The organism is Paracoccus sp. SY, assembly GCF_002901215.1.
GTDB classification, from domain to species: Bacteria; Pseudomonadota; Alphaproteobacteria; order Rhodobacterales; family Rhodobacteraceae; genus Paracoccus; species Paracoccus acridae.
The window spans coordinates 1-57671 of sequence record NZ_NWMQ01000018.1; the positions used below are offsets into that span (position 1 = coordinate 1).

At 62.0% G+C, this 57671-nt stretch carries 47 protein-coding genes and 1 pseudogene (1 of these 48 running past the window's edge); 20 read left to right on the forward strand and 28 right to left on the reverse strand.

Annotation, left to right across the window (positions count from 1 at the left end; translation table 11 throughout):
• Positions 1–728 precede the first annotated feature (728 nt).
• The 10 genes from CK944_RS13635 to CK944_RS13680 all read right to left on the reverse strand — a co-directional run bounded on the left by CK944_RS13635 (position 729) and on the right by CK944_RS13680 (position 11767).
• On the reverse strand, positions 729–1346 hold the full coding sequence (locus CK944_RS13635) for an undecaprenyl diphosphate synthase family protein (protein ID WP_205049035.1): 618 nt from the start codon (positions 1344–1346) through the stop codon (positions 729–731).
• A gap of 139 nt (positions 1347–1485) precedes the next feature.
• Positions 1486–1992, reverse strand: coding sequence for a DUF2934 domain-containing protein (locus tag CK944_RS13640; protein ID WP_103173618.1), 507 nt, complete (start codon positions 1990–1992; stop codon positions 1486–1488).
• 631 nt (positions 1993–2623) lie between these two features.
• Positions 2624–4228: an FGGY-family carbohydrate kinase gene (locus CK944_RS13645; protein ID WP_103173619.1), complete on the reverse strand. Its 1605-nt coding sequence runs from the start codon at positions 4226–4228 to the stop codon at positions 2624–2626.
• Between the two features lie 9 nt (positions 4229–4237).
• Positions 4238–4966: an SDR family oxidoreductase gene (locus CK944_RS13650; RefSeq protein WP_103173620.1), complete on the reverse strand. Its 729-nt coding sequence runs from the start codon at positions 4964–4966 to the stop codon at positions 4238–4240.
• A 14-nt stretch (positions 4967–4980) separates the two neighbouring features.
• Positions 4981–6075, reverse strand: a complete 1095-nt coding sequence (locus CK944_RS13655; RefSeq protein WP_103173621.1) for an ABC transporter ATP-binding protein — start codon at positions 6073–6075, stop codon at positions 4981–4983.
• A gap of 56 nt (positions 6076–6131) precedes the next feature.
• A complete protein-coding gene (locus CK944_RS13660; RefSeq protein ID WP_103173622.1) occupies positions 6132–7577 on the reverse strand; it encodes an FAD-dependent oxidoreductase in 1446 nt (481 codons plus the stop codon).
• Between the two features lie 78 nt (positions 7578–7655).
• Positions 7656–8927, reverse strand: a complete 1272-nt coding sequence (locus CK944_RS13665; RefSeq protein WP_103173623.1) for an extracellular solute-binding protein — start codon at positions 8925–8927, stop codon at positions 7656–7658.
• A 30-nt stretch (positions 8928–8957) separates the two neighbouring features.
• On the reverse strand, positions 8958–9791 hold the full coding sequence (locus tag CK944_RS13670) for a carbohydrate ABC transporter permease (protein WP_103173624.1): 834 nt from the start codon (positions 9789–9791) through the stop codon (positions 8958–8960).
• Positions 9781–10707 carry a carbohydrate ABC transporter permease gene (locus CK944_RS13675; RefSeq protein ID WP_205049036.1) on the reverse strand — a complete coding sequence of 309 codons (927 nt, stop codon included), beginning with the start codon at positions 10705–10707 and terminating at the stop codon, positions 9781–9783. The genes CK944_RS13670 and CK944_RS13675 overlap by 11 nt, the downstream gene beginning before the upstream one ends.
• A 31-nt stretch (positions 10708–10738) precedes the next feature.
• Positions 10739–11767, reverse strand: a complete 1029-nt coding sequence (locus CK944_RS13680; RefSeq protein WP_103173626.1) for a LacI family DNA-binding transcriptional regulator — start codon at positions 11765–11767, stop codon at positions 10739–10741.
• Positions 11768–12087: 320 nt separating this feature from the next.
• Here CK944_RS13680 and CK944_RS13685 point away from each other — a divergent pair.
• Positions 12088–12772 (forward strand): annotated as a pseudogene (locus CK944_RS13685) (IS6 family transposase).
• Between the two features lie 159 nt (positions 12773–12931).
• Positions 12932–13807: a carbon-nitrogen hydrolase family protein gene (locus CK944_RS13690; RefSeq protein WP_103173628.1), complete on the forward strand. Its 876-nt coding sequence runs from the start codon at positions 12932–12934 to the stop codon at positions 13805–13807.
• Positions 13808–13960: 153 nt separating this feature from the next.
• Here CK944_RS13690 and CK944_RS13695 read toward each other — a convergent pair whose 3' ends face one another.
• From CK944_RS13695 to CK944_RS13725, 7 genes are all read right to left on the reverse strand, one after another.
• Complete coding sequence (locus CK944_RS13695; RefSeq protein ID WP_239986073.1) at positions 13961–14788, reverse strand: alpha/beta fold hydrolase; 828 nt, start codon at positions 14786–14788, stop codon at positions 13961–13963.
• A gap of 558 nt (positions 14789–15346) precedes the next feature.
• The gene (gene aldA, locus CK944_RS13700; protein WP_103173630.1) at positions 15347–16813 is read right to left on the reverse strand and encodes an aldehyde dehydrogenase; all 1467 of its coding nucleotides are present in this window, start codon (positions 16811–16813) and stop codon (positions 15347–15349) included.
• A 109-nt stretch (positions 16814–16922) separates the two neighbouring features.
• On the reverse strand, positions 16923–18329 hold the full coding sequence (locus tag CK944_RS13705) for an FAD-binding oxidoreductase (protein WP_103173631.1): 1407 nt from the start codon (positions 18327–18329) through the stop codon (positions 16923–16925).
• 34 nt (positions 18330–18363) lie between these two features.
• Entirely contained in the window at positions 18364–20187 is a 1824-nt protein-coding gene (locus CK944_RS13710) for an ABC transporter ATP-binding protein (protein WP_103173668.1), read from the reverse strand.
• A gap of 14 nt (positions 20188–20201) precedes the next feature.
• A complete protein-coding gene (locus CK944_RS13715; RefSeq protein WP_103173632.1) occupies positions 20202–21014 on the reverse strand; it encodes an ABC transporter permease in 813 nt (270 codons plus the stop codon).
• Positions 21011–21958 (reverse strand): ABC transporter permease, encoded by a 948-nt coding sequence (locus CK944_RS13720; RefSeq protein ID WP_103173633.1) that lies wholly within the window; start codon positions 21956–21958, stop codon positions 21011–21013. The genes CK944_RS13715 and CK944_RS13720 overlap by 4 nt, the downstream gene beginning before the upstream one ends.
• Before the next feature lie 80 nt (positions 21959–22038).
• Positions 22039–23568, reverse strand: a complete 1530-nt coding sequence (locus CK944_RS13725) for an ABC transporter substrate-binding protein (RefSeq protein ID WP_103173634.1) — start codon at positions 23566–23568, stop codon at positions 22039–22041.
• A gap of 430 nt (positions 23569–23998) precedes the next feature.
• Here CK944_RS13725 and CK944_RS13730 point away from each other — a divergent pair, with 430 nt between their 5' ends.
• From CK944_RS13730 to CK944_RS13750, 5 genes are all read left to right on the forward strand, one after another.
• Complete coding sequence (locus CK944_RS13730; protein WP_103173635.1) at positions 23999–26053, forward strand: hydantoinase/oxoprolinase family protein; 2055 nt, start codon at positions 23999–24001, stop codon at positions 26051–26053.
• Positions 26054–26067: 14 nt separating this feature from the next.
• On the forward strand, positions 26068–27654 hold the full coding sequence (locus CK944_RS13735; protein ID WP_205049037.1) for a hydantoinase B/oxoprolinase family protein: 1587 nt from the start codon (positions 26068–26070) through the stop codon (positions 27652–27654).
• Between the two features lie 92 nt (positions 27655–27746).
• Positions 27747–28532, forward strand: coding sequence for an IclR family transcriptional regulator (locus CK944_RS13740; protein ID WP_103173637.1), 786 nt, complete (start codon positions 27747–27749; stop codon positions 28530–28532).
• Between the two features lie 114 nt (positions 28533–28646).
• Positions 28647–29348, forward strand: coding sequence for an SDR family NAD(P)-dependent oxidoreductase (locus CK944_RS13745; protein WP_103173638.1), 702 nt, complete (start codon positions 28647–28649; stop codon positions 29346–29348).
• Positions 29349–29631: 283 nt separating this feature from the next.
• A protein-coding gene (locus CK944_RS13750) for an IS3 family transposase (RefSeq protein WP_103173639.1) occupies positions 29632–30857 on the forward strand; the annotation gives its coding sequence in 2 pieces (ribosomal slippage) (positions 29632–29974 and positions 29974–30857; 1227 coding nt in all).
• A gap of 166 nt (positions 30858–31023) precedes the next feature.
• Here the strand turns inward: CK944_RS13750 and CK944_RS13755 are convergent.
• From CK944_RS13755 to CK944_RS13775, 5 genes are all read right to left on the reverse strand, one after another.
• Complete coding sequence (locus CK944_RS13755) at positions 31024–32466, reverse strand: NAD-dependent succinate-semialdehyde dehydrogenase (RefSeq protein ID WP_103173640.1); 1443 nt, start codon at positions 32464–32466, stop codon at positions 31024–31026.
• A 24-nt stretch (positions 32467–32490) separates the two neighbouring features.
• On the reverse strand, positions 32491–33246 hold the full coding sequence (locus CK944_RS13760) for an IclR family transcriptional regulator (RefSeq protein WP_103173641.1): 756 nt from the start codon (positions 33244–33246) through the stop codon (positions 32491–32493).
• Between the two features lie 93 nt (positions 33247–33339).
• Positions 33340–34416: an extracellular solute-binding protein gene (locus tag CK944_RS13765; RefSeq protein ID WP_103173642.1), complete on the reverse strand. Its 1077-nt coding sequence runs from the start codon at positions 34414–34416 to the stop codon at positions 33340–33342.
• A 29-nt stretch (positions 34417–34445) separates the two neighbouring features.
• Positions 34446–36227 carry an ABC transporter permease subunit gene (locus CK944_RS13770; protein WP_103173643.1) on the reverse strand — a complete coding sequence of 594 codons (1782 nt, stop codon included), beginning with the start codon at positions 36225–36227 and terminating at the stop codon, positions 34446–34448.
• On the reverse strand, positions 36224–37372 hold the full coding sequence (locus tag CK944_RS13775; RefSeq protein WP_103173644.1) for an ABC transporter ATP-binding protein: 1149 nt from the start codon (positions 37370–37372) through the stop codon (positions 36224–36226). The genes CK944_RS13770 and CK944_RS13775 overlap by 4 nt, the downstream gene beginning before the upstream one ends.
• A gap of 201 nt (positions 37373–37573) precedes the next feature.
• Between CK944_RS13775 and CK944_RS13780 the strand changes: the two genes are divergently transcribed.
• The 11 genes from CK944_RS13780 (at position 37574) to CK944_RS13830 (ending at position 50079) form a co-directional block, all read left to right on the forward strand.
• Entirely contained in the window at positions 37574–38371 is a 798-nt protein-coding gene (locus tag CK944_RS13780; RefSeq protein WP_103173645.1) for a CoA transferase subunit A, read from the forward strand.
• An 86-nt stretch (positions 38372–38457) separates the two neighbouring features.
• On the forward strand, positions 38458–39132 hold the full coding sequence (locus CK944_RS13785; protein WP_239986074.1) for a CoA transferase: 675 nt from the start codon (positions 38458–38460) through the stop codon (positions 39130–39132).
• Positions 39129–40328: a CaiB/BaiF CoA-transferase family protein gene (locus CK944_RS13790; protein ID WP_103173647.1), complete on the forward strand. Its 1200-nt coding sequence runs from the start codon at positions 39129–39131 to the stop codon at positions 40326–40328. The genes CK944_RS13785 and CK944_RS13790 overlap by 4 nt, the downstream gene beginning before the upstream one ends.
• Positions 40325–41371 carry a 2-hydroxyacid dehydrogenase gene (locus tag CK944_RS13795; RefSeq protein ID WP_103173648.1) on the forward strand — a complete coding sequence of 349 codons (1047 nt, stop codon included), beginning with the start codon at positions 40325–40327 and terminating at the stop codon, positions 41369–41371. Before CK944_RS13790 ends, CK944_RS13795 begins: the two co-directional genes overlap by 4 nt.
• A gap of 7 nt (positions 41372–41378) precedes the next feature.
• Positions 41379–42056 carry an L-fuculose-phosphate aldolase gene (locus CK944_RS13800; protein WP_103173649.1) on the forward strand — a complete coding sequence of 226 codons (678 nt, stop codon included), beginning with the start codon at positions 41379–41381 and terminating at the stop codon, positions 42054–42056.
• A gap of 3 nt (positions 42057–42059) precedes the next feature.
• Positions 42060–43553: an FGGY family carbohydrate kinase gene (locus tag CK944_RS13805; protein WP_103173650.1), complete on the forward strand. Its 1494-nt coding sequence runs from the start codon at positions 42060–42062 to the stop codon at positions 43551–43553.
• Entirely contained in the window at positions 43550–45094 is a 1545-nt protein-coding gene (locus CK944_RS13810) for an acetolactate synthase large subunit (RefSeq protein WP_103173651.1), read from the forward strand. The genes CK944_RS13805 and CK944_RS13810 overlap by 4 nt, the downstream gene beginning before the upstream one ends.
• Before the next feature lie 9 nt (positions 45095–45103).
• Entirely contained in the window at positions 45104–47419 is a 2316-nt protein-coding gene (locus CK944_RS13815) for a molybdopterin-dependent oxidoreductase (protein ID WP_103173652.1), read from the forward strand.
• Entirely contained in the window at positions 47416–47994 is a 579-nt protein-coding gene (locus tag CK944_RS13820) for a peroxidase-related enzyme (RefSeq protein WP_103173653.1), read from the forward strand. The genes CK944_RS13815 and CK944_RS13820 overlap by 4 nt, the downstream gene beginning before the upstream one ends.
• 1 nt (position 47995) lies before the next feature.
• Positions 47996–48388, forward strand: a complete 393-nt coding sequence (locus tag CK944_RS13825) for a rhodanese-like domain-containing protein (protein ID WP_103173654.1) — start codon at positions 47996–47998, stop codon at positions 48386–48388.
• 35 nt (positions 48389–48423) lie between these two features.
• A complete protein-coding gene (locus CK944_RS13830) occupies positions 48424–50079 on the forward strand; it encodes an acyl-CoA synthetase (protein ID WP_103173655.1) in 1656 nt (551 codons plus the stop codon).
• A gap of 35 nt (positions 50080–50114) precedes the next feature.
• Here CK944_RS13830 and CK944_RS13835 read toward each other — a convergent pair whose 3' ends face one another.
• Together CK944_RS13835 and CK944_RS13840 are read right to left on the reverse strand one after the other, a co-directional pair.
• A complete protein-coding gene (locus CK944_RS13835) occupies positions 50115–51110 on the reverse strand; it encodes an MDR family oxidoreductase (protein WP_103173656.1) in 996 nt (331 codons plus the stop codon).
• Positions 51107–51862 (reverse strand): FadR/GntR family transcriptional regulator, encoded by a 756-nt coding sequence (locus tag CK944_RS13840; RefSeq protein WP_103173657.1) that lies wholly within the window; start codon positions 51860–51862, stop codon positions 51107–51109. Before CK944_RS13840 ends, CK944_RS13835 begins: the two co-directional genes overlap by 4 nt.
• A 111-nt stretch (positions 51863–51973) precedes the next feature.
• Here CK944_RS13840 and CK944_RS13845 point away from each other — a divergent pair, with 111 nt between their 5' ends.
• Both CK944_RS13845 and CK944_RS13850 read left to right on the forward strand, forming a co-directional pair.
• A complete protein-coding gene (locus tag CK944_RS13845; protein ID WP_103173658.1) occupies positions 51974–53368 on the forward strand; it encodes an FAD-binding oxidoreductase in 1395 nt (464 codons plus the stop codon).
• A 128-nt stretch (positions 53369–53496) separates the two neighbouring features.
• A complete protein-coding gene (locus CK944_RS13850; protein WP_256388129.1) occupies positions 53497–53973 on the forward strand; it encodes a sugar-binding domain-containing protein in 477 nt (158 codons plus the stop codon).
• 9 nt (positions 53974–53982) lie between these two features.
• Here CK944_RS13850 and CK944_RS13855 read toward each other — a convergent pair whose 3' ends face one another.
• The 4 genes from CK944_RS13855 to CK944_RS13870 form a co-directional block, all read right to left on the reverse strand.
• Positions 53983–54927: a carbohydrate kinase family protein gene (locus CK944_RS13855; RefSeq protein WP_103173660.1), complete on the reverse strand. Its 945-nt coding sequence runs from the start codon at positions 54925–54927 to the stop codon at positions 53983–53985.
• 22 nt (positions 54928–54949) lie between these two features.
• Positions 54950–55969, reverse strand: a complete 1020-nt coding sequence (locus CK944_RS13860) for an ABC transporter permease (protein ID WP_103173661.1) — start codon at positions 55967–55969, stop codon at positions 54950–54952.
• Positions 55966–57564: a sugar ABC transporter ATP-binding protein gene (locus CK944_RS13865; protein ID WP_192877761.1), complete on the reverse strand. Its 1599-nt coding sequence runs from the start codon at positions 57562–57564 to the stop codon at positions 55966–55968. Before CK944_RS13865 ends, CK944_RS13860 begins: the two co-directional genes overlap by 4 nt.
• Before the next feature lie 79 nt (positions 57565–57643).
• Positions 57644–57671, reverse strand: the 3' end of a protein-coding gene (locus tag CK944_RS13870; RefSeq protein WP_205049038.1) for a substrate-binding domain-containing protein. The gene runs 908 nt beyond the window's last position; only the last 28 of its 936 coding nucleotides appear in the window; the start codon falls outside the window, past its right edge; the stop codon is at positions 57644–57646.

Genomic DNA, 57671 nt, shown 5'->3' on the forward strand with positions numbered 1-57671 from the left:
GTCAGCAGGGCAAGGATCGGGTCACGGCGGGTCATCTTGCTTGTGTAGACGAAGCTGATGGCGGTTTTCTTCCACAAGAGAGAGAAAATCTTGGGGAGCCGGATCAGGGTAGGGTTCAGCAAAGCGCACATGCGTTACGGCAGTTTCCGGCTGTTTCGCCGGATGGGGCCACGGCTGTTGCCAGCTCCATCACCGCCAGTCGATGCGGACAGATGACGCTCGAACAGCAACCGGCTGTTGCCCTGGCTGAACTCGACGCGGCAGAACGGGCAGCGCCCGGCCGCCGCGCGGGGGATGGCGGCACCACAGTTTGCGCAGTAATCCGGAAGGGGCCGGCGCATTATCCTGTCCTCCGAACGGAATAGGCTAGGCCGGGCCGCCCACTTGCCAGGATACCGGAACAGTTCGTGCAGTCCCGGGGAACGTCGCGTCGCTGCGCCAGCGTCAACTAAAGCGTGGCCCCGGCAAGTGAATGGAGCATGCGCTCGACGCAGGTTGCCAGTCCTGGCATAGGAGGAGCGTGGTAGGGTCAGGATCGGGTCACAGCGGGTCATCTTGCATAGGAAGACGAAGCCGGCGGTGATCTTCTTCCACGCTTTTGAAAAAATAATTCCTTCAGGTGCCCGTGAGGGTACTTAGCAGTCTGCCTTCAACCGAGACATCCCTGCATTCCATCAGGGTCATGGGTCTACTTCATCTGAGGACAGGAGACGCTTTGAAAAGGGCGCTTACCCACCCAGCGTCTGGTCCTGTTCCTTGAACCAGTTCAGCGCATCTTCAAAATGCTCCGGCCTGAAGTCTGGCCAGTGCTGATCGACGACAAAGAAGTCCGCATAAACCGACTGAACAGGCAGAAAGCCGCTGAGGCGCCTCCCGCCTCCCCAGCGGACGATGAGATCGAGCCTGGATACATCCTGCGAGCGGAGCTGACCCATCTTCAACCCGTCGAGGTCCCATTCCCAATGGTAGTTCACCAGGAAGTTGACCTTGATGCCTTCCCCTTGACGGGTTCGAAAAGCTTTAAGTTCCTCAGGAAACTGCGGGGACCGTTCGTCACCGACCACGAGCAGGGCAGCGCCTCGGCGGACAATCTCTGCGGCAAAGGCCACGCATGCCGACCGGAACGCCTGGATCTGCTCAGACGGTCTCTTGGTGTTATCCTGAGTGAAGCCGAAGACGGAGACCTCGGAGATGCCCCGGCTCTTGCACATCTCATAGAGCGCCAGACCCGGCTCGATGCCAGCCTGATAGCCTGACTGCTTGGGCAAGCCGTGGCCGGCTGCCCAGCGTCTATTGCCGTCCGGAATAAAGCCCACATGGTTTGGCAGCACCCGTCTGGTCATCATCCTGCTCCTGAGGGTTTTTCCGTTGGTGCACCTCAACGTGACCGAACGTCTTGGCGGAACAGAGAAGGCGCGTCACTGGGTGCTCCGGCACTCAGGATCGCGTGTCGCAGCCAATGCCTGCGCCCTTTCCACTAAGGTGTCATTCAGCCGTGTCGGAGCCTTCCGCGACCACCTTCGGCGTATCACCCGGGGTCGTTGCCGAGGTATTGCCCTTTCCCGCAGCAGCAGCCTGCCTTTTCCGGCTTCCAGTCCCCACGGGCACAACCGCTCCATCCTCGGATGTCTGCTTCGGCCGTCGGTTCCGCGCAACTTTTACCGCTTCCGCGCCCTCTTCAGATACAGCCTTCGGCTTGCGGCCTCGGGTTGCCTTCGGCGGATCCGTCGCGACTTCATCTGCCCTCCTTCCGGCGCGAATCCGCTTGGCTGCCGAGGCGATGGCAGCCGTCTGATCTGCAGTCGGGTTCGATTTGCGTCCGCGACGTCCGGTGGTCCTGCCATTCGACACGGATGACTGTGCGTCTTCTTCCGCAGCGATCTCGCGCTCAGCCTGGGACCAATGCTCGGCGTCCTGGCCATGCGGACGACCGGCCTGTTCCCACAAGGCATGCGCACGTTCCCGGACTTTCTGGAAATGATCTTCGCTCATGGTGAGCCCTTGTTCTGCCAAAGCATATCCTGTGAGCAGCAATTCGCTGTTGATGGAACATCGTGAGCCTCACCGTGGCACGGAGATGTACGCTTGCCAATGGTGTCTTCCATGCGAGCCTGAGAACAGCGGTTAGGCCTGCGCTGGCGATGCCTCGCAGACGAAAACACTACTGGGGCCGACGGAAAGCTAAACTGATCTTGTACATCTGGCCAGAGGGAGTCGACGGGCAGATCGTCCCGAGCCTGTGGAAAAGGTTCCAGCATGGGGTGAACGGCAGAACAGACCTGCCGCATTCCGTTCCGTCAGGAGCGCGCTCGCTAAGACATGGGATCATGGTCTTCTTGACAAGATCCCACTGGTCGATTGTCGTGCCGCGCCGGCTCTCGCGGTTCCAGCTTGTTGCGGACCTTCAGCATGCCCCACCGGCCATACGGGTATTATGGAGCGCTTGGGTTGAAAAGCACCCCGTGCTCGTAGGGTGGCGCTCCATGCTCACCCTGTTCATAACGAAAGGTGCTGGCTGCACGCCGACAAGCCTTCTCGCTCAAAGAGAACTGGATGGTCTTCAGCGCTCCCATCCGTATAGCCTCTTGAGGTTTACCTTCAAAAAGCGGTTCTCTCGTTCAGGTTACGTCTCCTGATGCCCTCTCAGGACGGCTTGCAGAGCGCAAAAGGTCGCGAAACGCATATCGTGCACCCTGCTCGCCGCGTGGTCAGGTTGATATTCCGCGCCCGGCCGCGACATGACTGCCATAGCCTGTGGCATGTCCGCAAATTTACCCGACGCAACCGCTCCCAAGATTGCCGAACCGAGCAGCACCGGCTCGGCCGCCTCGCTGGCAAGCACCGGCTTGCCAGTACCGTCCGCCAGAAGCTGGCGCACCAGGTCAAGCTGCCCCGCGCCCCCCGAGATCACGATCCGGTCCACCGGGGCGCCCGCCTTGTCCTGCGCCTCGATGATCTGGCGCAGCCCATAGGCGATCCCGCAAAGGCCCGCGACATAGAGCGCGACCAGATTGTCGATGCCGCGCTCCATCCCCAAGCCGGCGACGATTGCGCGAGCATGGGGATCGGCGAAGGGCGCGCGATTGCCTAGGAACTCGGGCACGACATGAAGACCCCGGGCCAGCGATACCGCCTGCGACAGGCCGGCAACCCGGCCTGCTGCGCGTCCGGCCAGCCAGACCGGCAGCGGCTGGCCCGCGGCACTTGCGGCCGCCTCGGCTTCGCCGGCTGCCGGGTGGAAGGCCAGAAGCTGCTCGATGGCGGCGCCCGCGGCGGATTGCCCGCCCTCGTTCAGCCACATGCCGGGGACCATCGCCTGGTAATAGGGGCCCCAGACGCCCGGCACGAAGACCGGGTCGCGCGTGGTTGTCATGGTGCAGGACGAGGTTCCGAAGACATAGGCAAGATTGCTTTCGGCGCTGCCGGTCATGCCCACGGTCCCGATGCCCCCCGCATGGGCGTCGATCAACCCAGCCGCCACCGGAATGCCCGCCCGCAGGCCAAGGTCGGCGGCGGCATCCGCCGTCAGTCCCCGGCCCAGCGGCGTGCCGGGCGCCACGACCCGCTGGCCGATGCGGGCAAAGCCGTCATCGGCCAGATCGCCCAGGCCGATGCTGCGGAAGTAGTCGGGATCCCAGCGGTCCTCATGGGCCAGATAGGTCCATTTGCAGGTGACCGTGCAACTGGACCGCGCCGGATCGCCGGTCGCACGCCAGCCCAGGTAATCTGCAAGGTCGAAGAACTGCCCGGCCTCGGCATAGGTCTGCGGCATGTTTTCGCGCAGCCACAGGAGTTTCGGCGTTTCCATCTCGGGCGAGATGACATCGCCCACAAAGCGCAGCACCGGATGGCCCTGCGCGTTGATGCGCTCGGCCTGCGCGACCGCCCGGTGATCCATCCAGACGATGATGTTACGCGCCGGATCGCCCGAGGCGCTGACGCTCAGCGGACGGGTGTCGCGGTCAAGGACGACCAGCGAGCAAGTGGCATCGAAGCCGATCCCGGCGACGGCGGCGGGGTCGATGTCGGTCCCGGCCACAGCCTCACGTGTCGCCGCGCAGACCGCAGACCAGATGTCGTCGCTGGACTGTTCCGCGATGTCGGCCCCGTCGCGCCACAGCCGAATGTCGCGCTTGGCTGACGACAGCATGTGCCCGGTCGCGTCAAACAGGCCCGCCCGCGCGCTGCCGGTGCCCACGTCGATGCCCAGGAAGATCGGCTTTGTCATGGCTGCCCCCTAGAGATCGACGCTGTTGGGCAGGATCACCAGGTCGCGGATCACCACGCCCCTGGGCCGGGTCAGCATGAACATCACGGCCTCGGCGACCTCCGTGGGCTGCATCAGCGATCCGTTGGCAAGCGCTTCCTCCATCTTGGCCTTGGGCCAGTCGTCCAGCAGCGCCGTCACCACCGGGCCGGGCAGAACGGCCCCCATGCGGATGCCGTGGGGCGCGACCTGCCGCCGCGTCGCGTGCAGGAAGGCCTGCACGGCGAACTTCGAGGCGGTGTAGATCGGCTCCCACACCACCGGCACGACGCCCGCCACCGACGAGGTGAAGATGACGTCGCCGGTCCTGCGCTCGATCATGCCGGGCAGGACGGCCCGGACGCTGCGGAAGGCCGCGTTGATGTTGAGGTTCAGCATCCGGTCCCAGGCATCGGGATCGCCTTCGGCCGCCGCGCCGCCGACATAGGCGCCGGCATTGGCGTGGAAGACGTCTATCGGCCCGGCGATCTCCTCGATCCGGTCGGCGATGCCGTCAACCTGCGGACCGTCCAGAAGGTCCACGACCAGCGGATGCGCCTTCGGGCCGAGTTCCCTGCAAAGCGTCTCGAGCCGGTCGGCGGCGCGGTCGATCAGCACGACCCTTGCCCCCGCCGCCAGCATCGCGCGCGCGCATTCCAGCCCGATCCCCGAGGCCGCGCCGGTGACGGCCGCGACCTTGCCCTTCAAATCCTGTGCCATGTCCGTTTCGTGCCTCAATGGGGAGTTGCGGTGGTGCCGGGCAGGTCGCTGGCGGGAAAGAGCCGCGCGTCCGCCGGGTCGAAGGAAAACGAGATGTCCCGGTCTGGCGAGAGTTCCAGATCTCCCGGAACCACAGCCAGCACCGATGCTCCGCTGGTTAGCCTGATGTTCACCACCGTCTCGGTTCCCATCCGTTCGAGCAGCGCGACTCTTCCCCGCAGCGCGCAGCGCCCTTCCGGTTCGCCCGGAGTCAGGATCTGCGGCCGGATGCCAAGGACCGCCTGACCGGGCGCCCCGACCCTGCCGGCAGCAAGCGTCATAGGGCTTATGCCGGGAGCTGAGACGCGAGCCATTCCGCTCTCGACCTTCTCAACCGTAACCGGCAGGAAATTCATCCGCGGGCTACCGATGAAGCCCGCAACAAAAGCGTTGCAGGGATTGCGAAACAGATCGATCGGTCGCCCTACCTGCTGCACAACGCCGCCGTTCAGGACTACGATCCGGTCGGCAAGCGTCATCGCCTCGACCTGATCATGAGTCACATAGATCATCGTTGCGCCCAGGCTTCGATGCAGCTTGGCGATCTCCATCCGCATGTCCATACGCAAGGCCGCGTCCAGGTTGGACAGAGGCTCATCGAACAGGAAAACGGACGGATCGCGCACGATGGCCCGGCCTATGGCGACCCGTTGACGCTGGCCCCCGGAAAGCTGGCTGGGCTTGCGATCCAGGAGATGGGTAATCTGCAGGATCTCGGCCGCGCGCGCCACGCGATCGGCCGCTTCCGCTTTTGGGGTCTTTCGCAGCGACAAGCCGAAACCCATGTTCTCGGCCACAGTCAGGTGCGGATAAAGCGCATAGGACTGAAAGACCATGGCGATGCCACGATCGCGCGGAGAGATGTCGTTGGCGCGTTTGCCACCGATCTCGAGCGTGCCGCCGGAGATCTCCTCAAGTCCCGCGATCATCCGCAGCAGCGTGGATTTCCCGCAGCCCGAAGGACCAACGAAGACCACGAATTCACCGTGGCGGATCTCCAAGTCCACACCTTTTATGACGGAATGGCCGCCATAATCCTTTTCGACGCCCGAAAGCCGCAGGTCGGCCATGACGCTCCTCCTTCTTGGTCGTGGCGGGCCCTCGCGGACGAGGGCCCCGGGACGGCTCAGGCCGGGATGGCGACAGCCTCGGTTTCGGGCGTCAGCCGTTCGCCCATCATGCCGCGCAGATAGGCGCCATGACTCAGCAGCTCGCGGCGCAGGGCATGGACATCGACCTCATGGGGACGGATGCCCTGCCTGACCGCCATTGCGGCGGCCCGGCCCGCAGCCTCACCCATGGCCATGCAGGTCGCCATGACCCGGATCGCGCCCATGGCCTCGTGCGTGGCCGAGATGGCCCGCCCGGCGACGATCAGGTTCTCGACCGTTTGCGGCAACAGCGAACGGTAGGGAATGTCATAGCAGTCGCCGCACCAGATCAGCGTGCAGCCCTCGTCGCCTGGGCGGTGGATGTCGATCGGATAGGACGCGACGGCGATCGAATCCTCGAAATGGCGGCAGCCCAGCACGTCCTGTTCGTTCATCACATAGCGGCCGACGATGCGGCGCGTTTCCCGGATGCCCAAGAAGGGGGCAGTCTTGGTGAAATGAGCCTCCTCGAATCCCGGAACATAGTTCACCAAGTATTCGACGATGTCGTCGATCTGGCGCCGCGCCACGATCTCTCCGTTCGAAAGCGACCGCGCATCGGTTCCGTCCGTGCCCGTGACCCGCGTCATGTTGATCCAGGCCTCGCCCCGCTTCAGGCCGGTGATGATGATCGTGCGCTCGTTGGGGATGTCGAGATTCCGCTCCTTGCGGGCCTTTGCCATCACCTCGCGCAGCCCAACCACGATGAATTGGTTGTTCTGGCCAAAGTAGTCGGCGGGAATGAAGTCGGTCAGATAGGTCCGAGCTTCCTTGGGAGAGTTCGCTATGGCCATGCGCAGCTTGTCGGTGTCGACATTCGACAGGCAGAACATCAGTGTGGGCGGCTGCATCCCGCCATGTTCGTTGCCCTTCTCAGTCACAACGCCAGCACGGTGGGCCACGTCCGCATCACCGGTGCAGTCGATAACCACCTTGCCCATGACCGCACTGCGGCCCGTCTTGCTTTCCGTGATGACGCCACGGATGGTGGTCCCGTCCTCATCCATCACCACACCAGCGACGAAGGTGTAGAAGACGACATCCACGCCGGCTTCAGTCAACATTTCCAGGCCGACGGTCTTGACGGCTTCTGGCTCGACCAGGGTAATGCCCATGTGCAGCGGGCAAGCTCGGTGTTCGGACGCCGCGTCGCGGGTCTTCAGGCGGTCGATGAACTTCTGGGGCAGGCCCTCGATAATCTGGTTGCCCTTCTGGCCCAGGAAACCCAGCACCGGCAGACCGATCGTCATGTTGCCGCCGACGAAGCTGCGGCTTTCCAGAAGCCCGACGCGTAGGCCGTCCTCGGCCGCGGCCAAGGCGGCGATGAGGCCCGCAGGGCCGCCGCCGACGACAAGCACGTCGTATTCGGCACTGACGGGGATCTCGCGCGCGGGTTCTTGGATGGTCAAAGTCTGTGCCATGGTGAGCAGAATCCTGATGGATGGTCGTGAAGGTTGGGTTGGGGCCGGGCCCGCCATGGGCCCGGTATTTGTCTAGGGTCAGGGCAGCAGGGGCGTGACGCGCTGCGTGATCGTCTCGACGGCTTCTGCCGGGGACTTGCGGCCCAAGACGGCCAGTTGCACTTCCTCAAGGAACAGGGCCTGGGCACGGGCGGCTTCAGGAAAAGGCGGGAAGGCGCCGCGACCGTTGGCCAGGGCCTCGGCTTCGATGGCGGCCTGCGGGTTCTTCTCGACCAGCTTCGGGTCCGAGAAGGTCGAAACTCGGGCAGGACCGTTGCCGTTCAGCGCCATGCCCAGCGTCGTCTCCGGCGAGGCAACCTGCTTGATGTAGCTCCAAGCCAGTTCCTTGTCCTTGGCATTGGCAGGAATCACCATGGCCCAGGCTTCGACGACCGTGGCCATCGGTGTCTTGCCCGCCAGAGCCTCGGCCACGGGGAAGCCCACGGCTGTGATCCTGCCAGGATATTTCGACTGTTCCGGATCGTTCAGCTGCGCGGCGCGGGCAAAGGGCAGCACGGTGAAGGCGGCCCTACCCTGTTGCATCCAGGTCACCTGATCATCGTTCTTGGTGGTGGCATAGCTGCGCGGCAAGGCGCCGTTCTCAAACATCCCAGCCAGGACCGTCAACGCTTGCTCCATAGCCGCGGGGTCAGGCAGGAGCGTGAAGTCCGGGGTTAGGAAATCGCCACCGAAGGCTCGCGCGAACATCACCGGGAAGACAGCTAGATCGGAGGCCAGGATCATGCCCGTGGCAATCTTGTCATCCGTAATTTTCTGGGCTTGAGCGACCAACTCCTCCAGCGTAGTCGGCGGGGCCGAGAAGCCCGCCTGTTCCAGCAGGTCCAGGTTGCAGAACAGCGCCTGCGTTGCGGTGCGGACGGGGATGCCGATCAGCTTGCCGTCGATGGTCATGCCCTTGATCAGGCCGGGCGCGATGTCGCCGAAATCCCCGATGGCGTCCTTTTCCATCCAGGGATCGAGCGGCTCGAAGAGCTTTGCGATCTCCGAGGTGGGGCGGTTGTCCACCAGATAACCGACGCCGAATTCGGTTTCCGGCAGGCTGGCCTCGCGGAACAGCCGGTCCATCAGCGGATTGGAATCAAAGGTCGTGAAGGCCAGATCCGCGTCGTTCGCCTGTTTCCAGGCCGCCATCAGGTCGGCCTCACCCTCGCCCAGCGAGGTCTGGTGGACACGATGGCTGAGGATGTTGAGCGTCCTGCCCGCCGCCAGTGAGGGTGCGGCGGCGATTAGCGCCAGGGTGGCGGTTGCTCCGGCCAGAAAGCCGCGTCGGTTCGTCTGCAGTGTTTTCATGTTGGTTTCTCCTCCCCTAAAAAAACGTCGTCAGCCCTTGGTGGCGCCTGCGGTCAGTCCGGCTACCAGATAGCGGTTCATCAGGATTACGAAGATCAGCACCGGTGCGAGTTGCACCGTCGAGGCCGCGAACAGAACGCCCCAATCCACCCCGTCGATCGAGCCGATCATCTCGGATATGACCAGGGGCGCCGTCTTGGCATTGGTCCCGGTAAAGATGAAGGCGAACAGGAACTCGTTCCACGCGAAGACGACCACAAAGACCGCTACCGCCAGGATCCCGGGCGCGGCCAGCGGCACGATCACCCGGCGCAGGATCGTCAGCCGGCTGGCGCCGTCGATGGCCGCGGCCTCGTCCAGGTCGCGCGGGATCTGGTCAATGAAGGTCCGCATCAGGACCGTGCCCAGCGACACGAAGAAGGTCGCGTAAAGGATGATCAGCACCAGGTGGGTATCGGCCAGGCCCAGTCGGTTCACGATGGGAAACAACGGCAACGTCACCACGATGGGCGGGATCAGGCGCACCGCGATCAGACCCACGATCGACAGCTCTAGCCATCGAGCGGCATGGCGCGAGAATACATAGCCTGCGCAAGTCGAAGCGATGACCGCAAGAAGCGTTGCGCCTACTGTCACGATGGCCGAGTTCGCCAAGCCCTGGAAGAAGACACCCCACTGCGTCCACAGCGTGACATAATGCTGCATCGTCGGCTGGAACGTCCATTGCGGCGGCACGGCGAAGATGTCCTGCCCGGGCTTCAGGGACGACGAGACGATGAAGACGATGGGGAACAGCGACCAGAACAGGATCGCCACCACGGCCACGGCCTTTCCCAGCCGGATCAGGACGATTTCAGCGCGCATTCTTCACCTGCCGACGCAAGAGCCAGATATATCCCGAAGCCAGCACCAGCGAGGCCGCCACCATCAGAAGGGCAGTGGCCGACGCTGTGCCGAAGGCGTTGTAACTGAAAGCTTCCTGATAGAGATAGACAGCCACCACTTCGGTCGATCGGGCCGGTCCCCCGCCTGTCAGCAGCCAGACTTCCGAGAACATGCGGAAGGCGAAGATATAGCGGAACAGCAGCGCTACTAGGATTGCAGGTCCCATCAGCGGCAGCGTAACGCGCCAGAAACATTGCATTCTGGTGGCACCGTCGATGCGCGCGGCTTCGTAAAGGTCGGACGGCATGGCAAGTCGGGCTGCATAAAGGATCACGAAGGTGAATGGCAGATGCATCCAGATCGTCAGCAGGATGATCATCACCGTCGCGTCGATCGGATCAAAGGACCATTCCAGAATGGGCAGACCAAGCCCCTGCATCAGCAACGTGATCGGCCCGATATCCAGATCGAACAAAAAACGCCACATGGCGACCGCCACCACCTCGGATACGGCATAGGGCGCCAGAACGGCGACAAGCAGGATCCGCCGGAACGGGATGCCGCTGTTGAAAAGCAGCGCCATGCCCAAGGCCACAAGCATCTCAAGATGCACGGCCACCACGACGATCACGATCGTGTTCCACATCGCGCTGCGGAAGGCCGGGTCGGATAGGACGCGGAGATAGTTGCTCCACCCCGTGAACTCAGGTGTCTGTCCGAAGCTCGACACATGGAAGCTGAGCCAGACGACATAGATCGACGGCAGAATCACCACGACCAGCAGCAGAAGCTGCACGGGCGCCAGCAGGGGGACAACCCCCAGGAATGTCGTCTTCCTCACCATGTCCTCCCAAGCCGGACGAACCAGCCACTTCCTGTTTTCCGTGTGGGCCATCTATTTCTCCGCCGCCCACCCGAAGGCTTGTTTATGCCGCCCCTTGCACTGCCCGAGGCGCACAGACCGAACTTCGGCACTGCAGCGGCGCGTCCAGAACAAGACGGGCAGGTTGATCGCCTGATCCCGCTATTCGTGCCCTGAGGCAGGACCAGGCAGACTGGGCGATATCTGCGATCGGCTGGCGAACCGCAGAAAGCGGCACCCTACGCGCGGTCATCCAGGCGTAATCATCAAACCCGACAAGCGACACTTCCGCTGGAACATCGATCCCCACTTGGGCAAAGGCTGTCAGCGCTGCCAGCGTCGTCACGTTGGTCATTGCAATAACGGCAGTCGGATGCCCGTCGCGAGCAAGGCATGCTGCCATCCGCGCGGCTCCTTCCTCGACATCTGTGCCAAGTTCAACAATCCGCGGCGTTACAGTTGCCGAAAGGCAAGCTTCAGTGATGCCGCGAATACGCTCAGCGATGGGGCGCAAGCCTGCCACCGAGGCGGCGATCAGGATCTCGCGATGGCCCATTTCCAGCGCGTGTTGGGCTGCCTCGTGACCGGCAGCATGGTTATCCACCACAACGGTATCGACGGGCAGATCCTCTTCACCGATCCGGTCAACTAGCACGATTGGCAGGGTAGCCATTTCGCGCCTTAGCGTGTCAGGAATTGCATTTGTGCAAGGCACCGCAATCAGGCCAGACGGCTTCCAGCCCAGCAATGCATCCAGCTGCGCGGCCTCTCGTTCGGCATTGTCGCCTGATGTGGCGACCAGCACCTGATAGCCATCAGCTTCGGCAAGTTCCTCCAGATCCGAGACAAGCGAGGCAAAGAATGTATCGACAAGGCTGGGAACCAAAACCCCAACTACCTTAACCCGTCCTGTGCGTAGTTGCGAGGCGGCGATGTTCTTCTGGTAACCCAGCGCGCGGGCGACCTCCTCAACGCGGCGAACAACCTCAGGACTGACAGCCTTTCGGCCGCTGAAGGCATTGGACACGGTAGCGATCGACACCCCCGCCTCTGCTGCCACGTCCCTGATAGTAATCGCCGCCATGAATTCCATCTAAACGTTTAACTGCCACAGTAAAACGTTTATCGGATGGCGTTTCGTTGTCAAACGAAAAGTGTAAAAAACTTGCAACGACAGCAGATGACCGCCATGCTCTGCCAGTTGGCAACCATGGACTGCGACTCTTGTCGCGTGCTGTCGATCGCCTGCCCGGGCGCTCATGAAAACCTGTCGCAAGCGCGGTATCTCCTTCTTCGCTCGTCTCGGCGACCGGCTCGGCATCAAAGGATTTGCTGGCGGCTGTGTCGCAAACTTTTCTGATCTTCGGGCCTGAGCTAGACTCAGCTGGTGAAGCGGCTTGAGGGGAGGGCTTGATGACGATCTCGTTCAAGGGCGCTCACTTCCCCCGAAGACGTCATCCTGCACGCTGTCTTCTTCTACTTGCGTAACGGTGTGTCGTACCGTGACCTTGAGGAAATCATGGTTGAGCGAGGTGTCAGGGTCAGTCATCCCACCCTGAACAAATGGGTGGAACGCCATGCCAGGCTTGTCGCGAACGATGCGCGTCGATGCAAGCAGCCCACTGACAGACCCTGGCGGATGGACGAGACCTATATCCTTGTTCGTGGAGCTTGGGTCTACCTTTATCGCGCAGTCGACAAGTTCGGGAAGACCTTGGACTTCATGCTGTCGAAGCGCCGCAACAAGCCTGCTGCCATCAAGTTTCTGGCCCGGGCGATGGAAGCAAACGGCCTGCTACGGAAAATCGTCATCAACAAAAGCGCAGCCAACACCGAGGGCATCAGGGAGATCAAGCGAATGCTGAAGCGCTTCGGTTGCCCAGTGCCGATCGAACTGGTGCGGATCAAGTATCTCAACAATTTGGTTGAGCAGGATCATTGCTTCATCAAGCGTCGGGTAAGACCGATGCTCGGCTTCAAAAGCTTTGCCTCAGCGGCTTCAACAATCGCAGGCATCGAGATCGTGAACATGATCCGCAAAGGTCAGTTCAGGCCCGAGTTGCGTCCGTTCCAGCAGTTCTGCCAACTGGCTGCCTAAATCTAAAAGCGCTGCGGGCGGTCTATATCTTGTCCGGCGGTTTGCGAAAGAGCCGCGGCCCTGACGGGATCCAGGGATGTAAATACCGCCGCCACGGCAAGCATGGACAAACGGACCGGGCCCGCGTTTCCTCACCACCCATAATGGAGAGGGAAAACCATGCCGCGTGAGGTTACCATAACGGCCTGCCAGTATCTGGTGCGGGAAATCAGCAGCTTCGAGGACATGGCGGCGCGGGTCCGCGCGTTTCTGGACCAGGCAGGCGGCTCGGACATCGCGATCTTTCCCGAACTGTTCACCATCGAGCTTTTCACGACGCTGCCCGCGTGGCGGGACCGGCCGATTGCCGAGCTGGTCAGGATCGCTGAGCATACCGAGGCCTATCACGAGCTTTTCCGGTCCGAGGCCAGGCGCCGCGGCCAGTTCATCGCCGCAGGCTCGCATCTCGAAGAGGTCTCGGCAGGGCGGTACGAGAACATCGCCCATCTCTTCGGGCCGGATGGAGAGCATTACAGGCATTCAAAGACCCACATCTTCCCTGCCGAGGCGAACTGGTCCACCTCCGAGGGCGACAGGATGGAGGCCTTCGAATTGCCCTTCGCAAAGGTGGGCTTCAACATCTGCTATGAAGCCGAGATCCCCGAATGTGCGGCCGCGCTTGCCGAACAGGGGGTCGAGCTGATCCTGACGCCCTCGGCCACCTTTACCGAACAGGGCTTCTGGCGCGTGAGGCATTGCGCCCAGTCGCGCTGCATCGAAAACCAGGTGTACCAGGTCCATTGCTGCCTTGGCGGACAGCCTGGCGCTCCCCTGCCCGACGGATGGGCGCGCAGCTCTATCCTGGGTCCCTGCGACATGGCCTGGGACAATCCGGCAGGCATCATCGCGGAAGCACAAATCAACGTGGAAATGGCGGTCACCGGCACGATCAACCTTGATCTGCTCCACGAGAACCGCGCAAGCGGTGCCGCCACGACCTTCAAGGATCGTCGCCGTCGGGCTAGGCTTTACCGCAACTGGCCGTCGCATCTTTGACGCTGATGGCTGGACCAGGTGTATCCCAGTATGGCGGAGGACAAAGGATTGCGCGCAGTTGGGGCATTGGGTCCGACGCTTATTCATACCGTGGCTTTGGGTTCAACCGGCCGTCATCTTGGGAGGCATACTATCCTGATGAGCCCTCTCTTGTCACCGAAGGCCATGCCGTTCCAGGAACGCCAGCACGGCTTTGGCGATCTGACGGGCGGCATTAGCCTCGAGATGGAGGTGATGATCGCCGGCAAGCTGGATTTTCTCGTAGTTCGAGACAAGGTCCTCAGCCCGTCGCACCAGACCGGCGAACCTGGGGCGGGACTGCAGGATACCCTTGGTGGCCCAGATGTTCAAAACCGGGCATTGGATCGCCTGCAGAACGTCCTCGATCTGGCTCTGCGTCAGCTTGATGGCGGAACGGGCAAATAGCCGTGGATCACCGCGCATCCGGAACCCCTCAGGCGTTTCCTCAAGGGCTCGGCCGGCAAGCGCCTCTGCAGTCCCAACGGAATTGCCCTGCTTCACACGGCGGGTGATGTAGGCATCCCGGTCCTTGAAGATTCTCGCTGGACGCTCGGCTTGGCTACGCGTCTGCTGGAAGAACTCCCGCAGCGTGGCAACGACGCTATCTTTGGTGGGCTCTGGCACCAGTGAGTCCAAGGTGACAAAGGCCCGGGCCCTTTCGGGCAGCGCTGCTGCAAGCAGCGCAGAGATGTTTGCGCCGCGGGAATGACCCAGAAGAACACAGTCCTGCCAGCCAAGCTGATCCAGCACTCCGACGATCTGGGGAAGATCATCCCAGATGTTGTATGTGGCATGGGCTGCGCGATGGCCGCTGTGGCCCTGCCCGCTCAGGTCCAGGGCCATCACATGGCAGCCGTGCAGGAGCGGCGCCAGAATCTGGAAGCTGCCAGCATGGTCCATCCATCCATGCAGCGCCAGCACAGGCGTTCCGTCCTCCGGTCCCCACGCAAGTCCGGTCAAGGGAAGGTCGTCTATCACCCAGTAACGCTCTCGGGGGTTTGTCATGCTCTCTCTTGATGGCTGCATTCTGCAATCTGACGGGGCCACCAGTTCCATCATCTGGTGGATCGGATTGCCCGATCAGGCTACGGCCGCAACAGCAGGTTTCGAACCAGAAACAGCCGACGTGGAGCGGCGTATGTCCGCAGGTGTGGGCTCACGCGGACAACCATAGCCGTATGGGACGAAACCGCAATCGAGCGGCATTGAACCATGGGCCGCCATGTGCGGGCGAAACTGCTACGGATGCAGGTCATGGCGCCGGCATGTCAGGGCCAGCCTTGTTCCTTGCAGAGACTTTGGGATCAAGGCCTTTAAATCGTCCACGCAGTACCAGTGTTATGGATCCTAGAGGTATCAGCAAAGGAAAATGCTTCATCAGCTTTCTCCGAAAGCCCACCTCTGTCCAACTCCCAATACTGGGACACTGCTGGCAGCGTTCTTTTATGGCTCAAACGCATTTTGATTTCGATATGCCCGCCAAGCTACAGTGAGCTTGGCGGGCAAGAGCTAGGCGATCTAGCCTTTGATGTATACGACATGAGTCGTGGTGAATTCATAGAGTCCATGCTTGCCGTCCGCCCCGCCGATGCCCGACTTGCGGCGGCCTGCGTGGAAACCTTGCATTGCCTCAAAGTTCTCGCGGTTGATATAGGTCTCCCCGAACTTCAGCTCGCGCGCGGCCTGCATGGCCGAGTTCAGGTCGCGGGTATAGATCGACGAGGTGAGGCCATAGTCGCTGTCATTGGCCAGTGAGATCGCCTCGTCGAGGCTGTCCACGATCTGGATGGGCAAGACGGGGCCGAAAGTTTCGTGGCGCATGATGTCCATCTCAGCCGTCGCTCCGGTGATCAGCGTTGGCTTGTAGTGGAACCCCTGCCCCAGATCCGCATGATCCCCGCCCGTGACCACCGTCGTCCCTTGCTGGCGTGCCATTTTCACGGCCTCGGCGACCTTGTCCAGGCCGGCCTGGTTGATCAGTGGACCCATGTGTAGGTCGTCCTCTGCCGAGGGGTCGCCATAGCGGGTTTCCTCAAACAGCGTCTTCAGCTTTTCGACTAGGGCATCGTGGACTTCGCGTTCGACATAGACGCGTTCTGCGCAGTTGCAGACCTGGCCCGTGTTGATCACGCGCGAAGCATGGATCGCTTGGGCCGCCAGATCCAGATCGGCGTCCTTCAGCACGATGGCCGGTGCCTTTCCGCCTAGTTCCAGGTTCACCTTAGTCAGGTTGCGGCCTGCCACCTGCATGATGTGAGAGCCAGTCGCCACGCTTCCGGTGAAGGTGATCAGGTCGATTCCGGGATGCGCGATCAGCGCCTCACCCGCCGTGCGCCCGCGCCCGCCGACCAGGTTGAAGACGCCTTTCGGCAAATCGGTTTCAGCCAGTAGTTCGGCGAACAGATAGGCATTCAGCGGAGTTTCTTCGCTGGGCTTGATGACAATGGTGTTTCCGGTCACCAGCGCCGGCGCCATTTTGCGCGCGATCAGAAAGAACGGAAAGTTCCAGGGCAGCACCCCCGCCACGACGCCCAGTGGCTTTCGTAGCAAAAGCATGGTCTCATTCGGACGGTCCGAGGTCAGCACCTCACCTTCGATCCGGCGCGCCCACTCGGCCATGTAGTCGATGTAATCGGCAGTGAAATCGACCTCGACCTGGGCAAGGCTGCGGATCTTCCCCTGTTCCTTGACAATGACGTCGGCTAATTCGACGCGATGTTCGCGGACCTTGGCCGAGATCTGCCGCAGAAAGCCTGCGCGTTCGATGGCGGGCAGCTTTTCCCAATCGCCTTGCGCGGCGCGCGCGGCCCTGACCGCGGCGTCCACTTCGGCGGCTGAAGTTTCCGGGATGCGGCCCAGAAGCGCGCCGGTCGCGGGGTTAGTCACCTCGATCATCTCGCCGCTGGCGGCAGTGAAGGCGCCATCGACATAGTTGCGGTAATCCTGCGGCTTCTCGGAGAAGCCGTTGGAAATCTTGCGGGTCATGCTGTGATCCTCCATTCAGCAAGTCGGATAGTGGCCAGGGCCACGACACCGGCTTTCGGGTGTTGCAAGGCCTTCACCAACGAAGGCCGGATGTCTGTCTCAAGACCGCCTACGGCCTGAGAACGGTTTTCCGGCTGATCGCGCCCGTGTCCCAACCTGCCTTTTGGTCTGCGTGCCGCGCGCTGATCCCTGCGGCAGCGCGGCCGTATTTCGGGCGCAGCCGGGCGATGTCGAAGACAGCCGGATCGACCGAGGGCGTATCGGACGTGATCAGATCCGCCATCAGCTGCCCGGCCCCCGGCCCGATGCCGAAGCCATGCCCCGAGAAGCCCGAGGCCAGATAGAAGCCGGGGCGGGTATGGACCGGGCTGATCACCGGGATTGCATCCGGGGTGGCATCCATCACGCCGCCCCATTCGCGCAGCACCCGCGCCTTGGCAAAGCCCGGAAAGGCCCGCGTCAGATTGCGCAAGGCGGCGCGGGTAAAGGCGCTGCTGGATGGCGGATCCATGGTACGGATTGCCTCGAACGGCGACTGCTGATCGGGACGCCATTTGCGCCTGGTCATCAGTTCTTCAAAGAAGGTGCCGTTGAAGCGCAGGCTCAGTTCGCGCCAAGTGGTCAGGAAGGTGGGGAAGAACTCCGTCAGCAGGCGGAAGTGATCGGGCGTCAGCGGAGCCAGATTCTTGTTGCGCACCGCCACGGTAAAGCTGCCGTCGATGCGTTTTCGATAGGCGAAATCGCCCGCCCCTACCGGCATGTCGGTCAGCCCCTCGACGCCATCGACATGCGCGACCGGACCAATCACCTTCAGTTGCGGAAAATCGATGCCCATGTTGCCGGCAAACAGCCGCGACCAGATGCCTCCTGCCAGCACCACCGAGGAGCAGCGGATCTCGCCTCGCTCGGTCACAACCGAGGATACCCGACCCGCACTGGTCTCTACCGCGCGCACGGCGCAATTCGTCAGGATATGAGCGCCTTTCTCGCGCGCGGCCTCGGCCATCGCGGGAACCGCGATCCAGGGTTCCGCCCGCCCGTCCGAGCCGGTGTGCAGCACGCCAAGAATACCGCCATTGTTGCCGGGCAGCTTCTCGGCGATTTCGGCCTGGCTCAGCATGCGGGCATCCAACCCGTGGCGTTTGCCGATTTCGGCCCAGTTGAGCCAGCCCTTCAGATCGCGCCTGGTATAGGACAGATAGGCGATGCCGGTCCGCCGCCAACCGGTGTCACGACCAATCCGGTTATTCATCTGCGACCAGAGCGTGACCGAATGCATGCACAAAGGCAGTTCGCGTTCGTCGCGACCCATCTGGCGGGTCCAGCCCCAGTTGCGGCTGGATTGTTCGCCCGCGATCACACCCTTTTCGCAGACAGCCACCGAAACGCCGCGTTCGGCCAGTTCCAGCGCGGTGGTGATCCCGATGATGCCACCACCGATCACCACCACATCGACGGCTTTCGGAAGGGTGCTGTCGCCGGTGAAAGGCGTGACGGGAACAGAGATCTTGGTCATTTTCCTGCTTCTCGGATGGTGGAGGCAAGGGAGGTCACAGCGATTCCGCCCCGGTCTCGAGAATGAAATGGTCCGGGGAAACCTGCGTGTAGTGCTGCGCCGGTCGGCGGTAATCAGGCGGGCGGATCGGGCTTTTCAGTTCCGTCACCGGGACGGCGCCACGCTGATTGCGACGGGCGGGATCGGGGACCGGCACCGCCGACAGCAGCCGCCTGGTATAGGGATGACGCGGATTGCCGAAGATCTCGGCCCGTGGGCCGATCTCGACGATCTGGCCCAGATACATCACCGCGATACGGTGGCTGATGCGTTCCACCACCGCCATGTCATGACTGATGAACAGGAAGCCCAGGCCCATCTCGGCCTGAAGATCCATCATCAGGTTGACGACCTGGGTCTTCATGGTGACATCCAGCGCGGAAACCGCCTCATCGGCCACGATGACCTTGGGTTTCATCACCAAGGCACGCGCCACGCAGATCCGCTGCCTTTGCCCGCCGGAAAACTCGTGCGGAAAGCGGTCCGCCATCTCGGCCTTCAGTCCCACGCGGTCCAGCAGCTGGGCGGCAACTTCTCTTTCCTGGGCGCGCGGCACGGTGCCGTGGATGCGCAGGGGCTCGGTGATCGCTTCGCCCACCCGAAGCCGAGGGTTCAGGCTGGCATAGGGATCTTGGAAGATCATCTGGATGTCATGGGCACGCTCGGCCGCTGACACGCGGTCCAGCTTGCGCCCCGCGATGACCACCTCGCCCTCGTCGCGGGGATGCAGGCCGGTGATAAGCTTGCCGGTCGTGGATTTGCCGCAGCCGCTTTCGCCGACGATCGACAGCGTCTCTCCGCGCCGCAAGGTGAGGTTCACTCCCTCGACCGCGTGGACGCGCGCTGTCACCCGCTTCAACAGCTTGGACTGGATCGCGAAACGCTTGCTCAGATCCTTCACCTCAAGAAGCGGCGGCTGATCGGCTTGCAGCGTATCGGGACGCTCTGCGGGCGGTGACATCCGGCCCTCGGCGATGTCGAAGACCGGATAGGGCGTGGGCGCATCAATCCCCGCCATCGACCCCAGCCGGGGCACCGCCGACAGAAGCGCGCGGGTATAGGTCTGCGAGGGTGCATCGAAGATCTGCGTCGTCGTGCCGGCCTCGATCACGTCACCATGATACATGACAAGGGTGCGGTCGGCGACTTCGGCCACCACGCCCATGTCATGGGTGATGAAAATCACGCCCATGCCACTTTCGGCCTGAAGCTCCTTGATCAGGTCCAGAACCTGCGCCTGGATCGTCACATCCAGCGCTGTCGTGGGCTCGTCGGCGATCAGCAGGTCGGGCTGACATGCCAGGGCCGCCGCGATCATCACCCGCTGGCGCATCCCGCCCGAAAATTGGTGCGGATAATCGTCGAAGCGCCCGGCGGCCGAGGGAATGCGAACGCGGTCCATCATCGCCAATGCCTCGGCTCTTGCCTGGGCCTTGCCGATCCGGCGGTGCATCAGGATGGATTCCGCGATCTGCGCCCCGATGGTCATTACCGGGTTCAAGCTGGTCATTGGCTCCTGGAAGATCATCGAGATGCGGTCGCCCCGGATCCTTTCCATCCGACGCTCATCCAGGGTCAGAAGATCGGTGCCCTGGAACTCCACCCGCCCGGTGATGCGCGATGTCGCGCGGGGCAGCAGCTGCATCAGCGCCATTGATGTCACGCTCTTGCCCGAGCCGCTTTCGCCGACGATCGCCAGTGTCTCGCCACCGGCGACGGAAAAGCTCACGTCGCGCACCACATCGCGGTAGCCTGGGCCGGTCTGGAAGCCCACGGTCAGGTTCGACACCTGCAACAGCGGGGTTCTGGCCTTTGTCATGTCCTTCATCCCTCTCATGCGCCCGAGCCGTTGCGGGGATCGAAGACATGGCGCAGGTGATCGCAGAAGGCGTTCAGCACCAGCACCAGAACAACCAGCGCCATGCAGGGGGCAAACAGAAGCCAGGGCTGATCGGCAAATGTGGCCCGGGCCGAGCCGATCATCATCCCCAGCGAAGGTTCCGGCGGCAGGACGCCAAGGCCCAGATAGGAAAGACCCGATTCCAGCACCACCGACATGACGACGACAAAGCTGAACTGCACGAACAGCGGTCCGGCGATGTTGGGCAGGATGGTGCGAAAGATGATGCGCGGCGCCGATGCCCCCATCAGCTTGACCGCATCGACATATTCCTGGCCGCGCACCGTCATCACACTGGCATGGGCCACGCGGGTGAAGCTGGGCACGAAGACCAGTGCCAGCACCGGTACCAGCGTTTTCGGCCCGGCGCCATACAGCGTGGCAGCCAGCATGGCCAGCAGCAGCGGCGGAAAGCACAGGATCACATCCATCACCCGCAGCGACAGCGCCTCGGATATGCCGCGCACATAGCCCGCGACGATGCCAATGGTGACGCCGATGATCGCCGCCAGCAGCGCCGCCCCGCCCGAGATGACAATGGCAGAGCGCATGGCATGGATCAGCCGGGACATCAGGTCGCGGCCATATTCGTCCTGTCCCAGCAGATGCGCAGCCGACGGGCCTGCATAACGTGCATCGACATCGATGGCCAAGGGATCCGGCAGGGGAAACAGGGGCAGGATGAAGGCTAGGGCCAGGATAGCCAGCAGAAGGATGCCCGGCGGGCTTTTGAAGGCTTTTTTCATTTGCGCACCCTCGGATCGGTTAAGCCATAGATGACATCGACCAACAGGTTCAGCCCGATGTAGAAGGCCGAGACGACAACGATCACTCCGGTCACCACGGGATAGTCGCGGGCATTGACGCCGGCGACCAGCATCCCCGACAGGCCCGGCCAGTTGAACACGGTCTCGACCAGCACGGTCCCGGCCAGAAGGCCCCCCAGCTGCAGGGCAAAGACGGTGATGACCGGCATCAGCGCATTGCGCAGCGCGTGGCGGATGATGACGCGGCGGGCAGGCACGCCCTTGGCGCGCGCGGTGCGGATGAAGTCTAGGGGCAGAACATCCAGCATCGAGGCGCGGGTGATGCGGAAAACGATGGCCGACAGGCCAAGGGCGATGGTGGCCGCAGGCAGGATCAGCAGCATCATGTGCCGCCCCGGATCCCGGCCGAAGGGGGTGAAGCCGCCGGCAGGCAGCCAACCGAGCACCGTTGCGAACAAGATCACGAACAAGGTGCCAAGGACGAAAACCGGAATTGACTGCGCGGTTCCGGCCAGCAGGGCGGCGATGCGGCTGAAAAGGCTGCGCGGACGCAGGGCCGACAGAACCCCCGCCGGAATCCCGATCAGCAGGCTGAGGATCCCCGCCGCCCCGATCAGTTCCAGCGTACGCGGCAGGCGACGCATCACCTCTTGGCCGACCGGGCTGCCATCCACGATGGATGTTCCCAGATCACCCTGCAACAGATCGCCCATCTTCCGGGTATATTGCTCCAGCATGGGGCGGTTCAGCCCCAGTTCCTCGCGCAGCATTTCGACCATGATCGGATCGGGCGAACCGCCATCCTGGGCCAGCAGCAGTTCAGCCGGATCACCAGGCACGAAGTTGATGGACAGGAAGACCAGTGAGATGACCACCCAGAGCATCAGCAGGCTCTGGGCCACGCGTCGAAGGAACCATCCCATCAGGCCGCCTTTCGTTTGCAGAAATCAGTGGATGCGGGCGCGCGGCAGGCACGCGCCCGGCGGGCAGTCCCTGTCCGGGATCAGCTCAGGTTCAGCTTGTCGAACAGCACCGAAGAAAAGGGCGATAGCTGGTCGGGCAGCATCGTCAGCCCGGTCACCTCCTTGCGGCAGGCAAATCCCGTCGCGCGGTAGCAGATGCCTGCAACCGGCGTGGCAGCGGCGACCAGTTCGTCTGCCTGGCGGTAAATCTCGATCCGCCTGGCTTCGTCCAGTTCGGACCGGCCCGCTTCCAGAAGCTCGCTCAGGCCTTCGACCTCGAAGCCGCGGCTGCGCAGGTAGGTAGGCGAAAGGCTGGGGTCGATCAGCGTGGTGACGCCATCGGGATCAAGGTTGTCAAGGCCGATGCCCTGGACCCCGAAATCACCCACGCCCTTGGTGCCAAGGTTCACCTTGGTCGCCCAGTCGGGCATGGTCAGGTTCACCTTGATGCCGATCTCGGCCAGTTGGGCCTGCACCAGCACGGCGACGTCGCGGTGCATGGAATATTGCGAGGTGGAAAGAAGGCTGACCTCCAGCCCGTTCTCGTAACCTGCCTCTTTCAGCAAAGCCTTGGCCTTGTCCGGGTCATAGCCCCAGATACTGGCCAGAGCCTCGTTGTAATAGGGCGAGGAAGGGCTGCGCGGCAGGCCGGTCATCTCGGCTCCATAGCCAAAGAACACCGACTCCACGAATTCGTCGCGCCGCAGGCCAAGCGCCACCGCCTGGCGCAGCCGGGGATCGGCAAAGACACCCGATCCGTTGAAGCTGAGATACATGAAGGCGCCCGCATCAACCTTGTGCAGATCCAGCGCCTCGTCCTCATCGACGGCGGCCATGGCAGACCAGGGGACATAGTCGATCAGATCGACATCGCCCGCCTTCAGCGCTGCCACGCGCGCGCTTTCATCGACATAGGGCGTGATCGTAATGCCCTTAAGGGGCGGCAGGCCTTCCTTGTAGTAATGCTTGTTCGGCTCCAGGTCGATCGAGACGCCCTTCTCGGCATAGCCGATGAGATAGGGGCCGGCACCGATACCCTGTTCCTCGTCGTCGGTGGAATCCGCCTTCAAGATCGACAGGAAGGGATAGGCCATCAGCGCAGGCACGGTCGCCAGGGGCGCATCGGTCATGATGCGGAAGCTGCGCTCATCCACAACCTCGATGCCGGTGATCGGCTTCAGTGCGTCGAACATGTAAGCACCCGAGCCGTCGCTGGCGATTTGCGCCAAGGTCCATTCCACATCGGCCGCCGTCACGGGGCTTCCATCGTGGAACTTCGCATCCCGCAGGGTGAACAGCCAGCTTGTGGGCGTGTCGTTGGTCCAGCTTTCGGCCAAGTCTCCGACCAGTTGCCCGGCTTCGTCATAGTTGATGAGGTTGCGGTTGATCAGCGCGCACAGAAGATGGCCCGAGTAGCCGACGTTCACCCAGGGACGCAGGTGCGGCGGATAGGTGGAAAGGCCGATTCGAAGCACTTCGGTGCCTTGCGCCTGGGCAAAGCGGCCGCCAAGCGCCACAAGCGCTGCCGAGGCGGTCGCGACCTGCAAGAGGCTGCGTCTATTCAGTTTCATGCGATAGCTTCCCTGCTTTTCTGCCCGCCAGATGTGGAAGGTGTTCCATTATAGCCGTCTGGTCGGCACCTCAGCGCCTCCATCGACCGGGATTGAGGCTGACGTTAGCGACTCAGCTTTCGACCGGTCAAGAATATTCTATCTATCAGATGTGAAAATTATTATAGTTCTCATTATAGGAATATGAGGAAGGATTTGACGCTGTTCTTGCCTGCTTCACAGCTACAGCCGAGCACTTTATTCCTATAAACAGAACTTATTAACAAAGTTGTGCCGATTTTGAGAATAGTGTTGACCTGAAGCAATTTTGGCGCCTGATATGCCGTGGAAATCGGCAGGACACGCGGCTCGATATGGATCTTCTTTCGCGGGCCACCAGATCAATCCGCCGATCACGGACAAGACGCCCAACAGAGCGGGGATTTCATTGATGACTTGGCGTATCGGCGTGGATTCTGGCGGCACCTTCACGGATGTCTGCCTGTTCAACGACACCACTGGCGAGGTGGTGATCTGGAAGGTTTCCTCGACGCCCGACGATCCTTCGCGCGGCATTACCCAGGGCGTGACCGAAGGGCTTGAACGTGTCGGCACAGAAGCCGGCGAGATCGGCTTTCTGGGCCATGGCACCACGGTTGCCACCAATGCCCTCATCCAGGGACGCGGCGTGAAGACCGGCCTTGTGACCACCGACGGCTTCCGCGACCTTCTGGAAATCGGCCGCCAGAAGCGCCCCGATCTTTACGATCTGCAAGCCAACAAGCCGGAAACGCTGGTCAGCCGCGACCTTCGCCTAGGGATCAGGGAGCGCCTGCGCGCCGATGGCAGCGTGGAAGAGGCACTGGACGAGGATGCCTTCCGCGACGCGATCCGCGAGTTGAAGGCCGAAGGCGTGAAATCCATCGCCGTGTCGTTCCTTTACAGCTTTCTCAACGACGCACACGAGCGCCGAGCCGCCGCGATCATCGCCGAGGAGTTCCCCGAGGCGTTCACCGCAGTGTCCTCTGCCATCGCGCCAGAATTCCGCGAGTTCGAGCGGCTTTCCACCACGGTGGTGAATGCCTATCTCGGTCCGGTCATGCAGGGCTATGTCCGCGCGCTAAAAAAGAAGCTTTTCGACATCGGCGTGAAGGTCGCACCGCAGTTGACCCAGTCGAACGGCGGGGTCATCGCCTTTGATACCGCTTCCGAAATGCCCGTGCGCACGGTGCTTTCCGGCCCCTCGACCGGGGTGGTTGCCGCGCAGGCCATCGGCAAGATGACCGGCATCGAGAACCTCATCACTTTCGATATGGGCGGCACATCCTCGGACGTGGCGCTGTTGACCAACGGCAGTTGCCGCGTTGTCAACGAGGCAGTGGTCCATGGCTATCCGCTGAAGGTGCCGATGCTTGACATCCATACCGTGGGTGCGGGCGGCGGCTCGATCGCCTATGTCGATAACGGCGGGCTTCTGAAAGTCGGTCCTCGCAGTGCCGGCGCCAATCCCGGCCCGGCCTGCTATGGTCTTGGCAATGATGAGCCGACCGTGACCGATGCCAACGTGGTCCTTCAGACCCAGAACCCGGAATATCTGCTGAACGGCCGGATGAAGATCGACCGTAACCTTTCGGTCGCCGCGATCCAGAAGCTGGCCGACAGGCTGGGCATGGAGATGCTGCAAACCGCCAATGGCATCCTCGACATCGTCATCGCCAACATGGCCAAGGCGATCCGGGTGATCTCGGTCCAGCGTGGCCACGATCCGCGCGACTATACGCTGGTGGCCTTCGGGGGCGCAGGCCCGGTTCAGGCTGCGCGTCTGGCGCGTGAACTGGGGATGAGCCGCGTGCTGATTCCTCGAACTCCGGGCGTGCTTTGCGCCATGGGCCTGCTGATGACCGATCTGCGGTCGGATTTCTCGATCACCAATCTGATGCGGCTGGATGATGCCACGATCGAAGGCGTAGGGGCGATCTATGCCGAATTGACTGAGCGCGCGGGCGCCTGGTTCGCATCGGAGGGCATTGTTCCCGATGCCCGCCAGGTGACCCTGACCGTCGATGTCCGCTATGCCGGGCAGAACTATGAAATTCCCGTCATTCTGCCAGAAGGACCGATCACCCAGGCCACTTTCGAGGCGATCCGGGCGGGCTTCCTCGCCGCGCACAAGCAGCTTTACGGCTTCATCGCTGAAGGCGAGCCGATGCAGTTGGTGACTTTCCGCGCCGCAGCCGCCGGTCTGGTGCAAAAGGCCGAATTCGCGCCGCAACCGCTGGAAGGCGCCGATGCCTCGGCCGCCATCACCGGCGCGCGTCCGGTTTGGATGGTGGAGGCAGGCGATTTCGTGGAGGCGAAGCTTTATGACCGCGCCCTGCTGAAAGCCGGGAACGTCGTCGCGGGTCCCGCGATCATCGACCAGATGGACACCACCACTGTCGTGCCGCTGGGCCAGACTGCAACCGTAGATGCCTATCTCAACCTCATCCTGGAGGCCGCGAAGTGAATATGGCGACGCGTATGAAACTGAACCCCATCACAGTCGAGGTCATCGGCTCGGCCTTCGCCTCCACCGTCGAGGAAATGGGCGAGGCGTTGGTGCGCGCCTCCTATTCCACCAATATCAAGGAACGCCGCGACTGCTCGACTGCACTTTTTGATGCACAGGGCCGCATGCTCTGCCAGGCCGAGCATATTCCGATGCACCTGGGCAGCTTCATCGGCTTCATCCCCTGGATCCTGCGCCATTTCGGAGAGGACCGCATCGAACAGGGCGATGTCTTCATGGGCAATGATGCCTATGAGGGCGGCGGAACCCATCTGCCCGACATCGTCATCGCCGAGCCGATCTTCGTCGAAGGCAAGCTGGTGGCCTGGGCGATCAACACCGCCCATCATTCGGACTTTGCCGACCGCGGCCATGCCCATATCTATCAGGAAGGACTGCGCATCCCGCCGGTCCGTCTTTATCGCAAGGGCGAGCTGCAGGAGGATATCCAGCGCATGTTCCTTCTGAACTGCCAGGTGCCTGCCGAGCGGATCTCGGACCTGCGCGCCCAGATCGCGGCCAACCGGCTGGGCGTCATCCGCATGACAGATCTTTGCGCCAAATACGGCTTGGACATGGTTCTGGCTGCGGGCGAGGATCTGATGGATTACGCCGAGCGCAAGATGCGTGCGGGCATCAAGGCGATCCCGGATGGCGTTTATCGCTTCTCGGATACCTTCGACAGCGAGGCGCTGGAAGTACCGCTTGATCTTTCGGTCACCATCGAGGTGAAGGATGACCAGATCAGCTTCGATTTCGTCAGCCCGCCGCAGGTCGCCGCAGGTCTGAACGTAGTCTATACCGCGCTGCTGGCCACCGTCTATTACGCGATCAAGACCGTGGTCGATCCGACGATCCTGCCGAATGCGGGTCTTGCCCGCCCGATCACCGTCAATGCGGTGGAGGGCACGCTGCTGAACTGCGCCCATCCAGCGGCCGTGGATGGCCGGATCACCGCCTGCCAGCGGGTCGTGGACCTGATCCATGGCGCCTTGGCCCAAGTGGTGCCTGACCGGGTGACGGCAGCCTCGAACGGCTCGGTTGCGGTGGCAAGCTTCAACGGCAGACGCGAGGATGGCTCGCTCTGGGTTTATCTTGAAACCATCGGCGGCGGCTTTGGCGCGCGCCACAACAAGGATGGTCTGGACGGCGTGCATGTCCACATGACCAACACCTCGAACCTGCCAGTCGAGGCCTTGGAAAACGAATACCCGATCACCCTGCGCCGCTATGAACTGGTGGATGGGTCGGGTGGCGACGGCACCTTCGTCGGCGGCATGGGTCTGCGCCGGGTCTATCGCGCCGAAAAGGCCTGCCGCGTGCAGGTGATGGGCGCACGGCTGACCTCGCAGCCTTGGGGTCTTGAGGGCGGCAAGCCGGGTGCTTCGGGCCATTTTACCCTGAACGGGATCCGGAACGGCTTTGAGCGCGCTTCGGTCGATCTGGCACCCGGAGATGTGCTGGAAATCGTCACCCCTGGCGCGGGCGGCTATGGCGATCCGGCCCTGCGCCTGGATGATCTGCGGGCACGCGACCTGCGCGAAAAGCGCTTCGTCTGATCGTTCGAAAAGCTTGACTTGCCCGCCATTCCAACCAATCCCGAAAGGGTGGGTGGATTGGCGGGCAAAACGCCGCCTAGCAGGAGAAGTCCTTGGCCAAACAATCGTCTTCGAATGCCGGACGCGCGGCCGAGATCCTGATCCTTCTGGGGCAGGCTGGGCGGCGCGGCATGGCGCTGGCAGCCTTGGCCGAAGCCACGGATGAGGCGAAATCCTCGGTCCATCGAACACTTGTCGCCTTGGCCGATCACGGACTGGTAGTGCAAAGCGGCAATCGCGGCAACTATCGGCTGGGTGCAGGCACCTATGCGCTTGCCCTGCGCAGCCCCGGCCTGAATGAAATTGTCGCCTCCTATCGTCCCGCCCTGATCGAGATCACCGCCAGCACCCAGCTTTCCACCTATCTGATGGCAAGATCCGGGTTGGAGACGGTCTGTCTGGATTATCAGAACGGCCAGATCGCCGCTCAGCCTTATGTCAGCGGCATTGGCGGGCGGATCCCCTTGGGCGTCGGGGTTTCGGGGTCGTGCATCCTGGCGCAAATGGATGCCCGCAGCCGCGAGCGCTGCCTGTCGCTGAACAAGGACACCCTGGCCGACTGGGGCATTCCCCTCAGTCTGATCGAAGAAGAGGTTGAGAGCTTCAAACTGCATGGCTTCGTGCGCGGCATCCGCCGCAGTGCCGGGATCGAAAGCCTTACCCTCACCGTTCCGCTGGTCGATGATGACTTGCGCGGGATGGAAGCCGCTATTTCTCTGATGGCGCCGCTGAACATGCTGGACGAGGCGGCAGAGCAAAAGGCTGTTGCCACCATGCAGGCGGCGATTGCCGAGGCCCGTCGTCAGGCCGAGATCGCGCCTCGCGCAGAGGGTAGTTAGGTTGTGCGCGCTCCGTTTTGACGCGCCCTTTCCTCCCGCAAGAGGTGCTGCTTGCCCGCTCCGCCCGCTATCTCAGCAACGCCGGGGATTTTCTACCGGCAGAAAGGACATCAGATGACTCGTGTGGCGATGATTTCCGGTGCGTCGCGCGGCATAGGTGCGGCAATCGCCTTGCGCCTGCAGGCGCAAGGCTGGCAGGTCAGTCTTGGCCTGCGACGCCCCGAGGAGGCGCCCGTTTTCGGTCCAGAGGTGCTTGCCTGCCGCTATGATGCCCTTGACCCCGCGTCCGAGCAGCAGTGGATGAAGGAAACGATAGCCCGTTTCGGTCGCTTGGACGGCCTGGTGCTGAATGCCGGCATCCACAGCAGCGCCACCGTGCTGGAGGCAGGCGGCGACGAATTTGACCGGTTGATGGACGTAAATGTAAAATCACCCCTACGGCTTGCCCAACTGGCTTGGCCGCATCTTGGCGAAACCGGGTCCGAAAAGCTGCAGGCTGGGCGGATCGTCCTCATGTCCTCACTTTCTGGCAAAAGGGTGAAATCCGCAGGTTCGGGACTCTATGGCATCTCGAAATTTGCCTTGATGGGGCTGGCGCATGGCCTGCGCCAATGCGGCCGCGATAACCGCATCCGCACTACGGCGATCTGCCCCAGCTTTGTCGCCACCGACATGGCGTCAAGCCTGGCCGCCGACAGCACTGCCCTGACCCAGCCCGAGGATATCGCTTGTATCGTTGCCATGGTGTTGGAACTGCCCTCCACCGCCTCTATCGCCGATATTCCGGTTCATTGGACGGTTGAGGATTGCTACTGACGAGATCACCTATACGGTTTCGGTTTAAGGTGGACCTTCATTGATTCAGTAAGATAACTTTCCACCTCGTTAGCCTGCGCGATGAACAGGATTATCAAACGCCGAACTCACGTATCGGGGACTTGGGTGTTTCAGGTGGGAAGCCTTCAGCACCCGCAAAGGCATCTGTAGGGAGAGCAAACGGTTCGAGGAGCGAACATCCTCACAAGCACGTCTGATAGCCGTCTTGAACTGGCCCCCAATTCGACCGGACACTTGGGCATAACCATGGAGGCTTAGGCATATGCCTAAGCACGTGCTTATGTCAGAGATCGAAATCATCACCGATGGCGGCCGTCGGCGCCGTTGGACTGCCGCCGAGAAGCTGCGGATCGTCGAGGAGACGCTGGATGGACAGGCCAGCATCTCGGTCGTGGCGCGGCGCAATGGCGTGGCGCCAAACCTGTTGTATCGTTGGCGGCGTCTGATGCTGGAAGGGGGAAGCGTCGCGGTGACCGAAGACGACGATGTGACCAGCAATCGCGTGGTTCGCGAGATGGAAAGCCGCATCCGTGAACTTGAGCGCCAGCTTGGCCGCAAGACGCTGGAGGCAGAGATCTTGCGGGAAGCCCTGGACAAGTCACGGGTAAAAAAACCGACCTTGCTCGCGGGGTCGCCATTGAAGGGCGGTTTCCAGTGAAGGCGGTGGCCGAGATGTTGGGGGTTTCCCGCTCCAACCTGGTCAACCGGCTGCAGGGCAAAGCGAAGCCGCGGCGGCGCTACCATAAAGCGCAAGACGCGGCGTTGGTGCCGCTCATCACAGCACTCGTGGCGGCGCGGCCGACCTATGGCTACCGTCGCATCACCGCAATCCTGAACCGCCAACTGCGATCGGAAGGCTTGGCGCCGTGCAATCACAAGCGCACATACAGGATCATGAAAGCACACAACCTGCTGCTGGCCCGCAAGTATTGCGAGCGGCCGCAGCACATCCATGACGGCAAGGTCATCGTGATACGCTCGAACCTCCGCTGGTGTTCAGATGGCTTCGAGTTCGCCTGCTGGAACGGCGACATCGTCCGCGGCGCCTTCATCATTGACGCTCATGATCGCGAGATCATCGCCTGGAGAGCAGTGGTCAATGCCGGGATCAGCGGGTCCGACATCCGCGACATCATGCTCGAAGCCGTGGAGCGGCGGTTCAAGGCACTGCGCGCGCCAGCGACAATCGAGATGCTGACCGACAATGGGCCGCCTTACATCGCAAAGGATACCCAGATCTTCGCCCGTCAACTCGGGCTGAAGCCCTGCTTCACGCCGATCCGCAGCCCGCAGAGCAACGGCATCTCGGAGGCATTCGTGAAGACGCTCAAGCGCGACTATGTTCAGGTGACGCCGCTGCCGAATGCCCAGACTGGGCTTGAGTTGATCGGAAGCTGGATCGAGGATTACAACGACAACCACCCGCACTCAGGTTTGAAGATGCGCTCGCCCCGCGAGTTCATTGCAGCCCAAATCGCAACAGCCTGAGTGTCCGGTGAAATGGGGGCAAGACCACGTCTATACTTATCCAGCGTAGATGTTCTTACCTACGCTGGACCTGAACGGGTATTATGGAGCAACTAACGGGGTATCTGTGGGCGAACCTTGCAGCACATCGCCTCTATGATCCTATGACCAAAGGGAGATCCACTAATTAGCTTGGTGTTTGTGTCACAAATTTAGTAACTAGATAGGCATCGATTGCCTCAGAGCCACCCTCGGTACCGTAGCCGGATTCGCGTACACCGCCAAAAGGCACCTCAGGTAAAGCCAGTCCCAAGTGATTGATAGACATCATACCAGCTTCAATCTCTTCCCCGAGCCTCTGCATTGCCTCAGCCGAGCGGGTAAACGCGTAAGAGGCAAGACCGAATGGCAGGCGGTTTGCCTCAGTGATAGCCTCATCCAATGTGGCGAAGCGGTTGACTATGGCTATTGGTCCGAACGGCTCCTCATGCATAATCCGGGCCGACAATGGCACCTCAGCCAAAACCGTAGGTGCAAAGAAGTTTCCGCTATTGCCAATCCGTTCGCCCCCAGTAACTAACCGCGCGCCCTGGTCCACCGCATCCCCGACCAGCGCTTGCAATGCTGTTACTCGACGTTCATTAGCTAACGGCCCCATCTGAACTTCTTGTTCAAATCCGCTGCCAACCTTGGCACCAGCCATTACTGCGCTGAAGTCGTGCAGGAAGGGCTCAAATGCATCCTTTTGAATCAGAAATCGTGTTGGTGAAACGCACACCTGTCCTGCATTACGCAGCTTGCTGGCGGCCATGACCTTGGCCGCACGGGAGACATCAGCATCCTCGCAAACAATGACGGGCGCATGTCCCCCAAGTTCCATGGTGGCACGCTTCATGTGCCGACCTGCCAAAGCCGCAAGATGCTTTCCGACGGATGTTGATCCGGTGAAGGAAATCTTACGGATGCCGGGATGTGCGATCAGATACTCTGAAATTTCTGCTGGCACGCCGTAGACAAGATTGACTACGCCTGCAGGAACACCGGCATCGGCAAAGACGCGGATCAGTTCGGCGGGCGAAGCCGGGGTTTCCTCTGGTGCCTTGACAACGATCGAACAGCCGGCGGCCAGAGCTCCCGAAAGCTTGCGGACCACCTGATTGATCGGAAAATTCCACGGCGTGAAGGCAGCCACTGGTCCAACAGGCAGTTTCAGCACCATCTGCGTGACCGCGTTTGACCTCGACGGAATGATTTGGCCATAGGCGCGGCGGCCTTCCTCAGCAAACCACTCGATGATGTCGGCGGCTGCCAAAATCTCGCCTTTGGCCTCGTTGAGGGGCTTGCCCTGTTCGCGGGTCATGATTGCGGCAATTCCGTCGGCTCGGTCTCGCAGCAGATCGGCCGCCTTGCGCATGAGGCGGTAGCGATCAAAGACGCCTGTCCTGCTCCAGATCTTGAAGCCGCGTTCGGCCGCAGCCACTGCATCAGTGAGATCGGCGACCTCAGCATGTGCGACTTTGCCGATCACGTCGCCATTGGACGGATCAGTCACCTCAATGATGCGGCCGCCCTTGGCTTGGCGCCATCCGCCGTCGATGAACAGCAGCGTGTCAGGATATTCGGAGGTCATGAGGTTCCTTTCGTGCAGACGAAATCATGGACGGGGGGCATAGCCCAACGCCGCGGAAATCGCCCGCGCTGCGGCGACTACATGAGGTGCGATCTCTTTTAGCTGTTTGCGCTTGATACGAGAATCTGGTCCGGACATGCCAATGGCGCCCGCCAGTTCTCCCGATCTGTTGAGGATGGCACAGGCGCAAGCCGCGATACCGTCGCGCCATTCACCTTCCGATACGAGAGCATAACCCTGCTCCCGTGCAAGACGGATATCCTGTCGCAGTTCAGCTACACTCGTCCGCGTAGTGTCCGTATAGCGCACCATATGGCCATCAAAACGGTCTAGATATTCATCTGGCATGTAGGCCAACATCGCCTTGCCAGTGGCAACTGTATAGGCCGGTGCTCGGGCACCGACGCTGGTATGGGCCCGAATGTGATGGGCGCTTTCGATCTTGTCCAGATAAATGACTTCCACACCTTCCAGCATCGACAAATGCACCGTCTCTCCCGTCTGTTCGGCAAGCCGGATCATGGCCGAGCGGGCTACCTGGGTCAGATCCATGCGCCGGATGACATTATTCCCAAGTTCCCAAATCCGGGTCGTCAGCACATAGTGATTCTGTGGCGGCACCTGGCGAACATAACCCTGGGAAACCAAGGTCGCGAGCAAACGGTGCACGTTGCTTTTCGTCAGTTCCAAATCACTGGCCAGTTCTGTTATGCCGCGAGGCTGGTCACTTAACGCAAGCGCCTCTATCAACCGCAAACCCTTGATGAATGACTTGTCCATAGAGTCTGGTCTTTCTTTGCAGTCGCGGGCCGGTTGGCCCGCAATAAGGTTCATTCAAAGGCTGGAGCCGTTGCAAACAAGTTGGCTTGGAGGTCAACCGGCCAACAGCGAGTTCAGACGCTCTTGACCATGTTCTTCATTGGTAGTCGTCCCCTGCCCCGATGCTGCACCCCAATAGTTGGGATCCCATTCGATTGCCTTGGCAAGGTTCTCGGGGTTGTTGGCCCAGTACTTGCTAATTTCCGGGTCGGCCTGTTCGAACACCAGGGGCGAGGGCAGTGCGACTGGATAGGTCGAGGTCAATTCTGCTGCGCGCTCAGCCTCCAAACGCCAAGAAAGCAGCTTCAGTGCGTTGTCATAGTTCGGGGCGTCCTTCGGAATGGCAAAGAAGTCGTAATACACGAAACCTTGATTCCATTCGACATCCAGTGGCGCACCTTCAAGAGCAAGGATCGAGGACGATCCGGTGTAGGCCATGCACATGTCAGCCTCACCATCCAGCAGCAGTTGCGGGGCCTGAGCAGAGGTCGTCCACCACTTCGACACATGTGGCTTGATCTCTTCGATCTTCTTCAGCGCACGGTCCATGTCTATGGGGTAAAGATCCTCCTTGGCTACCCCATCTGCCATGAGCGCCGCCTCCATGACGAACCGCGGCCACGCAGGCAGGCAGCGTTTGCCCGGAAACTTCTCCACATCCCAGAAATCAGCCCAACTTGCGGGCTGGGCCTCGGCATAGACATCCGTGTTATAGACCATAGCAACACCGATAACCTGCAATGCCACCCCTTTGGGTCGCTTCAGGTTGTCCGGCATTGTGGCCAGGGTCTTCTGCGCGCCTTCCGACAACCTGGCATAGTCGATGTCCGCCAAGCAGCAGTCACCTAGCAGCTTGGTTTCCTGGTCGAAGATGAAGGTCAGATCCCATTCAGTCTTGCCCGCCTCGACCTGAGCCTTGATACGGGGGCCTGATCGCGCCTCTTGCACGGTCACCACGTCGATACCAGTTTCTTCTTCAAAGGGATCATACATGACTTCACGAAGCGCGTCGCCGTAGGCGCCGCCCGGATCCTGCATGACCACTTCGCCCTCCGCCAGCGCAGCGCCAGGCAAAAGCGCGGCCATCGCTAACGCCGATACCATCCCCGTCATTTTGTTCATACGCAACATTCTATCCTCCTCCATTGAATTTTCGTGATTCAGGCGGCTCGTCCCCTGGTCAGCACGGGCCGGGCTAGGATGATTCCACCCACGACCAGCAGCACTTCCAGCGTCGAAACGACGGCCAGGACCGGGTTCAGCTGATAGTTGATGTCTGCCCATAACATTAGCGGCAGGGTCTTCATGCGAGGGCTGGAGAGAAACAGCGACAATACCAGCTCGTCGAACGAATGCAGAAAAGCAAAGAACACGGCGGCTGCCAGCCCGGGCGCGATGGCGGGCAGGGTTACAGTGCGAAACACCGTCAGCGGCGATGCGCCATGGACGGCAGCGCCCTGCTCCAAACGCTGGTCCACCGCCTGCAACGACGCTGCGACGATCACAACGACGATCGGGATGCCACCTATGGCGTGGGCGGCAGCAAGGCCTAGATAGGTTCCCACTAGCCCCAGATGAAGGAACAGCGCGTAGAGCGACAGGCCCAGAACGACGGGCGGTACGATCATCGGGCTGACCAGCAGCAGCATCAAGGCGGACTTGTAGCGGATGTTGCTGCGCACGATCCCCATGGCGGCCGTAGCACCCAGAAAGACCGAAATCACGGCCGACAGCGACGCAATACCTACCGAGTTCCAGAATGCCGCCATCCAGTTGCTGTCTGAGAAGAATTTGTCGTACCAGCGCAGCGACCAGTCGGGTGGCGGAAAGGTCAGATAGCTAGCCTTGCTAAACGAGATCACCATAACGACGATAATTGGCACGACCAGCGTGGCGATCACGAACCCACCCATGATGCGCACAGTCCAGTGCCCCCACCCGGCAGGCAGTTGCCCCATCAGGCGCAGCAGCGGCCAACCAATCAGATCGGCAAGTATCATGGCCGGTCCGCGACGCTGCTGACGCGTGCGGTTCACCAGTGTGCTATTAGACTGGGCCGCTCCGCCACCTAGCTTGTTGCCGCCCCAGATGAACTCGAACCCCATGATGCGGCCTGCGATACCCACCGCGATTAGCGTAATGACCAGCAGAACAACCGCTAAGGCCTGCAGGAATCCCTCGCCGGTGATGGAATCGGCCTGCTGGGTAATATGCATGGCGAACATTTGGTCGCCCGGGCCGCCCAGCAGCGTCGGCGTGATGAAAAAGCCCAACCCAGCCACGAAGACCAACAAGAAGCCCGCGCCGATCCCCGGCAAAGTGAGGGGCAGCAGGACGCGCCAGAATACCGCCAGCGGCCCCGCCCCCGAGGCCAACGCAGCGCGTGTTAGACTGTGATCCAGCCGGGCAACCGAGGCATAAATCGTCAAGACCATCAGCGGCAGCAGCACCGCCGTCATGGCTAGCAGGACGGACCCCCGATTGAACAGCAGCGCGAGCGGCGTGTCGATCAGGCCCAGTGTCTGCAGCAGCTTGTTAATCGGACCATTGCGACCCAGCAGCACCATCCAGGCATAGGTTCGGATCAGGATCGCAATAAAATAGGGAAGGATGACCGCAACAGCGATCAGCATCTGCACGATGCCCCGCGTACTGTGAATCAGCAGCGCTGTTGGATAGCCCAGCAGGACACACAAGCAAGCGACCGTGAACGCGATCTGCATGGTCCGCAACAGCGATTCCCAATAAAGCGGGATGGAAAACACCCGCTCAAAGTGGGTAAGCCATGTGGGCCCTGACATGCTGACCCGGAATAGGTCGATCAGCGGCAACAGGTAGATAACGGACAGAAACAGCACCGCCGGTACCAGCAGCAGCACTGGAGATCTCAGCCGCTGCGCCAACCCGGATCGTTCAGTCAGAGCAAGGTTTATATCGCTCATGACAAAACCCAGCTCTCGCCCGCGCCCCAGCTGATATGGAGGCGCGTGCCAACCGGCGGCAGGTCACGCGCCGCGATGTCGGGGCAGCGGATCAGAAGGGTCTGCCCGTCGTCCAGCACAACCTCGATGCGCAGCAACTCGCCCAAGAACAGGGCAGAGGTAACAGTCGCGGGCAGGCTGCAAGGGACCGGTCCATCATGTAAGGCAATCCGCTCGGGACGGACTAGCACGGTGGCCTTGTCCCCCTGGACGCCATTGCGCGACTCCGCCTCGAAAATGTGTCCGCCGGGTGTGCGCAGTGTCACCATCCGTCCGTTGCGGCCTACCACCTGCGTGTCGATTAGGTTGCTTTCCCCAACAAACCCCGCGACAAAACGGCTTTGCGGACGGCGATAAATTTCGGCCGGTCGGGCGACCTGGACGATGTGGCCTGCATCCATCACCGCGATCCGGTCGGACATGGTCAGCGCTTCGGACTGATCATGGGTCACAAACAGGATTGTGCTGCCGATGGTCTGGTGCAGGTCGCGGATCTCGATCTGAATCGACTCGCGGAGACGGCGATCCAACGCGCTCAGAGGTTCATCCATCAGCACGACGCGTGGACGCATTACGATAGCACGGGCTATCGCCACGCGCTGCTGCTGTCCGCCTGACATCTGCGCAGGCAGCTTGGCCGCATGTTCGGATAGGCGCATCATTTCCAGCGTTTCTGCTACGCGGCGGTCGGTTGTTGCACGATCCATGCGCGCCATGCGCATCGGAAAGCCCACGTTCTGCGCCACCGTCATGTTCGGAAACAGCGCATAGCTTTGGAACACCATTCCAAAGCCGCGACGATGGGTTGGAACGTTCTGGATGGGGGCGCCATCGACAAGAATCTGCCCTCCATCAATGGTCTGGAACCCCGCGAGCAGGTTCAACAAGGTCGTCTTGCCGCTGCCCGAAGGGCCAAGCAACGTGATGAATTCACCGGGTTCGATATCCAGGCTGATGCGGTCTGCGGCCACAAAGGCGCCATACTTTTTAACAACATCACGGATCGCGATGCCCGCGCCGATCGTATCCGGTGAACGTATGGTCTCGGCCGCTGCTGTTACTGGCTTACCGAGACGCATTTCGCGCCGCGCCATTGTCTCCGCCATAGGCCCTCCTCGTTCCACATTATAGAACGTCATTCTGTATATTATAATTCAGCGTATCTTTGGTCTGTCAAGAAAATCTGTCGAGGCGCCTTTTTTCTCTGAACTCAGACGAATTGACTTGCTTATAAAACTAGTCCTATGCTTAATTTAGAACGCTGTTCTACTATACAGAACATTCGAGTAGGGAGCTCCGGAGACGCCATGGCAGACCAATTGCATTCTATGGTCGCCCGAATCCGTTCCGGGATGTCGGTTGCTCTGCCGGTCGATTACGCGGGTGTTTCCATGGCGATGACGCGACCATTGATTGATCATGGCGCAGGCGAACTGCATCTGATCTGCGTCCCGACTGGAGGCTTGCAGGTCGATCAGCTGATTGGCGCCAGATTGGTTCGAAAGGTTGAGACGAGCGCCGTCTCATTGGGCGAAGCCGGTGGCGCACCGCGCTTCAACCAAGCTGTTCGCGAAGGCCGTATTGACGTCCTGGACGCAACCTGTCCCGCCATCCATGCCGGACTGATGGCTGCGCAGAAAGGCGTGCCGTTTATGCCGATGCGGGGGTTGATCGGTTCGGATGTGCTGGCGAACCGCGCCGATTGGCAGCTAATTGATAATCCCTTCGGAAAGGACGATCCCATCGCCCTTATCCCGGCAATTCGTCCCGACGTGGCGATCTTTCACGCCCCGGTGGCCGACCGGCAGGGAAACGTCTGGATCGGCCGGAGACGGGAACTGGCCGCCATGGCGTATGCCGCGACCGAAACACTGGTCACGGTCGAGCGCGTCGTGGAGCATAGCCTACTGGCCGACGAGACGACGGCCGCCGGCACCCTGCCTGCGCTTTACGTGACTGCGGTGGCAATAGCGCCGCGCGGTGCCTGGCCTTATGGGCTTTGGGGCGAGTATCCCACCGACACGGCCGAACTGAGCCGGTATGCCGCAGCAGCCCGCACGGATCAGGGCTTCGCCGAATATATGGCTTATGAGGTTCCGGCATGACCGTCCTACCTCGAGAAATTTTAGTCTGCGCCATCGCGCGCCTGCTCCATGGAGTGAGTCATGTGGCAGTTGGGGCATCCTCGCCCATGCCTGCCGCCGGCTCGATGCTGCGCCGGGCCCTTGATGACGGGCAACGGCAAGTGCGGCTGTCGATCCTCGGATCGGTCGAGCATAACTTTTTCACCAACGGTTCGGCCGAACTGTTCGACTGCGCCGGCCAAGGGCGGCTGGACGCCTTTTTCCTAGGGGGCGGGCAGATCGATGGCCACGCCAACGTTAACCTTGTCGGCACCGGAGAGTATCCACACAGCAAGGTGCGCTGGCCTGGGTCATTCGGATCATCCTATCTGTATTATATGGTCCCCCGAGTGATCCTGTTTCGAGAGGAACATTCCCCGCGCGTGTTCGTGAACAAAGTGGATTTCATCAGCGCCCCGGGTATCAGCGACCCTGAGGTCCATCGCCCCGGCGGCCCAGTGGCGTTGCTGACGGGCAAGGCGTTGTTCACCTTCGACAAGGCGCGGCCCGGATTCGTTTTGGAAAGTATCCACCCTGGCCATAATCTTGGCGACATCCGGACGGCAACCGGGTTTGCCTTCGCCCATGCCGATGAACCTGCCATCACGCTAATTCCCGATGCTGCAACGCTGTCGCTGCTGCGTGGCCGGGTTCTAGACGAGCTGGCTGAAAGCTATCCCGCCTTTGCCGCCGAATGGCGCAGCGATCTGGCGACCAAGACCTCTGAAAGGGCGACCGCATGATCAACATCGGCTCACTGGCCAATCTAAAAGTGATCGATGCCAGCCGGGTGCTGGGGGGACCTTATGCCGGGCAAGTTCTGGCGGACCACGGCGCGGACGTCATCAAGCTGGAGCCTCCTGCCGGTGACGAAACCCGGGGCTGGGGGCCGCCGTTCCTGGACGATGCGGCCAGCTATTTTCTGGGACTGAACCGCAACAAGCGCGGCATCGCCGTGGACCTGTCCCATGACATGGGCCGCGAATTGCTGTTGGCGTTGCTGGATGACGCCGATGTCCTGATCGAGAACTTCAAGACCGGCACCATGGAACGTTGGGGCCTTGGCCATGAGGAGTTGTCGCGCCGTTTTCCGCGGCTGATCCATTGTCGCGTGTCTGGCTTCGGCGCTGACGGGCCGATGGGGGGCCTGCCCGGCTATGACGCCGCCATTCAGGCCCTATGCGGCATCATGAGCGTGAATGGGGAGCAGGGCGGCCAGCCATTGCGCGTGGGCCTGCCCGTGGTGGACATGGTGACGGGCCTGAATGCGGTGATCGGCATCCTGATGGCGCTGAACGAACGCAACACCAGCGGCAAGGGCCAGTTCGTGGAGGCTAGCCTTTATGACTGCGGGGTGTCTCTGCTGCATCCGCATCTGCCGAACTACTATCTGTCGGGCAAGGTGGCCGAGCCTTCGGGCAATGCCCATCCGAACATCTGCCCCTATGACACCTTCGCCACAGGGACCGATCCGATCTTTCTGGCTGTCGGGAACAACCGCCAGTTTGCCACGCTTTGCGCGATCGTGGGGCGTCCCGATCTACCCGAAGATTCGCACTTTGTCAGCAACAGCCAGCGAAACCTGAACCGAGATGCCCTGAAGCAGCACCTTGAAGCTGCCCTGGCAACATTCGATTGCGCTGACCTGTCCGATCGGCTGATCAAGGCGGGCGTGCCCTGTGGCGCGGTGCGCAGCATCGACCAGGTGATCGCAGATCCTCATACTATCCATCGCGAAATGGTCGTGGACATCGGCGAATATCGCGGCACCGGCAGCCCGATCAAGCTGTCGCGCACCCCGGCTAGCTACCGCCGCGCGCCCCCTGCATTCGCCCAGCACAGCGCCGAAGTCATGGCCGAACATGCCCTGGACACCGACCGTTACCAGGACGTGCTCCCGGGCCTGACCTCCGAACCCCAAGGTAAGAGACAAGCATGACGGACGCACTGACCATTGGCATAATCGGGGACGGCTTCATGCAGCCGTCTTTCTTCGAGGCCGCACTGCGCAACACGCTGCGGGGTCGCGATCTGAATATCCGCAGCATGGAAATAGATTGGCCGCTGCGACTGAAATCAACCAAATACGATCCGACGCTGCCGGTCGGGGAATTCGTCGGCCGTCCAGAGGATTATTTTGGCTTCCTCGGTGATTTGGACATTCTGATCACGCATCTGGCGCCGATCACGACAGACAGCCTTGAACATGCCCCGCGCTTGAAGGCGATCGCAGTATCACGCGGCGGCCCTGTGAACATCGAGATGGCAGCGGCCCGTGCGCGCGGTATTCCGGTGGTCAACACCCCAGGACGCAATGCTTCGGCGGTGGCGGAATTCACGGTCGCGTCGCTTTTGGCGGAAACCCGCAACCTGATCCGGGGCCATCAAAGCGTGGCCAACGGCAAGTTCGTGCGCGACTTTTATCATTACGCCAATACCGGCCCGGAACTGTGCGAACTGACTGTGGGCATTGTGGGATTTGGTGATATCGGGACACGGGTGGCGCGTCTGTTGCAGCCGTTCGGCTGCCGCATCCTGATCTATGACCCGTTTAAGGAACTGACCGATGCCGAAAAGGCCGCCGGTTTTGAAAAGGCTGATCTGGACGACCTGATGGTCCGCGCAGATGTGGTGACCTTGCATCCCCGAGTGACGCCGGAAACCAAGGGCATGATCTCGCGCCAGCGGATCGCGATGATGAAGCCGGGCGGCTATATTGTGAATACCACGCGCGGTCAGGTGCTGGATTACGCGGCGCTGTATGATGCCTTGGTGTCGGGCCAGTTGAAGGGTGCCGCACTTGACACGTTCGAGCCCGAACCGCCGCCGCCAGACTGGCCGCTGCTGAAGCTGTCCAATGTCACCTTGTCGCCCCATATTGCAGGCGCTTCGCGCTATTCGGCCATCAAGGCCGCGAATATGATCGCTGGCGACATAGCGCTGATCCTTGCCGGCAAGCCGCCGCTCTATCCTTGTAAATGAGGCTCCAATGACTAACGAAGAACGCGCGCTGCGCAGCGAAGTAATTGAATCCTGCCGCAGCATGAACCGCCTGGGCATCAACAAGGGAACCTCGGGCAATATCAGCGTCCGTTACGGTGACGGCTTTCTGATCTCGCCCACAGGAATTCCCTATGACAAGCTGCAGCCCGAACATGTCGTGGCGATGAACTGGGACGCCACCTACGAAGGCGAGGTTCAGCCCTCGTCGGAATGGCGCTTTCACCGCGATATTCTGAAGGCGCGACCCGATCTGAACGCCGTAGTCCATACCCATTCTACCCATGCCACGGCCCTGTCGATCCTGGGACGCGACATTCCCGCGATTCACTACGTCATCGCCGCCGCTGGCGGCAGCACGATCCGCTGCGCCCCATACGAACTGTTCGGAACGCAGGAATTGGCCGACCAGGTGATCGTCGCGCTAAAGGACCGGCGTGCCTGCCTTATGGCCCATCACGGCGTCATCGCCGCACATGTGAATATCGCCCGTGCCCTGGCCCTGGCCGTCACGGTCGAGGAACTGGCCAAGCAGTATCTGCTGTGCCTGCCCCTAGGCGAGCCGCCGGCACTATCTGATGAACAGATCGCTGAGGTTTTGGTCAAGTTCAAGACCTACGGCCAGCAAAGCAGTGCCGCGCTGGAAGGACTAAGGCAAGCGTCCTGAACAATGGCACCCGTCCTTCTCTGTCTTGATTCCGGGACGACCTCTGTCAAGGCAGCGGCCTTCGACGGGCATGGCCGCCTGCTGGCTGGCGCCGAGCGGCCGAACGGTGCACTACACCGCGACGGGCTGCGGGTTGAGCAGGACATGGACCTGACGCGTGACGAGGCACTGGCGGTGCTGCGCGACTGTGCGGCACAGGTAACGGAACCGATCACCGGGTTGATCGTCACAGGGCAAGGCGATGGCCTTTGGTCTGTAGATAGTACAGGTAAGCCGGTCGGGCGGGCGCTGACATGGCTGGACGGTCGCGCACGCGGGCTGGTGGCCGGAATGGCGCAGGCGCTTGATACGGTGCAGGCAGCGACCGGGTCGCGGCCGACTGCTGCCTCGGCCAGCCTGCAACTCCTGTGGGTGCAGCGGAACGATCCTGCTCGGCATGTCCGCATCGCCCATGCTCTGCGGCTGAAGGAATGGCTTTTCCTGTCCCTGACTGGTCGCCTGCTTGCCGAACCGACCGCACTGCTGCCGGTCTGGGGAGACTGGCGCAGCGGCGCGCTGGCGACAGAGGTGCCGTACATCCTGGGCCTGTCACGCGGGCTGGAGCTTCTGCCTGAACTCGTGCCGATGGGCGCGGCACGGGCGGGGCTATCGGCAACTGCCGCGCAAGCCACTGGCCTGCCGCAAGGTTTGCCTGTGCTGATCGGTCCGGGCGATGTGCAGGCCACATTGATCGGTCTTGGCCTCGGCAGCCGACAGGGCGTCGCTCGCGCTTCGATCTTTGGAACGAGCGCAATCCATGCCTGCCTAGTGGACGAACCCGCAACCATGCCGCAGGCACCAGCGGGCGCAATGATTCAACAGTTTGCGCTGCAACCCGGCTACCTGTGCTTTCATCCCTGCTTCAATGGCGCCAGCGTGTTACATCACCTGTCGCGCCGCTTCGCGGACCTTCCCGCAGCACCTGAGCCCCAATATTCTTCATTGATCCTGCACCCCTTTCTTGAGCCCGGCGGAGAACGTGCGCCGTGGACCGACCCCTTCGCTACCGGCGCGCTGTTCGGACTGAACGCTGCAACCACTTCGGCCCAGATTGCCTGGGCGGGACGCGAGGCGCTGGCCTTTGTCACCCACGCCAGCCACGCCATGATGAGGGCGCCGGAGGGCGCCTTGTCTCTTGGTGGTGGGCTTGCTGGGGATAAGCATTTCGCGCAATTTGTGGCCACGCTGACTGGCTGTACGGTGCAGCGCAGCCCCGGCATACACGCAGGACTTCGCGGGCTTGCCGCCGTCGCCGCGCGCTTTCTTCTGAATGCCCCCGACTACGCTGTCTGGATCGGCAGCCCGCAGCAGAGTATTGCACCCGCTACTGGCCCTATCGCAGCCTATGCTGATCACAAATATCGCTTGTTTTCGGCGCTGATCGAAGCTGCGGCCCCGTTCTGGGCCGGACTTTCGGATCTTGGCGCCGAGGCCGAACGACTGATGGAGATCCCATGAACGGCGCTGACCTTCTGTGTGAAACCCTGCTGGCAAACGGCATCGACACCTGTTTCGCCAATCCCGGCACATCAGAGATGCATTTCGTTGCCGCCTTGGACCGCCAGCCCAGGATGCGCTGCGTTCTGGGCCTGTTCGAGGGCGTAGTGACCGGCGCTGCCGACGGGTACGCCCGCATGGCGGAAAAACCCGCCGCGACGCTGCTGCACCTGGGTCCGGGTCTGGCGAACGGTCTGGCAAACCTGCACAACGCGCGAAGGGCCCATTCACCCATTATCAATGTGGTGGGCGATCATGCCACCTATCATCTGCAATATGATGCACCGCTGACTAGCGATATCGACAGCCTCGCCCGGCCGATGTCGCGTTGGGTTGGTCGTGCCGAGTCTGCAGATGCCGTCGGAGACCGCACAGCGGAGGCCATCGCCGCAGCAAGGACGGGTGCAGGTAGCATCGCCACGCTGATCCTGCATGCTGACGCGGCATGGACACAAACTCTCGCTCCGGTGCCCGCCGTGGTGGTTCCCCCCGCTTCCGCGGCGCCAGAACCGGCCCGCATCCGCGCAGCGGCCGATGCGCTGCGAAACGGCAAGCAGACGGTGATCCTTGTCACCGGTCGCGCCCTGCGCGCGGCTCAGACCGACGTTCTGGACCGCATCGCCCAGAAAACCGGCGCCCGGATCATTGCGCAGCAGGCCAATGGCCGCATGCAGCGTGGCGCAGGCCGTGTCGCCTTGGATCGCGTGCCCTATGTCATCGATCAGGCTCTGGCGGCTTTTGCGGAAACTGAACAGCTGCTCCTGATCGGTGCCAAGGCCCCGGTCGGCTTCTTCGCCTACCCGGGCAAGCCAAGCAGCATGCTGCCGGAGGGCTGCCGCGTGATCGAGATGGCGGGCGCCGACGACGACCTGCCCGCAACCATCGCCGCCCTGGCACAGGAAGTCGGCATGACGCCCGCCGCGCGGGTAGCGGATCGCGCCGCGCCCAACATGCCGTCCGGTGCGCTGACGCCAGATGCTGTTGCCATTGCCTTGGCGCATCTGATGCCCGAAGGCGCTGTCGTCTGCGACGAATCGGTGACCTCGGGCCGGGATTTCTTCCGCTCCACCCATGGCGCAGCGCCTCATGACTTCCTGCAACTGACCGGGGGGGCCATTGGTGCGGGCATTCCCATGGCGACTGGCGCCGCCGTGGCCTGCCCAGACCGCAAGGTAATCGGCCTGCAAGCCGACGGCAGCGGCATGTATACCGTCCAGGGCCTATGGACGCAGGCACGCGAGCGGCTGGACGTGGTGACCATCGTCTTTGCTAACCGCCTCTACAAGATCCTACAGGGAGAGTTGCGAAATGTCGGCGCGGGCGCTCCTGGCGAGAACGCCCGGCGGATGCTGGACCTTGACGATCCGGCGCTCGACTGGGTTCGGATTGCGAACGGAATGGGGGTCGAAGCGGCGCGCGCCGACACCGCCGAAAGTTTCTTCGACTTGCTGCGCACCGCCTTGTCTCGCAAGGGACCGTTCCTGATCGAAGCCGTGCTTTAGGGGAAATCCATGATCCACCGTATTCCGCATTGCAGCCATTGGGGCGCCTATACGATCCTGGTCGAAGATGGCGGCATTGTCGGCGTCGAGCCTTTTGCCGACGACCCTGCTCCCTCACCTGTGATCCATTCGATTGTAGAATGGGCAAAGCCTGACCGCCGGGTGCTGCGCCCGATGGTTCGCGAGGGGTGGCTGGCGAAGCGTGAGCACAGCGATCGGAACGGGCGCGGATCCGAACGCTTCCTGTCGGTGCCCTGGGACGAGGCGCTGGACCTGGTCGCCGGGGAAATCAGCCGCGTCGCCAGCACGCATGGGAATGAGGCGATCTTTGCTGGCAGCTACGGCTGGACATCCTGCGGACGTTTTCATCACGCGTCTTCGCTATTGAAGCGCATGCTCAACCTGGTTGGCGGCTATACGGGCCATGTCGATACTTATTCCATCGCCGCCGGACCGGTGATTCTGCGTCATGTGCTGGGCGATGACCGCGCCTGCGGCGGCCAGTCCAACACGCTGGACGACATCGCTGAAAATACCGAAACACTTGTGGTCTTTGGCGCCATGTCGCCCCGCACCGCGCAAAGCGAGGCCGGCGGCATCGCCGGGCATTACCTTGAAGGCTACCTGCGCCGGATCGCGGAACGCGGGGTGCGGGTGGTCCATGTCTCGCCGCTGCGCGACGATTTGCCGGACTGGGTCGGGGCGGAGTGGTGGCCGATAAGGCCCAATACCGACACGGCGCTGATGCTGGGTCTTGCGGGCGAAATCGTGGCGGCTGGGCGCCACGACACCGACTTCCTGGCCCGCTGCACCAGCGGGTCCGAAGAGTTCCTTGCCTATCTTCGTGGCGATGCCGGTGGTCAGCGCAAGGACGCTGCATGGGCATCGGCCATCACCGGGCTGCCCGCTGATGCCATTCGCGCGCTGGCGGCACAGATCGCGGGAACCCGCAGCATGCTGACAGTCAGCTGGGCCCTGCAACGCGCCCATCATGGCGAACAGCCCTTCTGGGCTGCCTTGGGGCTGGCAGCCGTTACGGGCCAGGTCGGCCTGCCGGGCGGCGGCGTGGGCTATGGCTATGGCTCTCTGGGCGGCGTCGGGGCGCCTTTTGCGGTGGGCAGGTCTCCCGGCATGTCGCAAGGCGTGAAGCCCATAGACAGCTTCATTCCGGTCGCCCGGATCAGCGACATGCTGCTGAACCCGGGGGCGCCCTTCACGTATCAGGGCGAAGCGCGGACCTATCCGGATACGCGGCTGGTCTATTGGGCGGGCGGCAATCCCTTCCATCATCACCAGGACCTGAACCGCTTGGCCGAGGCATGGACCCGCCCCGAAACCATCATCGTGCAGGACCCGATGTGGACCGCAACCGCGCGACGGGCAGACATCGTTCTGCCTGCCTCGACCTCGATCGAGCGCAACGACCTGGCCGGGAACAAGCGCTGCGACATGATCCTGGCAATGCGGCAGGCCATTGCGCCCTTGGGCCAGTCGCGCGCGGATTTCGACATTTTCGATGCGCTTTCTCAGAGACTTGGCGTGGGTCCAGCCTTCAGCGAGGGCCGCGATGAGATGGCCTGGATCCGGCATCTTTACAATGAAAGCCGCAGTCATGCCTTGGGCGCTCATGGCTTCCTGATGCCGGACTTTGAAACCTTCTGGGAGCGCGGGCATGCGCCAGTGCCGGTGCAGCGCAACCACGTCTATCTGGCGCGTTTCCGCGACGATCCGGCCCGCCATGCGCTTGATACCGAAACCGGGCTCATTGTGCTGGGCAGCAGGACGCTGGCGCGGCTGGCCCATGACGACTGCCCCTCACACCCCGCATGGATGGCTCCTGCCGAATGGCTGGGAGGTGCGGCGCCAGGCGAACTGCATTTGATCTCGCACCAACCGCAGGGTCGGCTGCACAGCCAGCTGGAAACCGGCGCAGCCAGCATGGCGGATAAGCGCCACGGCCGCGAGCAATTGCGCCTGAATGCAGCGGATGCACAGGCGCGCGGCATTGCCGACGGAACAACGGTGCGGCTCTGGAACATGCGGGGCGCCTGCCTTGCCACTGCCTGTATCAGCGCTGACACCGCACCGGGCGTGGCGGTCTTGCCGACCGGCGCATGGTTTACGCCTGTCGCGGACGGACCCGAAGTTTCTGGTAACCCGAATGTGCTCACACTGGACATAGGCAGTTCGGCCTTTGGACAGGGCTGTGCCGCCCATACCTGCCTGATCCGGGTCGCGCCCTATGCCGGCGATAACCGCGACCCGATCCAGACCTATGAAGCGCAACTGGCAGACATGCTGCCTGCTCTGGAGGAAACACCATGACCGACACTACTGAAGCTCCTGTCAGCCGCTTCGCCGTCCCTCGTCTGGCCGACATGCCCGAGGACATCCGCACCCGTATCGAAGAGGTCCAAGAGAAATCGGGCTTCATCCCCAACGTGTTCCTGACCCTGGCCCACCGGCCCGATGAATTCCGCGCCTTCTTTGCCTATCACGACGCCCTGATGGATCGGCCCGGCAACCTGACCAAGGCCGAGCGCGAGATGATCGTGGTCGCCACCTCGACCATGAACCAATGCCAGTACTGCGTCATCGCCCATGGTGCGATCCTGCGCATCCGGGCCAAGAACCCGCTTGTCGCCGACCAGGTGGCAATCAACTATCGCAAGGCCGACATCACGCCTCGGCAAAAGGCGATGCTGGATTTCGCGATGCAGGTTTCAGCGCGTGCGCAAGAAGTCGGTGAGGACGATTTCGAATTGCTGCGCGGTCATGGGTTCGACGACAGCGACATCTGGGATATTGCAGCTATCTCTGCCTTCTTCGGCATGTCGAACCGGCTGGCGAACGTGACCAGCATGCGGCCCAATGACGAATTCTACACGATGGGACGATAACATGGCACAGGGTTACAAGCAGATGCTGGCGGATGCCGATGCCGTGGTGCAATCGGTTTCTGTCGATCAGGCTGCGGCGATGAAGACCAATCCGCAGGTGATCATGGTCGACATTCGTGACCCGCGCGAGCTTGAGCGTGAGGGCATGATCCCCCAGGCGTTCCACGCCCCGCGCGGGATGCTGGAATTCTGGATCGATCCCGAAAGCCCCTATCACAAGTCTCGCTTCGCCGAGGGCAAAACCTATGTCTTCTACTGCGCCTCGGGCTGGCGCTCGCTTCTTGCAGCGAGGCTGGCCCAGGACATGGGACTGGAGGCTCGTTCGCTGCGGGGCGGCTTCGGCGAATGGCGCAAGTCCGGCCAGCCGGTCGCCGAATATCCCGCCAGGCGCTGAACGCCGGACTTGAAAGGGGGAACAGGAGCAGGATCATGAACAAATACGACGAGGGTCTGGAACGAAGGCAGGCGAACTACCAGCCGATGACGCCGGTTTCCTATCTTCAGCGGGCGGCGGTCACCTATCCCAACCACCCTGCGGTGATCCATGGGCGCCAGCGCCACAGCTATGCCCGGCTTTGGGCCGATTGCTGTCGCCTGGCCTCGGGGCTGTCGCAGCGGGGCATCGGACGGGGCGATACCGTATCGGTCATGTTGTCGAACACTCCGCCGATGATCCATGCCCATTTCGGCGTGCCGATGGCTGGCGGCGCGGTGCTGCATTCGCTGAACACACGCCTGGACCCGGCAGCGATCGCCTTTCAGCTGGACCATTCGGAAAGCTGCGTGCTGATCGTGGATCGCGAATTCTCGGGCGTGGCGGCGCAGGCCCTGGCGCTGGCGAAGGTCCGGCCGCTGGTGGTCGACTTCGACGACACCGAATACCCCGAGGACGCGCCCTATCCCAAGGGCGAGGCCATCGGCAGCCTGGACTATGACCAGTTGCTGGCCGAAGGCGACCCGGGTCTTCCCGGCGCAATGCCTGTCCACGAATGGGATGCCATTGCGCTGAACTATACCTCCGGGACAACCGGCAACCCCAAGGGGGTGGTTTGTCATCATCGTGGCGCGGCCTTGATGGCGCTGAACAACGTGATCCACGCGGGGTTGGGGCGCCATCCCGTCTATCTGTGGACCCTGCCGATGTTCCACTGCAATGGCTGGTGCTTCCCCTGGGCGGTGCCGGTGCAGGCGGGCACGCAGGTTTGTCTTCGCTGGGTCAGGGCGGGGGCGATCTATGACGCCCTCCACGAACACGGAGTCACGCATCTCTGCGGCGCGCCCATTGTCATGTCCGCCCTGCTGAATGCGCCAACCGACCAGAAGCGCAGCTTTCCCCAGCAAGTGGCCTTCAATACCGCCGCTGCGCCGCCTCCGGAAACCGTGTTGAAGGCCATGGGGGAAGCGGGCTTCCACGTCACGCATCTTTACGGCCTGACCGAAACCTATGGCCCCTCTGTGGTCAATGAATGGAATTTGGCCTGGGATGCCCTGCCCGCGCCAGAGCAGGCAGCGCGCAAGGCAAGGCAGGGCGTGCGCTACCTGTCGCTGGACGACCTGACAGTGATGGACCCGGAAACCATGCGACCGGTGCCCGCCGATGGTCGGACGCTGGGCGAGGTCATGTTCCGCGGCAATGCGGTGATGAAGGGCTATCTGAAGAACCCTGAGGCCACGGCGGCAGCCTTTGCTGGCGGCTGGTTTCATTCCGGCGATCTGGCCGTGATGCATCCCGACGGTTATGTCCAGCTCAAGGACCGGTCCAAAGACATCATCATCTCGGGCGGCGAGAATATCTCCTCGATCGAGGTTGAGGAGGAGCTTTACCGCCATCCGGCGGTTGTGCTTTGCGCCGTGGTCGCCATGCCCAGCGAGAAATGGGGGGAAACCCCGTGCGCCTTCGTCGAACTGCGCGACGGCGCGAAGGAAACCGAAGCTGCCCTGGTGGCGCATTGCCGCGCCGGGCTTGCGTCCTACAAGTGCCCCTCGCGGGTGGTCTTCGGCCCGCTGCCCAAGACTTCAACCGGCAAGATCCAGAAATTTGCCCTGCGCGCGCGGGCGGCGGAAATGGCGCGGGTTTCCGCCTGAAGGAAGGGGACCGGGGTTGCCCGGTCCCACGGGCCTCAGCCCGCCACGTCGATGACAACCCGGCCCCGGATGCGCCCCGCCACGATGTCGGACGCCAGCTCCTGAAGCTTTGTCATCGGCTCGACTCGAGCAATGCAGCCAAGTTGCGCTTTGTCCAGATGAGCGGCCAGCGTGGCCCAAGCGCGGTCGCGCTTGGCCTGCGGCGCCATGACGCTGTCGATGCCCAGCAGTGCCACCCCGCGCAGGATATGCGGCATCACCGTCGCTGGCAGATCGAAACCGCCCGCTAGCCCGCAGGCCGCTACCGCACCGCCGTAAACCGTCTGCGCCAGCACATTCGCAAGCGGGGTGGAGCCCACGCTGTCGACCGCCCCTGCCCATCGCTCCTTTTGCAGGGGGCCGCCCTTGTCTGCCAGCGCGGCGCGGTCCACGAACTGCGAGGCCCCCAGTTCGGCCAGATAGTCATGCGTTTCGGGTCGTCCGGTGGCGGCGGTAACGGTATAGCCCTTCGCCGCCAGTAGGCTGATCGCCGTTGAGCCCACGCCTCCTGCCGCGCCCGTTACCAGCACCTCAGCCCCGCTGGGCTGGATCGCGCCCCAATCCTCCAAGGCATTGACGCACAGTGCGGCAGTATAGCCGGCCGTACCAATGGCCATGGCGTCCTGTAAGGAAAATCCGTCCGGCAGGCGCGTCAACCATTCGGGTTTCAAGCGCTGGAACCGGCTGTAGCCGCCCCATTCGGTCTCGGACAGACCCCAGCCATTCACGATGACCTTGTCGCCAGGCTGCCACTGATCCGAGCGGCTTTCCACCACTGTTCCCGCCAGATCGATGCCGGCCACCATAGGCAGTCGACGGGCGATCCGGCCCTTACCGCTGATCGCCAGCCCGTCCTTGTAATTCAGGGTGGAGTAGGCGACCTCGACCAGCACATCGTGATCGGGCAGTGCATCGCGCGTCAGCTCGCGAAAACCTGCCTTGGGCTTGCCGTCCTGATCCTCGATCACAAGGGCGCGGAACGTGTCGGTCATCTGCTCTCTCCTCCGGGTTTTTCTGCATTGCGGCGCGCAAGCGCCTGATCCAGCACGACACGCATGCCCCGGACATGGCCCCGCATCAACTGTTCCGCCTTGTCTGCGTCGCGGGCACCTATGGCCGCGCGGATCTGTTCATGAGCGGCGACCGTGCGGCGACGTTCGTGGTCGCGGTAGATCAGCATGTTTGTGATGGGGATGAAACTCTCGATCATGGCGTGCATCATCATTTGCAGCGGACCGTTGCCGGTCGCCTGCACCACCGTGCGGTGGAACCGCACGTCCGAGCCGCAGAAATCCCCGTCCGACAGTGCCTGATCCTGTTGCAGGGCGATTTCTGATGCAAGGGCAGCCAGGTCACCATCGCTACGGTTCAGCGCGGCAAGGCGGCAGCACAATGCCTCGGTCTCGACGCGGGCTGTAACGATTTCGTCTATGTTGAAATGACCCATGCCGACCAGCAGCGTCGCCGCGTCAGTGATGGCCCGCGCAGCGCCAGCGGCCCCAGGCCGGTTGACAAAGGTTCCCCCTGTAGGTCCCCGGCGCGACCGGATCAGGTTCTGCGCGGCCAGCACCTTCAGGGCTTCGCGCACCGTGGGACGCGAGATGCCGAAACGGCGGGCCAGTTCCTCCTCGGTCGGCAGGCGTTCGTCTAGTGCAAGCCGGCCCTCGAGAATGGCCATGCGGATCAGGTCGGATACCTGTCGGGCCAGGCCGCCGCGGACGATCTCGTCATACTGAAGGGCCATGCGTCCCCCTGTTGGCTTGGAAAAAGAATAGCAGGTTAAGAAAAACATAAAAGGTTTGACAAATATAAAATTGCGTTCAGCCTTCCGGCAAGAAGAAAGGTATCGGCTAAGATGCATCCGACCGACCAATGCGATTCCGCGCTGCTGGAATGTCTTTCGCGCGCTCTGCCTCCGGCGGCACTCCTGATCGGGGATGCCATCGAGCCCCGCTATCAAGAAGATCGGCGCAATCGTTTTTCCGCCCCGCCCCGCTTTGTACTACGGCCAGGCAATACGGCCGAAGTCTCCATCGCCTTAGCGGCCTGCCATGATTTCGGTCAGAGGCTAGTCGTGCAGGGCGGTCGCACCGGGCTGGCGGGTGCACATCGGGTGCAGCTGGGTGAAGCCGTGCTGTCGCTGGAACGGCTGACCGATCTGGCTCCGCCCGATCCTGACAGCCGCACGATCATGGCAGGCGCGGGCGTTCCCCTGCAGCGGGTGCAGGAGGCAGCCGACCAGGCCGGTTTGATGTTTGGGGTGGATATCGGCGCACGCGGCACGGCGACCATCGGCGGCAATATTGCCACCAATGCAGGCGGCATCCGCGTGATGCGCTATGGCATGTTTCGCGCGCAGGTGGCGGGGCTGGAGGCCGTGCTGGCGGATGGATCAATCCTGTCATCGCTGCGCGGACTGGACAAGGACAACAGCGGCTATGATCTGAAGCAGCTTCTCATCGGCAGCGAGGGGACATTGGCCGTTGTGACGCGAGCGCTTCTAAGGCTGCATCCGCGTCCGGTCTTCGAGACCAATGCCTTGCTCGCGCTTCCCTCAGCCGAGGCAGTATTGGATTTGCTGCAGCGTCTGCGCAGGCGGGTAGGCGGCATGCTTTCGGCTTACGAGATCATGCAGGACGAAATCTATCGTGGGGTTTGTGGCCACCTGGGCATCGTCCCTCCCGTTGCCGCTGTGGCGCCCGTCTATGTTTTGGCCGAGATTCAGTCGGAAACCGACGGCGAGGATATCGCGGGGTCATTCATGGACTGCCTTGCCGAAGCCATCGAGGACAAGGTCGCTCTGGATGCCGTGCTTGCGCAGTCGCAGCGCGAGTTCCTGAGCCTGTGGGAAATGCGCGATGCCTGCGCGGACTACCTGCGCGGTCAGGACAACATTGCCAATGGTGATGTCAGCGTGCCAGTGCCGCGCCTGGCCGAGTTTCTTAGGGAAAGCCAGCGCCAGCTTTCCGTGATCGATCCCAAAACGCGGTTCTTGGTCTTTGGTCATGTTGCGGATGGCAATCTGCATTACGTCTTCCAAACCGTGCACAAGGATCAGGCCGTGACCTGCCTGATGAATCTGGTGGCAGTGTATGGTGGCTCGATCTCGGCCGAGCATGGCATAGGTCTTGACAAGAAAACCTGGTTGCCGCTGGCGCGGACTCCTACCGAACTTGCAGTAATGCGAGCACTGAAAGGCGTGTTGGATCCCAAGGGTATCTTAAATCGTGATAGAATCTTCGCATTCTGAATTTTGTCACACGTTAAAGTATCGCGCTGTGCACCATTTAGAAATGTCGTATAGCTGTCCGGTTGGACGACATTACAGTCGTTTAGTTCACCGGCGCCGCGATTGGTAAACCCAAATTCTCGGCTGAACTGTGCAGCGCGATCATGGCGGGCAACCTCCGCGCGATCAGTATGAACCTGCATGCGCCTGCAGTTCTTTCCTCTGCCGAGCTCTGCACGGCGCTGAAGCGCGAACCGGCCCTGCGAAACCAGTTCGACCTGATCCGCAATGCACAGACGATCGTCTTCGGGCTTGGGGGTTTCGGTTCCGAAAGCACCATGTGGATAGCAAACATCCCCAGCCAGGCGGAAATTAACGCCTATGTCGGCAACGGAGCCCAGGCTGTCTTGATCTGCCGCTTGTTGAATGCCGAGGGGGAACAGGTTCGGCGCGATCTGGACTGGCACATGATGGGGATTGAACTGGACGAACTTCGCGCCATTCCGCGCCGCATTTGCGTTGCGGGCGGCCCGACCAAGGTCGCTGCCTTGCGCGCCGCGCTGAAGGGCGGCTATGCCACCCATCTGGTGACCGACATGGACACGGCGGCATCGCTACTGGATTGATGCCGCCCGCTAGACCTTGACCTTGGCAGTATTCATGAAGTCGATTGTGTCCTGGAATGACCGGATCCCTGCATCGGAGCCCAGGCCCGTTGCTACCAATGCGGCGGCCGCCTGCGCGAAGTTCAACGCGGTTTTCAGGTCCATGCGGTGATGCAGCGCGGTAATGAACCCTGCATCGAAAGCATCCCCGCAACCGGTCGTGTCCACGACGTCGATCTGAAATGCCGGCTGCCTGACAGTTTCGCCGGTGCGATCCATGAAGCAGACCCCGTCTCCTCCTAACGTGAAGACGCATTGCCGAACCCCGCGATCCAAGAAGAAACGCCCCGCTTCCTCGACGCTGCCAGTCTTCGAGATCTCCATCGCCTCGTCGACGGAGGGCATGAAATAGTCGATATGCGGAAACAAGGGTGACAGCAGGTCGATCGTGCCTTTGTTCGCGCCTAGCAGGTCGAAGGTGGTCGTGCGGCCCCGGCGCTTTGCCTCTGCCAGCAACCGGGCGCTTGGCGCGCCGTCCAGCTTTGCAAGCAAGCCGGTACCGCCCAGATGAATGATGGCAGGGGCAAGTACTGTATCAAGCGTTTCGGGCAGAACATCAAAGTGGTCTGACGCGCCGCGTTGATGCAGCGCAGGCCGATCTCCATTGCGCCGGACATTCAGGATTGTGGCCGAGGTGGGCACGCCTGCCAGCCGCTGCATCTGTGCCGTGTCCACGCCGAACCGCTGCAGCGTTGCGAGAACAAAATCCGCCTTCTCGTCGTCACCCACTGCGCCAACGGCAAGACAGATCAGGCCCAGCTTGGCCAGATCCACCACCGTGCCACCTGCAGTACCCGCGACGGTCAGGCGGATTTCATCAATGAAGTCGACATTGCCACCTTGCGGGATGGCGTCGACCGGACGACCTAAGACGTCAAGAATATAAAGCCCGATAACGGAAACGTCGTGGGTCATGCTGTCCTCTCCCAAGGATGTGTCAGGCGCGCTGGCGCAGCGCGAAGATGGTTCCGGCGATCAGGATGAAGATGCCGACGATCCCCCGCTGCAGGGTGCTGGGGATACCGACGAAGACCAGCACGTTGCTCACCAGCGTGATCAGCAAGACGCCCAGAAGCGTCCCAAGGACGGTGCCCGATCCGCCCGTAATGCGCGCGCCACCAAGGACGACGGCCGCGATGATCTCCAGTTCCATCCCTGCAAGGTCGAACGGATTGGCCAGCCGGTTCGAGGCGACATGGACGATGCCCGCGATTCCCGCCAGCAGCCCGGCCCAGCCAAAGACAAAGAGCCGGATCTGGAACAGGTTGAAGCCCAGCCTTTCGGCGATGCCTGAATTGCCGCCCGATGCGAAGATGGCCCGCCCAAGCAGCGTCCGTTCCAGGATGAACCATGTGGCAAAGGCCACGGCAACCAGCACCAGCACCGTCGCGGGAAGGGCAGACACAACCCCGTTCGCGCCTTGCCAACTGAACAGCGAGGCCTTGCCGAATGCCTCCATGGAGGCGGGCAGATTCATGAACAGCGCGGTGCCCACGAAGGTCAGCAGGAACGACCGGATGATGTATTGCGTGCCGATAGTCACGATCAGCGAGGGCGCACGCAGGGCATGGATCAGGAGACCGTTCAGCACCCCGAATGCCGCACCACCTGCCGCCGCAAGCGGCATGATGATCCACAAGGGCATGCCGGGAAGCACATTGTGGACAAACATCGTCAGCGCATACATGACGAAGGCCGCGATGGCGGTGAAGGACACGTCGATGCCCCCCGCAGCCAGCACCACCAGCACGCCCATTGCGAAGATCCCTCGCACAACCGAGGCCCGCAGGATGTCGAACAGGTTGTTCATCGCGAAGAACTCTGGATTTGCAATCGCAACAGCGATTGCGGTCACCACGATCAGCGCCAGCGTGAACAGTTCGGGGCGCTGTCCTATCAGATCCCAGATCCGGCCCGCCGCGCCACGGGCCTCCGGTGCGATCGTTGTCTCGGTCATGGAGTTGCGTCCTTGCCTGTGGCTGGCGCGGCAGCGCCGCCCGCCATGGTCTGATAGATCTCATCCTCGGATGCGGTGGCGGCGTCATGCATGGCAACGATGGCGCCCTGACGCATGACCAGGATCCTGTCGCAATTCTGCAAAAGCTCGGGCAGGTCGTCCGAGATGATGATGACACTCATCCCCTCGTCGGCAAGCCTTTGTATGATGCGGAAGATCGTGTCTTTCGAGCCAACATCGACGCCGACGGTCGGACCGTGCAGGATCAGCAGGCGAGGGTTGATCGTTAGCCAGCGGCCGATCAGGACCCGTTGCTGATTGCCGCCCGACAGCGACTGCACGGGCGCTTGGACATTCGGCGCAACGACCTGCAGATCGGCGATCTGTTCGCGCGCAAGGGCCCGCGCACGCCTGCCGCTGATCATGCCGAATGCGTTCCTGAGCCGGTCCAAAACAGGAAGCGTGACGTTGTCCTGGATTGTCTTTTCCAGAAACAGCCCTTCCGTCAGGCGATCTTCGGGGACATAGCCGATCCCCTCGCGGATCGCGTCCGCTGGGGATTTGAGGTCGATGATGCGGCCTTCAAGCTGCATGGTGCCCGAATGCGCCGGGGCCACGCCCGACAGGGCCAGCGCCAGTTCATTGCGACCCGAGTCCAACAGGCCAGTGACGCCCAGGATTTCACCCCTGCGCAGCGTCAGGGAAAGGTCATGGAATGACGCGGGTTGCGTCAGGTTCTGGATCTCCAGCATGACATCACCGATCTTCGGCTCAGTGCGATAGCGCGCCTCAGAAATCTCGCGCCCGGTCATCAGCTGGCTGATCTCGGATTTCGGGGTCGTCGCGACTTTGCGCTCGGCCACTTTCTGGCCGTCACGCATGATGATGGCATCGCCCCCCAGTGACTTCACTTCATCCAGCTTGTGGGTGACGAACAGGACGGTCACGCCTTGATCCAGAAGGCGGCGTACGACCGCAAGCAGGTTCTCGACCTCTTGCCGAGTCAATGACGTCGTCGGCTCGTCCATGATGACCAGCCGCGCCTCGGCAGCGATGGCGCGGGCGATGGCAACCAACTGTCGTGTAGCAAGTGGCAGCGTCTCGGTGCGGCGCGCCAGAAAGGCACGGCTGGTCGGCAAGTGCACCTGCGCCAGCGCCCGGGCGGCCGTGTCATGCAGGGCAGCCCGGCGCAGAGGCCGCGCCAGCCTGCCGCCAGTCTCGACCAACTGCCCAGTCAGCGCGACATTTTCCGCAACAGACAGGTTCGGCAGCAGCGATAAGTCTTGGTAAACCGTCTCGATCCCTGCCTTCAGCGCGCCGATCGCGCCAAGATCCCCCGCCAACGGACCGGTCGGCTCGCCATCGATCAGGATCTGGCCCGAGGTGGCGGGCTGTGCGCCTGAGATGATCTTGATCAGGGTGGACTTGCCGCAGCCGTTCTCGCCCATCAGATGATAGATCTGACCCGCCTGCAGGGTCAGACTGACATCCTTCAGGGCCTGCACGCCGCCAAAGGACTTGCGGACGTTACGAACCTCCAGAAAGGGCGCAGACATGGGGCGGGTGCCCGCCGCGTCAGGCTGAAACTGCATCATGCGAGTCCTGTGGCTTTGGTGGCGGCAAAGGCAGGCTGTCAAGACTGCCCTTGCCTGGTTGTATCAGGATGGGAGGGCCTCAGAAGGGATAGTTCTTGTAGTCGTCC

Excerpts from the sequence above, each read along its gene's own strand:
- CK944_RS13840 (WP_103173657.1), bottom strand. The coding sequence starts at position 51,862 with ATGGCCCTTCAGTATGACGAGATCGTCCGCGGCGGCCTGGCCCGACAG.
- CK944_RS13790 (WP_103173647.1), top strand. The coding sequence starts at position 39,129 with ATGATCAACATCGGCTCACTGGCCAATCTAAAAGTGATCGATGCCAGC.
- aldA (WP_103173630.1), bottom strand. The coding sequence starts at position 16,813 with ATGACCCGCAAGATTTCCAACGGCTTCTCCGAGAAGCCGCAGGATTAC.
- CK944_RS13645 (WP_103173619.1), bottom strand. The coding sequence starts at position 4,228 with ATGACAAAGCCGATCTTCCTGGGCATCGACGTGGGCACCGGCAGCGCG.
- CK944_RS13810 (WP_103173651.1), top strand. The coding sequence starts at position 43,550 with ATGAACGGCGCTGACCTTCTGTGTGAAACCCTGCTGGCAAACGGCATC.
- CK944_RS13745 (WP_103173638.1), top strand. The coding sequence starts at position 28,647 with ATGACTCGTGTGGCGATGATTTCCGGTGCGTCGCGCGGCATAGGTGCG.
- CK944_RS13705 (WP_103173631.1), bottom strand. The coding sequence starts at position 18,329 with ATGACCAAGATCTCTGTTCCCGTCACGCCTTTCACCGGCGACAGCACC.
- CK944_RS13760 (WP_103173641.1), bottom strand. The coding sequence starts at position 33,246 with ATGGACAAGTCATTCATCAAGGGTTTGCGGTTGATAGAGGCGCTTGCG.
- CK944_RS13780 (WP_103173645.1), top strand. The coding sequence starts at position 37,574 with ATGGCAGACCAATTGCATTCTATGGTCGCCCGAATCCGTTCCGGGATG.
- CK944_RS13770 (WP_103173643.1), bottom strand. The coding sequence starts at position 36,227 with ATGAGCGATATAAACCTTGCTCTGACTGAACGATCCGGGTTGGCGCAG.
- CK944_RS13720 (WP_103173633.1), bottom strand. The coding sequence starts at position 21,958 with ATGGGATGGTTCCTTCGACGCGTGGCCCAGAGCCTGCTGATGCTCTGG.
- CK944_RS13800 (WP_103173649.1), top strand. The coding sequence starts at position 41,379 with ATGACTAACGAAGAACGCGCGCTGCGCAGCGAAGTAATTGAATCCTGC.
- CK944_RS13835 (WP_103173656.1), bottom strand. The coding sequence starts at position 51,110 with ATGACCGACACGTTCCGCGCCCTTGTGATCGAGGATCAGGACGGCAAG.
- CK944_RS13710 (WP_103173668.1), bottom strand. The coding sequence starts at position 20,187 with ATGACAAAGGCCAGAACCCCGCTGTTGCAGGTGTCGAACCTGACCGTG.
- CK944_RS13755 (WP_103173640.1), bottom strand. The coding sequence starts at position 32,466 with ATGACCTCCGAATATCCTGACACGCTGCTGTTCATCGACGGCGGATGG.
- CK944_RS13670 (WP_103173624.1), bottom strand. The coding sequence starts at position 9,791 with ATGCGCGCTGAAATCGTCCTGATCCGGCTGGGAAAGGCCGTGGCCGTG.
- CK944_RS13855 (WP_103173660.1), bottom strand. The coding sequence starts at position 54,927 with ATGACCCACGACGTTTCCGTTATCGGGCTTTATATTCTTGACGTCTTA.
- CK944_RS13665 (WP_103173623.1), bottom strand. The coding sequence starts at position 8,927 with ATGAAAACACTGCAGACGAACCGACGCGGCTTTCTGGCCGGAGCAACC.
- CK944_RS13735 (WP_205049037.1), top strand. The coding sequence starts at position 26,068 with ATGAAACTGAACCCCATCACAGTCGAGGTCATCGGCTCGGCCTTCGCC.
- CK944_RS13795 (WP_103173648.1), top strand. The coding sequence starts at position 40,325 with ATGACGGACGCACTGACCATTGGCATAATCGGGGACGGCTTCATGCAG.
- CK944_RS13825 (WP_103173654.1), top strand. The coding sequence starts at position 47,996 with ATGGCACAGGGTTACAAGCAGATGCTGGCGGATGCCGATGCCGTGGTG.
- CK944_RS13775 (WP_103173644.1), bottom strand. The coding sequence starts at position 37,372 with ATGGCGGAGACAATGGCGCGGCGCGAAATGCGTCTCGGTAAGCCAGTA.
- CK944_RS13820 (WP_103173653.1), top strand. The coding sequence starts at position 47,416 with ATGACCGACACTACTGAAGCTCCTGTCAGCCGCTTCGCCGTCCCTCGT.
- CK944_RS13655 (WP_103173621.1), bottom strand. The coding sequence starts at position 6,075 with ATGGCCGACCTGCGGCTTTCGGGCGTCGAAAAGGATTATGGCGGCCAT.
- CK944_RS13640 (WP_103173618.1), bottom strand. The coding sequence starts at position 1,992 with ATGAGCGAAGATCATTTCCAGAAAGTCCGGGAACGTGCGCATGCCTTG.
- CK944_RS13860 (WP_103173661.1), bottom strand. The coding sequence starts at position 55,969 with ATGACCGAGACAACGATCGCACCGGAGGCCCGTGGCGCGGCGGGCCGG.
- CK944_RS13805 (WP_103173650.1), top strand. The coding sequence starts at position 42,060 with ATGGCACCCGTCCTTCTCTGTCTTGATTCCGGGACGACCTCTGTCAAG.
- CK944_RS13675 (WP_205049036.1), bottom strand. The coding sequence starts at position 10,707 with ATGGCCCACACGGAAAACAGGAAGTGGCTGGTTCGTCCGGCTTGGGAG.
- CK944_RS13690 (WP_103173628.1), top strand. The coding sequence starts at position 12,932 with ATGCCGCGTGAGGTTACCATAACGGCCTGCCAGTATCTGGTGCGGGAA.
- CK944_RS13715 (WP_103173632.1), bottom strand. The coding sequence starts at position 21,014 with ATGAAAAAAGCCTTCAAAAGCCCGCCGGGCATCCTTCTGCTGGCTATC.
- CK944_RS13815 (WP_103173652.1), top strand. The coding sequence starts at position 45,104 with ATGATCCACCGTATTCCGCATTGCAGCCATTGGGGCGCCTATACGATC.
- CK944_RS13730 (WP_103173635.1), top strand. The coding sequence starts at position 23,999 with ATGACTTGGCGTATCGGCGTGGATTCTGGCGGCACCTTCACGGATGTC.
- CK944_RS13845 (WP_103173658.1), top strand. The coding sequence starts at position 51,974 with ATGCATCCGACCGACCAATGCGATTCCGCGCTGCTGGAATGTCTTTCG.
- CK944_RS13680 (WP_103173626.1), bottom strand. The coding sequence starts at position 11,767 with ATGGAATTCATGGCGGCGATTACTATCAGGGACGTGGCAGCAGAGGCG.
- CK944_RS13725 (WP_103173634.1), bottom strand. The coding sequence starts at position 23,568 with ATGAAACTGAATAGACGCAGCCTCTTGCAGGTCGCGACCGCCTCGGCA.
- CK944_RS13660 (WP_103173622.1), bottom strand. The coding sequence starts at position 7,577 with ATGGCACAGACTTTGACCATCCAAGAACCCGCGCGCGAGATCCCCGTC.
- CK944_RS13830 (WP_103173655.1), top strand. The coding sequence starts at position 48,424 with ATGAACAAATACGACGAGGGTCTGGAACGAAGGCAGGCGAACTACCAG.
- CK944_RS13650 (WP_103173620.1), bottom strand. The coding sequence starts at position 4,966 with ATGGCACAGGATTTGAAGGGCAAGGTCGCGGCCGTCACCGGCGCGGCC.
- CK944_RS13635 (WP_205049035.1), bottom strand. The coding sequence starts at position 1,346 with ATGATGACCAGACGGGTGCTGCCAAACCATGTGGGCTTTATTCCGGAC.
- CK944_RS13765 (WP_103173642.1), bottom strand. The coding sequence starts at position 34,416 with ATGTTGCGTATGAACAAAATGACGGGGATGGTATCGGCGTTAGCGATG.
- CK944_RS13865 (WP_192877761.1), bottom strand. The coding sequence starts at position 57,564 with ATGATGCAGTTTCAGCCTGACGCGGCGGGCACCCGCCCCATGTCTGCG.
- CK944_RS13785 (WP_239986074.1), top strand. The coding sequence starts at position 38,458 with ATGCCTGCCGCCGGCTCGATGCTGCGCCGGGCCCTTGATGACGGGCAA.